At 67.7% G+C, this 57,671-nt stretch carries 52 protein-coding genes and 1 tRNA gene (1 of these 53 running past the window's edge); 25 read left to right on the top strand and 28 right to left on the bottom strand.

The window, feature by feature from the left end; genetic code table 11:
* Positions 1–199 carry the final stretch of an HNH endonuclease gene (locus ACAM49_RS09810; RefSeq protein WP_369635143.1) on the top strand. It extends 1,445 nt beyond the left edge of the window, so 199 of the gene's 1,644 nt are visible here — the last part of the coding sequence; its start codon lies off the left edge, out of view; the stop codon is at positions 197–199.
* A gap of 150 nt (positions 200–349) precedes the next feature.
* The gene (locus ACAM49_RS09805; RefSeq protein ID WP_369635142.1) at positions 350–1,120 is read left to right on the top strand and encodes an SDR family oxidoreductase; all 771 of its coding nucleotides are present in this window, start codon (positions 350–352) and stop codon (positions 1,118–1,120) included.
* 95 nt (positions 1,121–1,215) lie between these two features.
* Here the strand turns inward: ACAM49_RS09805 and ACAM49_RS09800 are convergent, their stop codons facing one another.
* Positions 1,216–1,965 (bottom strand): hypothetical protein, encoded by a 750-nt coding sequence (locus ACAM49_RS09800; RefSeq protein ID WP_369635141.1) that lies wholly within the window; start codon positions 1,963–1,965, stop codon positions 1,216–1,218.
* A 111-nt stretch (positions 1,966–2,076) separates the two neighbouring features.
* Here ACAM49_RS09800 and ACAM49_RS09795 point away from each other — a divergent pair, with 111 nt between their 5' ends.
* The 3 genes from ACAM49_RS09795 to ACAM49_RS09785 all read left to right on the top strand — a co-directional run bounded on the left by ACAM49_RS09795 (position 2,077) and on the right by ACAM49_RS09785 (position 5,432).
* Positions 2,077–3,315, top strand: a complete 1,239-nt coding sequence (locus ACAM49_RS09795; RefSeq protein ID WP_369635140.1) for an MFS transporter — start codon at positions 2,077–2,079, stop codon at positions 3,313–3,315.
* Positions 3,316–3,322: 7 nt separating this feature from the next.
* Complete coding sequence (locus tag ACAM49_RS09790) at positions 3,323–3,709, top strand: ArsR/SmtB family transcription factor (protein WP_369635139.1); 387 nt, start codon at positions 3,323–3,325, stop codon at positions 3,707–3,709.
* Positions 3,710–3,824: 115 nt separating this feature from the next.
* Positions 3,825–5,432, top strand: coding sequence for a flavin-containing monooxygenase (locus ACAM49_RS09785; RefSeq protein ID WP_369635138.1), 1,608 nt, complete (start codon positions 3,825–3,827; stop codon positions 5,430–5,432).
* Positions 5,433–5,505: 73 nt separating this feature from the next.
* On the opposite strand, the gene ACAM49_RS09780 is transcribed toward ACAM49_RS09785, so the two are convergent.
* Positions 5,506–6,543 carry an alpha/beta hydrolase gene (locus ACAM49_RS09780; RefSeq protein WP_369635137.1) on the bottom strand — a complete coding sequence of 346 codons (1,038 nt, stop codon included), beginning with the start codon at positions 6,541–6,543 and terminating at the stop codon, positions 5,506–5,508.
* 214 nt (positions 6,544–6,757) lie between these two features.
* On the opposite strand from ACAM49_RS09780, the gene ACAM49_RS09775 reads away from it, so the two are divergent.
* Positions 6,758–8,146, top strand: a complete 1,389-nt coding sequence (locus ACAM49_RS09775) for a serine hydrolase domain-containing protein (protein ID WP_369635136.1) — start codon at positions 6,758–6,760, stop codon at positions 8,144–8,146.
* Here ACAM49_RS09775 and ACAM49_RS09770 read toward each other — a convergent pair.
* Complete coding sequence (locus ACAM49_RS09770) at positions 8,130–11,288, bottom strand: BTAD domain-containing putative transcriptional regulator (protein WP_369635135.1); 3,159 nt, start codon at positions 11,286–11,288, stop codon at positions 8,130–8,132. The two genes, ACAM49_RS09775 and ACAM49_RS09770, sit on opposite strands and share 17 nt — an antisense overlap.
* A 111-nt stretch (positions 11,289–11,399) precedes the next feature.
* Here ACAM49_RS09770 and ACAM49_RS09765 point away from each other — a divergent pair, with 111 nt between their 5' ends.
* Complete coding sequence (locus tag ACAM49_RS09765; protein ID WP_369635134.1) at positions 11,400–11,810, top strand: PaaI family thioesterase; 411 nt, start codon at positions 11,400–11,402, stop codon at positions 11,808–11,810.
* 1 nt (position 11,811) lies between these two features.
* Here the strand turns inward: ACAM49_RS09765 and ACAM49_RS09760 are convergent, their stop codons facing one another.
* Both ACAM49_RS09760 and ACAM49_RS09755 read right to left on the bottom strand, forming a co-directional pair.
* Positions 11,812–13,569 carry a long-chain fatty acid--CoA ligase gene (locus ACAM49_RS09760; protein ID WP_369635133.1) on the bottom strand — a complete coding sequence of 586 codons (1,758 nt, stop codon included), beginning with the start codon at positions 13,567–13,569 and terminating at the stop codon, positions 11,812–11,814.
* Between the two features lie 98 nt (positions 13,570–13,667).
* Positions 13,668–14,324, bottom strand: a complete 657-nt coding sequence (locus ACAM49_RS09755; protein WP_369635132.1) for a TetR/AcrR family transcriptional regulator — start codon at positions 14,322–14,324, stop codon at positions 13,668–13,670.
* 98 nt (positions 14,325–14,422) lie between these two features.
* On the opposite strand from ACAM49_RS09755, the gene ACAM49_RS09750 reads away from it, so the two are divergent.
* From ACAM49_RS09750 to ACAM49_RS09730, 5 genes are all read left to right on the top strand, one after another.
* The gene (locus ACAM49_RS09750; protein ID WP_369635131.1) at positions 14,423–15,316 is read left to right on the top strand and encodes a metal-dependent hydrolase; all 894 of its coding nucleotides are present in this window, start codon (positions 14,423–14,425) and stop codon (positions 15,314–15,316) included.
* Positions 15,313–16,359, top strand: a complete 1,047-nt coding sequence (locus tag ACAM49_RS09745) for a 2Fe-2S iron-sulfur cluster-binding protein (protein WP_369635130.1) — start codon at positions 15,313–15,315, stop codon at positions 16,357–16,359. Before ACAM49_RS09750 ends, ACAM49_RS09745 begins: the two co-directional genes overlap by 4 nt.
* Before the next feature lie 14 nt (positions 16,360–16,373).
* Positions 16,374–17,852, top strand: coding sequence for a flavin-containing monooxygenase (locus tag ACAM49_RS09740; protein WP_369635129.1), 1,479 nt, complete (start codon positions 16,374–16,376; stop codon positions 17,850–17,852).
* Entirely contained in the window at positions 17,852–18,778 is a 927-nt protein-coding gene (locus ACAM49_RS09735; protein WP_369635128.1) for a short-chain dehydrogenase/reductase, read from the top strand. Before ACAM49_RS09740 ends, ACAM49_RS09735 begins: the two co-directional genes overlap by 1 nt.
* Positions 18,779–18,844: 66 nt before the next feature.
* Positions 18,845–19,396 carry a hypothetical protein gene (locus ACAM49_RS09730; RefSeq protein WP_369635127.1) on the top strand — a complete coding sequence of 184 codons (552 nt, stop codon included), beginning with the start codon at positions 18,845–18,847 and terminating at the stop codon, positions 19,394–19,396.
* Positions 19,397–19,431: 35 nt separating this feature from the next.
* On the opposite strand, the gene asnB is transcribed toward ACAM49_RS09730, so the two are convergent.
* From asnB to ACAM49_RS09700, 6 genes are all read right to left on the bottom strand, one after another.
* Positions 19,432–21,276: an asparagine synthase (glutamine-hydrolyzing) gene (gene asnB / locus ACAM49_RS09725; RefSeq protein WP_369635126.1), complete on the bottom strand. Its 1,845-nt coding sequence runs from the start codon at positions 21,274–21,276 to the stop codon at positions 19,432–19,434.
* A gap of 137 nt (positions 21,277–21,413) precedes the next feature.
* A complete protein-coding gene (locus ACAM49_RS09720) occupies positions 21,414–22,277 on the bottom strand; it encodes a tyrosine-protein phosphatase (RefSeq protein ID WP_369635125.1) in 864 nt (287 codons plus the stop codon).
* Between the two features lie 171 nt (positions 22,278–22,448).
* The gene (locus ACAM49_RS09715; RefSeq protein WP_369635124.1) at positions 22,449–23,078 is read right to left on the bottom strand and encodes a hypothetical protein; all 630 of its coding nucleotides are present in this window, start codon (positions 23,076–23,078) and stop codon (positions 22,449–22,451) included.
* Between the two features lie 169 nt (positions 23,079–23,247).
* Positions 23,248–23,652 carry a VOC family protein gene (locus ACAM49_RS09710; protein WP_369635123.1) on the bottom strand — a complete coding sequence of 135 codons (405 nt, stop codon included), beginning with the start codon at positions 23,650–23,652 and terminating at the stop codon, positions 23,248–23,250.
* Between the two features lie 861 nt (positions 23,653–24,513).
* Positions 24,514–24,587: transfer RNA gene (locus ACAM49_RS09705), tRNA-Ile, on the bottom strand.
* A gap of 113 nt (positions 24,588–24,700) precedes the next feature.
* Entirely contained in the window at positions 24,701–25,075 is a 375-nt protein-coding gene (locus ACAM49_RS09700) for a DUF4234 domain-containing protein (protein ID WP_369635122.1), read from the bottom strand.
* Between the two features lie 150 nt (positions 25,076–25,225).
* On the opposite strand from ACAM49_RS09700, the gene ACAM49_RS09695 reads away from it, so the two are divergent.
* From ACAM49_RS09695 to ACAM49_RS09685, 3 genes are all read left to right on the top strand, one after another.
* Entirely contained in the window at positions 25,226–25,654 is a 429-nt protein-coding gene (locus ACAM49_RS09695) for a nitroreductase family deazaflavin-dependent oxidoreductase (protein WP_369635121.1), read from the top strand.
* A gap of 176 nt (positions 25,655–25,830) precedes the next feature.
* On the top strand, positions 25,831–26,862 hold the full coding sequence (locus ACAM49_RS09690; protein ID WP_369635120.1) for a TerC/Alx family metal homeostasis membrane protein: 1,032 nt from the start codon (positions 25,831–25,833) through the stop codon (positions 26,860–26,862).
* A gap of 4 nt (positions 26,863–26,866) precedes the next feature.
* Positions 26,867–27,352: a hypothetical protein gene (locus ACAM49_RS09685; RefSeq protein ID WP_369635119.1), complete on the top strand. Its 486-nt coding sequence runs from the start codon at positions 26,867–26,869 to the stop codon at positions 27,350–27,352.
* Positions 27,353–27,770: 418 nt separating this feature from the next.
* Here the strand turns inward: ACAM49_RS09685 and ACAM49_RS09680 are convergent, their stop codons facing one another.
* From ACAM49_RS09680 to ACAM49_RS09640, 9 genes are all read right to left on the bottom strand, one after another.
* Positions 27,771–29,498, bottom strand: coding sequence for an SDR family oxidoreductase (locus ACAM49_RS09680; protein WP_369635145.1), 1,728 nt, complete (start codon positions 29,496–29,498; stop codon positions 27,771–27,773).
* Between the two features lie 64 nt (positions 29,499–29,562).
* Positions 29,563–30,672: a 2Fe-2S iron-sulfur cluster-binding protein gene (locus tag ACAM49_RS09675; protein WP_369635118.1), complete on the bottom strand. Its 1,110-nt coding sequence runs from the start codon at positions 30,670–30,672 to the stop codon at positions 29,563–29,565.
* Positions 30,669–31,574: a metal-dependent hydrolase gene (locus ACAM49_RS09670; protein WP_369635117.1), complete on the bottom strand. Its 906-nt coding sequence runs from the start codon at positions 31,572–31,574 to the stop codon at positions 30,669–30,671. The genes ACAM49_RS09675 and ACAM49_RS09670 overlap by 4 nt, the downstream gene beginning before the upstream one ends.
* 97 nt (positions 31,575–31,671) lie before the next feature.
* A complete protein-coding gene (locus ACAM49_RS09665) occupies positions 31,672–33,537 on the bottom strand; it encodes an amino acid transporter (RefSeq protein ID WP_369635144.1) in 1,866 nt (621 codons plus the stop codon).
* Positions 33,538–33,750: 213 nt separating this feature from the next.
* Positions 33,751–34,494 carry an N-acetylmuramoyl-L-alanine amidase gene (locus tag ACAM49_RS09660; RefSeq protein WP_369635116.1) on the bottom strand — a complete coding sequence of 248 codons (744 nt, stop codon included), beginning with the start codon at positions 34,492–34,494 and terminating at the stop codon, positions 33,751–33,753.
* Between the two features lie 37 nt (positions 34,495–34,531).
* Entirely contained in the window at positions 34,532–34,951 is a 420-nt protein-coding gene (locus tag ACAM49_RS09655) for a MarR family winged helix-turn-helix transcriptional regulator (protein WP_369635115.1), read from the bottom strand.
* Entirely contained in the window at positions 34,941–36,317 is a 1,377-nt protein-coding gene (locus ACAM49_RS09650; protein ID WP_369635114.1) for an MFS transporter, read from the bottom strand. The genes ACAM49_RS09655 and ACAM49_RS09650 overlap by 11 nt, the downstream gene beginning before the upstream one ends.
* Positions 36,318–36,380: 63 nt before the next feature.
* Positions 36,381–37,106 carry a hypothetical protein gene (locus tag ACAM49_RS09645; RefSeq protein WP_369635113.1) on the bottom strand — a complete coding sequence of 242 codons (726 nt, stop codon included), beginning with the start codon at positions 37,104–37,106 and terminating at the stop codon, positions 36,381–36,383.
* A gap of 79 nt (positions 37,107–37,185) precedes the next feature.
* Entirely contained in the window at positions 37,186–38,175 is a 990-nt protein-coding gene (locus ACAM49_RS09640) for a zinc-binding dehydrogenase (protein WP_369635112.1), read from the bottom strand.
* Positions 38,176–38,395: 220 nt separating this feature from the next.
* Between ACAM49_RS09640 and ACAM49_RS09635 the strand changes: the two genes are divergently transcribed.
* From ACAM49_RS09635 to ACAM49_RS09590, 10 genes are all read left to right on the top strand, one after another.
* Positions 38,396–38,611, top strand: coding sequence for a hypothetical protein (locus ACAM49_RS09635; protein WP_040803953.1), 216 nt, complete (start codon positions 38,396–38,398; stop codon positions 38,609–38,611).
* An 81-nt stretch (positions 38,612–38,692) separates the two neighbouring features.
* Positions 38,693–39,052, top strand: coding sequence for a hypothetical protein (locus ACAM49_RS09630; protein ID WP_369635111.1), 360 nt, complete (start codon positions 38,693–38,695; stop codon positions 39,050–39,052).
* Positions 39,049–39,729 carry a hypothetical protein gene (locus ACAM49_RS09625; protein WP_369635110.1) on the top strand — a complete coding sequence of 227 codons (681 nt, stop codon included), beginning with the start codon at positions 39,049–39,051 and terminating at the stop codon, positions 39,727–39,729. Before ACAM49_RS09630 ends, ACAM49_RS09625 begins: the two co-directional genes overlap by 4 nt.
* 267 nt (positions 39,730–39,996) lie before the next feature.
* Positions 39,997–41,739, top strand: coding sequence for a sensor histidine kinase (locus tag ACAM49_RS09620; protein ID WP_369635109.1), 1,743 nt, complete (start codon positions 39,997–39,999; stop codon positions 41,737–41,739).
* The gene (locus ACAM49_RS09615; RefSeq protein ID WP_369635108.1) at positions 41,736–42,149 is read left to right on the top strand and encodes a roadblock/LC7 domain-containing protein; all 414 of its coding nucleotides are present in this window, start codon (positions 41,736–41,738) and stop codon (positions 42,147–42,149) included. Before ACAM49_RS09620 ends, ACAM49_RS09615 begins: the two co-directional genes overlap by 4 nt.
* Positions 42,146–42,499 carry a DUF742 domain-containing protein gene (locus ACAM49_RS09610; protein ID WP_369635107.1) on the top strand — a complete coding sequence of 118 codons (354 nt, stop codon included), beginning with the start codon at positions 42,146–42,148 and terminating at the stop codon, positions 42,497–42,499. The genes ACAM49_RS09615 and ACAM49_RS09610 overlap by 4 nt, the downstream gene beginning before the upstream one ends.
* Before the next feature lie 16 nt (positions 42,500–42,515).
* Positions 42,516–43,082 carry an ATP/GTP-binding protein gene (locus tag ACAM49_RS09605; RefSeq protein ID WP_369635106.1) on the top strand — a complete coding sequence of 189 codons (567 nt, stop codon included), beginning with the start codon at positions 42,516–42,518 and terminating at the stop codon, positions 43,080–43,082.
* A complete protein-coding gene (locus tag ACAM49_RS09600; protein ID WP_369635105.1) occupies positions 43,079–44,332 on the top strand; it encodes a cytochrome P450 in 1,254 nt (417 codons plus the stop codon). Before ACAM49_RS09605 ends, ACAM49_RS09600 begins: the two co-directional genes overlap by 4 nt.
* 35 nt (positions 44,333–44,367) lie before the next feature.
* Positions 44,368–45,555, top strand: coding sequence for a cytochrome P450 (locus ACAM49_RS09595; protein WP_369635104.1), 1,188 nt, complete (start codon positions 44,368–44,370; stop codon positions 45,553–45,555).
* Between the two features lie 53 nt (positions 45,556–45,608).
* Complete coding sequence (locus tag ACAM49_RS09590) at positions 45,609–46,310, top strand: hypothetical protein (protein ID WP_369635103.1); 702 nt, start codon at positions 45,609–45,611, stop codon at positions 46,308–46,310.
* A gap of 264 nt (positions 46,311–46,574) precedes the next feature.
* On the opposite strand, the gene ACAM49_RS09585 is transcribed toward ACAM49_RS09590, so the two are convergent.
* The 8 genes from ACAM49_RS09585 to ACAM49_RS09550 all read right to left on the bottom strand — a co-directional run.
* Entirely contained in the window at positions 46,575–47,348 is a 774-nt protein-coding gene (locus ACAM49_RS09585) for an IclR family transcriptional regulator (protein WP_369635102.1), read from the bottom strand.
* Between the two features lie 46 nt (positions 47,349–47,394).
* Positions 47,395–48,918 (bottom strand): GMC family oxidoreductase, encoded by a 1,524-nt coding sequence (locus ACAM49_RS09580; protein ID WP_369635101.1) that lies wholly within the window; start codon positions 48,916–48,918, stop codon positions 47,395–47,397.
* The gene (locus ACAM49_RS09575; protein ID WP_369635100.1) at positions 48,915–50,456 is read right to left on the bottom strand and encodes an APC family permease; all 1,542 of its coding nucleotides are present in this window, start codon (positions 50,454–50,456) and stop codon (positions 48,915–48,917) included. Before ACAM49_RS09575 ends, ACAM49_RS09580 begins: the two co-directional genes overlap by 4 nt.
* Positions 50,457–50,494: 38 nt before the next feature.
* Positions 50,495–51,997: an aldehyde dehydrogenase family protein gene (locus ACAM49_RS09570; RefSeq protein ID WP_369635099.1), complete on the bottom strand. Its 1,503-nt coding sequence runs from the start codon at positions 51,995–51,997 to the stop codon at positions 50,495–50,497.
* Positions 51,991–53,121, bottom strand: coding sequence for an aromatic ring-hydroxylating dioxygenase subunit alpha (locus ACAM49_RS09565; protein WP_369635098.1), 1,131 nt, complete (start codon positions 53,119–53,121; stop codon positions 51,991–51,993). Before ACAM49_RS09565 ends, ACAM49_RS09570 begins: the two co-directional genes overlap by 7 nt.
* Positions 53,118–54,257, bottom strand: coding sequence for an N-methyl-L-tryptophan oxidase (gene solA, locus ACAM49_RS09560; RefSeq protein ID WP_369635097.1), 1,140 nt, complete (start codon positions 54,255–54,257; stop codon positions 53,118–53,120). The genes ACAM49_RS09565 and solA overlap by 4 nt, the downstream gene beginning before the upstream one ends.
* 5 nt (positions 54,258–54,262) lie before the next feature.
* Positions 54,263–56,683 carry an FAD-dependent oxidoreductase gene (locus tag ACAM49_RS09555; RefSeq protein ID WP_369635096.1) on the bottom strand — a complete coding sequence of 807 codons (2,421 nt, stop codon included), beginning with the start codon at positions 56,681–56,683 and terminating at the stop codon, positions 54,263–54,265.
* Between the two features lie 190 nt (positions 56,684–56,873).
* Positions 56,874–57,671 (bottom strand): CDGSH iron-sulfur domain-containing protein (locus ACAM49_RS09550; RefSeq protein WP_369635095.1); only part of this gene is annotated, 798 nt, incomplete at its 5' end.

The following is a 57,671-nucleotide window of genomic DNA, read 5'->3' as shown; positions in this document are numbered from 1 at the left end:
CCGCGACACCCGCACCATCCCGCCGGACGTCAAGGCCGTCGTCTGGCAGCGCGACGGCGGCAAGTGCGTCGAATGCGGCGACAGCCACTACCTCGAATTCGACCACATCATCCCGATCAGCCGCGGCGGCGCGACCAGCCCCGCCAACCTGCAGATCCTCTGCCGCGGCTGCAACCGCACCAAGGGCACCCACATCTGAGCGGTCCGCGCGAAAGGGGCGCATCCAACCGCAACGACGCGCGACGAAACCCGGAATGTGGCGAATCCGACGCCATGCGATGAATCATGTTGAGCGGCAGTCGGTGTGGTTCTAGCGTCCGAGGAAAGCCCGGCGAGTGAGGGGATCGACATGCAGGTAGCGGTGGTTGGCGGAACCGGAACGTTGGGCGTCCCGGTGGTCCGCGATCTGGTCTCCCGAGGCCATACGGTGCGCGTCCTGAGCCGATCCGCCCCCGCCGACCCGGTGCCCGGCACCGAGCACCACCCGGTCGATCTGGCCACCGGCGCGGGCCTCGACGCCGCCCTCGAGGGTGTCCACACGGTCGTCGACACCGTGAACCATCGCAACCTGCGCAGCGCCCGGGTCATGGTCGAGGGCGTCCGCACCCTGCTGGCCGCCGAGCAGCGCGCCAAAGTCGGCCACCACGTCGAGATCTCGATAGTCGGCTGCGATCAGGTGCCCTTCTCCTACTACCGCACCAAGGTCGCCCAGGAACGACTGGTCACCCAGGGACCCACCCCCTGGACCCTGCTGCGCGCCACCCAATTCCACGATCTCATCGACGAAATCCTCGGCGCGGCAGCCAAGTTACGCATCTCCCCGCGCGGCTCCCTGCTCTTCCAGCCGATCGACACCGCCGCCGTCGCCACCCGCTTGTCCGACGCGGTCGACGCCGGTCCCTCCGGCCGTATCCGCGATATCGGCGGCCCGGCCGTCCAATCCCTGTCCGCCCTGGCCGATCTGCGCCGCCGTGCCCTCGGCGGCCCCCTGCTCCCGCTCCCCGTTCCACCCGTCGGCCGAGCCATCCGCCGAGTGCGCAACGCCGCGCTCTGCCTCGACAACGCTGGCGAGACCGTGTCTTTCGACTACTCCGAATGGCTCCACCGCCGCTATTCCTAGCCGCCGTTCCAATCTGTATCCATCGTCGCCGAGCCGCCGACCCCCGGCCATCCGGAATCCCCCGGAGAATCCCCGGATTCCGGAGCCGCCGGTCCCTAACGCATTACGCGCACGACCGTTGGTTCGGCGCAGAACTGGGTGGTGGCGTCGGCGAGCGAGAGGCCGGTCCGGGACAGGCCGCCATTGTCGGTGACCGTGCATTGACTGCCGCCGATGTGTCCCGTGCCGTCATCGAGGAAATGAACCTCGGCCGTGACCAGGGGCGTCAGCTGGTCACCTGTGAACGTCCAGAACTGGACCTTCCAGAGTTCGTAGCTGTCCCGGGCGGTGACGACCACGTAGTTGGCGGCGGTGGTGTCGAGCCCGATGCCTGCCAGCTCCCCGGCGCGGGTGAAACGGGTCGCATCGCCGGTGGCGCGGTAGATGAGATAGCGGGTGTTGGAGGTGGCCAGCATGATCGGGATGATCAGCTCGTCGCGGCCGTCATTGTCGAGATCGCGGAAGCGGGGTTCGGTGGTGCCGACCGACTGCTCGGTCATGGTCTGTAGTTGTTCACCGGTCGGGTCGAGCACCGTCAGGACGACCGAGGATTGCTGGCCGGTACCGGTGTGGTGGACCTCCACGGTCAGCGCGGCCGGGTCCCGCGATTGCAGATAGCAGTCGGGAGGCGTTGCGGTGGAAGCGATGTCACCGCAGGGCGGTAGGTCGGAGACGGGCGAGGTGACGGGGGCGCGCTCGACGCTGGCCGGAATGCCGGACCTGGGGTTGGCTGCGGGGTGCTGCGCGCAACCGGCCGCCGCAGCCGCTGCGGCGGCCAGGATCACGGCCGCGAGTTTCCTCCCCATGCAAGCGAGGATAGCGACGAATCGCCCAGCAACTCGCACCGAATCCGGACGAAGCGCGATATATCGGACATCATGTGCACAACTGCGCACATATTGGCCTATAGTGGTGGCGTGCTCGCAGCGCTCCGCCATCCCGAATTCCGCAAGCTGTTCACCGCCCAGGTGGTCGCCCTGGTCGGCACCGGGCTGCTCACCGTCGCCCTCGGCCTGCTCGCCTACGACATCGCCGGCGGCCAGGCGGGCGCGGTCCTGGGCACCGCGCTGGCCATCAAGATGATCGCGTATGTGGCTGTGGCGCCGGTGATCTCGGCATTCACGCAGCGCCTGCCGCGCCGCCTGGTCCTGGTCTCGGCGGATGCGATCCGCGCCGGAATCGCGCTGCTGCTGCCGTTCGTCACCCACACCTGGCAGATCTACGTGCTGATCGCGCTGCTGCAATCGGCCTCGGCGACCTTCACGCCCGCGTTCCAGTCGCTCATCCCCTCGATCCTGGTCGACGAGGACGACTACACGCACGGCCTGTCGCTCTCGCGGCTCGCCTACGACCTGGAGTCGCTGCTGAGCCCGGTGCTGGCGGCCGCACTGCTGACGGTGATCAGCTACCACTCCCTGTTCGTCGGCACCGCGGCCGGTTTCGTGGCCTCGGCCCTGCTGGTGGTCACCACCCGGCTCCCCCGCCTCGCCCCGCCTGAGCGTTCGGCCCCGCTGCTCGAGCGCATCACCGAGGGCGCGCGCATCATGATGAACCGCCCGGTCCTGCGCGGCCTGCTGGCCATGAACATGGTGGTGGCCGCGGCCACCGCGCTGGTGATCGTGAATACCGTTGTGTACGTGCGGGATCGACTGGGCGGCTCGAACACCGGCGTGGCACTTGCGCTGGGCTGCTTCGGATTCGGCTCCATGGCGGTCGCGCTGTCGACCCCGCGCCTGCTGCGCTCGGTCCCCGATCGCCGATTCATGCTGACCGGCTGCGCGGTGCTGCCCCTCGGCCTGCTCGCGGCGGCCCTGCCGACGCTTCTCCCCCGCCCCGCCGGTGCCGTCATCCTGGCTCTGACCTGGGTTCTGCTCGGCGCGGGCACCTCCCTGATCAACACGCCCTCCGCCCGCCTGCTGCGCGCCCAGTCCGAACCCGCCACCCGCACAGCCGTTTTCACCGCGCAGTTCTCCCTCTCGCACGCCTGCTTCCTGATCACCTACCCCATCGCCGGCAAACTCGGCGCGCTGGCGGGCCTGCCGATCACGGCGATCAGCCTGGCCGCGCTGGCTACACTGGCGGCTACGACGGCGGCGCGCGCGTGGCCCGCGTCCGCTCCGGCGGGCATCGAGGCGGTGTCAGCGACAGGAAGGTGAGGCGAAGGTGACCAAGGCGAAATCGCTACCCGCGGTGCCGAATCTCACCCGCCCGGGCGCGCCGAGTCTCACCCACCCCGTCGATCCGGATCAGGCCCGGCTGGAGGCGGCCACCGCCACCTTCCGCATGCTCTCGGATCCGACCCGCCTGCACATTCTCTGGATTCTCGCCGAGGGCGAGGCCGATGTCACCGCGCTGACCGAGGCGTGCGGCGCCTCGCGCACCGCGGTCAGCCAGCACCTGGCCAAACTCCGCTTCACCGGCCTGGTCGAGACCCGCCGCGACGGCCGCCGCATCATCTACCGGATTCGCGACGGCCACCTGGCCCGGCTGGTCCGCGAGGGCCTCAATCACGCCGATCACATCGTGACCGGCGAGCCCGCGCACGAGTAACCATCTCCCGGACGCGCGCTCCTGGTCAGTGGGACCTGCTATCGCCCGCTGCCCGCATTCGCCTTGACGATATGCCTATTCGAAATATCGCAAGACGAATACTGAGAGGTCGCGCATGCATCCCGAGCAGGGCAGCCCATTCGATGTGATCATCATCGGTGCCGGATTCGCCGGACTCTACGGCGTCCATCGGGCGGCGAAGGCCGGACTGAACGTGCTCGGCCTCGAGGCCGGCGAGGGCGTCGGCGGCACCTGGTACTGGAACAAGTACCCGGGCGCGCGCTGCGATGTGGAGAGCGTCGACTACTCGTACTCCTTCGACGAGGAACTGCAGCAGAGCTGGACCTGGACCGAGCGCTTCGCCGCGCAGCCGGAGATCCTGGCCTACATCAACCATGTCGCCGAACGCTTCGACCTGAACCGCCACTACCGGTTCGGGCAGCGCGTCACCGCGGCCCGCTTCGACGAGGCGGCCGCGCTGTGGACCCTGCGCACCGAGCGCGGTGACGAATTCCGCTCGCAGTTCGTGGTTTTCGCGACCGGCTGCCTGTCGACCCCGATCAAGCCGAACCTGCCCGGCGTCGAAACCTTCGCGGGTGAGGAGCTTTTCACCGCGCAGTGGCCCGAGGAGGGCGTGTCCTTCGAGGGCAAGCGGGTCGGGGTCATCGGCACCGGGTCCTCCGGCATCCAGGTCTCCCCGATCATCGCGCGACAGGCGCAGGCGCTCACCGTCTTCCAGCGTTCGGCCAACTTCAGCGTGCCCGTGCCGAACCGGCCGTGGACCGAGCAGGAGCAGGGCGAGATCCGCGCGACCTACCGGCAGCGGCGCGAGAACTCCTATTACGCACCGGCGGCCACCCCGCACCGCTCGCTCGAGGTCAAGGCGCTCGACCTCACCGCCGAGCAGCGCGAGGCTGCCATGGAGGACCGCTGGAACGGTGGCGGCGTGCTGTTCAACAAGGTCTTCCCGGACCAGAACAGCGATCTGGCCGCCAATGAGCTGGTGCGCGAGTTCGCGGTGGCCAAGATCCGCGCGAAGGTGCGGGACCAGGCGGTGGCCGACGACCTCATCCCCTACGACCATCCGATCGGCACCAAGCGCATCTGCACCGATTCCGGGTACTACGAGATGTTCAACCGGCCCAATGTGGATCTGGTGAACCTGCGCCGCGAGGCCATCGTGGAGGTCACCCCGACCGGCATCCGCACCGCCGAGAAGTTCATCGAGCTCGACACCCTCGTCTACGCAACGGGTTTCGACGCCATGACCGGCACCCTGCTGCGCATCGACCTGCACGGCGCGAACGATGCCCGCCTCGGCGATGCCTGGGCCGATGGCCCGGTCACCTACCTGGGCTTCGGCATTCCCGGATTCCCGAACATGTTCAGCGTCAACAGTGTCGGCACCCCGTCGGTGATGGCGAACATGGTGCTGCACTCCGAGCAGCAGATCGACTGGGTGCTGGCGCTGGTGGAACACTGCCGCGCCAAGGGAATTCGCACCGTGCAGGCCCGCGAGGACGCCGCGGTCAAGTGGACCGACCACTTGCTGGAGGTCGCCGAGGGCACGCTGTTCGTGAAGGCCAACTCCTGGTACATGGGCGCCAACATCGAGGGCAAGAAGCGCGTATTCATGCCCTACATCGGCGGTTTCGGCAATTACCGCCGTTACTGCGACGAGGAGCGCGAGAACGGCTACCCGAACTTCGAGCTGAGCGTCTAGCCGCGGTACTCCCCGAAAACAACGAGGCCGGCTCGCTTCCCCTGGAGGCGTGCCGGTCTCGTCGTCGTACCGGTCAGGCGGGCAGGCCCAGACCGGCAGCCAGGACGGGCCACGACTGCTTCAGCGCGTCCTGCCAGTACCCCCACGAGTGGGTGCCGGTGGGCGTGAAGTCATAGGTGGCCGGGATACCCAGGCCGTCGAGCTTGGCCTTCAGGTTGTGGGTGCAGTAGTTGGTGGCGGCCTCGAGCCCGCCGCCGACGGTCATCTGGTTGATCCAGCCGCCGGTGCCCGGCAGGGTGTGCGGGCCGCCGAGGGTGTCCCACTGGCCCGGCAGCCCGGAACCGCTGGAGATGAACAGGTTCAGGCCGCGCAGCTGGTCGGCGTGCACGTAGGGATCGTTGGCGGCCCACATGGGGTCGCCCTCCGGACCGTACATGTTCTTGCTGTCGCCGCCGCCCGCGGCGACCACGGTATTGACGAAGTTCCAGCCGATCGGATCACTGATCTGCGCGCAGCCGCTGTAGGCGGCGACCGACTGGTAGAGCCCCGGCGCGGCGATGGGCAGCTGCAGCACCGAGGTGCCCGCCATGGACAGACCGGCGATGGCGTTGCGCCCGTTGGTGTTCAGCGCCTTGTCGATGAGCGGCGGCAGCTCCTCGGTGAGGAAGGTCTTCCACTTGTTCACGCCCAGTGTGGGATCGGGCTCGCGCCAGTCGGTGTAGTAGCTGAATCCGCCGCCGACCGGCTGCACCACGTCGACGTTCTTGTCGGACAGGAACTTCAGCACATCGGTCTGCTTCTGCCAGGTGGCCGAATCGGTGCCGCCGCCCGCGCCGTTGAGCAGGTACAACACCGGGGTGGGCTGCGAGGTGTCGGCGGCGCGCTGCACATCGACCTCGATGTTCTTGTCCATGGCGGCCGAGTAGACCTGCAGGACGTAGTTGCGCGCGTCTGTGGCCTTGACAGAGGCGATCCGGGAGCCGTCGGCGGAGGTTCCCGCGGGGTGCAGCGAGGGAGTCGGATCGGCGGCGGCGGTACTCGCCGCCAGCGGTAGCAGAACGGTTGCCGCCAGCGCGATAACCGCGCTGCCCCAGATCCTCTTCGAACGCACGCGGTGTCTCCTCAACGCAGTTTGTTTCCGATCGGTATTAGTCAGCTCGTCACGTTGCCCTCTCGCACTGTGCGTTTGCTGGCCCGAAGCTGAGCCTGTCCTGAGAGGGTCGCGCGAGCGCCGGTCAGGACCGGAAATCGACCCGCGTGAGCTGACTCACGGCTGTCAGCGCACTGTCGGCGGGCTGTCAGCGCGCGTGGGCACAGTCATTCCCATGAACGACATCGCAGTCACGAACGACATCGCACTCACCGAATTCGTCGCCGCCACCGCCGCCAAGTTCGATATGCCCGGCATCTCCGTCGGCATCTGGGTCGATGGCCGCGAGATCATCGCCAACCACGGCGTGACCAGCACCGAGAACCCGGTCCCGGTCACCGAGCACACCATCTTCTCGATCGGCTCCACCAGCAAGACCTTCACCGCGACCGCGCTCATGCGGCTGGTCGCCGAGGGCAAGGTCGACCTGGCCGCCCCGGTGCGCACCTATGTGCCGGAGCTGAGGCTGCTCGACGAGGAGCACGCCGCCGCCATCACCGTGCAGCAGGTGCTCAACCACACCGCGGGCCTGGAGTGGAACATCATCAACAACACCGGTGAGGGCGAGGACGGCCTGGCCGCCTTCGTGGCCTCCCTGGCCGAACTGCCGCTGATCGGCAAGCCCGGCGAGCGCGCCTCCTACAGCCAGGCCGGGTTCAACCTGCTCGGCCGGGTCATCGAGAACGTGACCGGGCAGCCGTTCGAACAGGTCATCGTCGAGACCGTGCTGGAGCCGGTCGGGCTGCACGAGAGCTTCTACTTCCAGGGCGACATCATGACCCGCCGCTTCTCGGCCGGGCACGAGCGTCAGGCGGACGGCACGCTCGAGGTGTGCCGCTCCTGGAAGGGCACCCGCGCCAACAATCCGGGCGGCGGGCTCGGCACCACGGTCTCGGATCTGTTGCGCTGGGGACGATTCCATCTCGGCGACGGCCGCACCGAATCCGGTGAGACGCTGCTGCCGGCCGCGCTGCTGCACCGGATGCAGCAGCCCACCGTCACCCTGCGCGCCAGCGCACTGGCCGACGCGTTCGGACTGTGCTGGATGCTGCGCGACGTGGACGGCGTCCGCACGGTCGGCCACGGCGGCTCGGTGTTCGGCCAGTTCACCGAATTCCAGTTGGTGCCGGAGCGGAATTTCGCCATCGCGATCGTCTCCAATGCCAGCCCCGACGGCGTCCCGGCCAACCAGGCCATCCTGCGCTGGGCCCTCGAGCACTACCTGGGTGTCGTCGACCGGGATCCGGAGCCGCTGCCCTTCGACGCCGATCGTGTCGCGGAACTGCTGGGCGGCTACGAGATCGACGCCATGACCGCCACCTTCCTGGTCGAGGACGGCAACCTGTTCCTCGAATGCAAGGTGAAGCCCGAAATCCGCGCCGCCGCACCCGAATCCGAGATTCCCCAGGACCACCCGCCGTTCCCGGTCGGCCTGCTGCCCGACGACGAGTACATCATCACCGCGGGCTCGTTCCAGGGTCAGCGCGGCTTCCTCAGCCGCAACGATCGGGGCGAGATCATTGGACTGGATCTCGCCGGGCGTCTGTTCACGCGCTCTGCTTGACCCACCCGGCGAGTTGTTCCAGGGCTTCGGTCCTGGACAGCTCGCTGCCACGGCGATAGGCCTGATGGAACTCCTTGTCGCCCAGTTGAGTTGTGAGTTCGGTTGCGAGAGCGGCCAGTTCGGGATTGCCGTGATCGAAGATCCCGCGCAGGACTTCACTGAGGCCGAGCGCGGTCGCGGCACCGGTCGGATCACCCTCCAAGAGCCGGAGTTTCGCCAGGAGTTCGGCGACGTGGGCGACGGCCTGGGCGATCGAGGCGTCGTCACCGAAGCCGAAGGAGCCCTCGATGACCTGTGGCAGCAGGGCGCGGGCGGCCTCGATATCGCCTGCGCTGAGCCGGTTGCGCAGACGGCACAGCGCGATGTGGCTGGCGGCCATGGCTTCCGGATACGGCAGGCGGCGGATGCGGCCTTCGAGGATGTCGAGGTCCCGGTCGGCCTGGTCGATATTGCCGGAGCGACGGTGCAATTCGGCGCTGGAGAAGAACAGGGCGGCCGAGAGGCGGGCGAAGCCCTCGGCCTCGGCGAGGCGTCGAGCCGCTCCGATATCCCACGCGGCTTCGGCGAGGTCACCGCCGCGCATGCGCTCCTCGACCAGGGCGGTGCGGGCGGCGAAGATGTCGTCCTCGGTATTGAGTTCGGAGGCCAGGGCGACGGCGCGACCGTAGGCGGCGAGCGCCTGCTCATGCTCGCCCCGCAGGGAATGCTCGCGGCCGATGGCGAGCAGGGCGAGGCCCAGACCCCAGCGATCACCGACGGCCTCGAAGCCGCGCTGGGCTTCCCGTCGTGCCTCGGCTCCGGCGGGCAATCGTCCCTGTCCCGTGAGCGCGACATCGCGAGCGAGATGCGCACTCGCCCGCACCCACGGATCCGGCCATTCCATCGCCTGTTCGAGCTGCCGCTCGGCCAGCTCCTCGTCCTCGGCCCGGCCCGCCATGAGCGCGATCCAGGTCGGCATGGCCTGGTGGAATTCCAGTCCGCCCGCCCGCACACAGTCCTCGATCAGCGCGGGCAACGTGGCACCGGCCGGTGGCGCACCGGCCATCAGCGCGATCACGCGAAAGGCCGCCCGCGCTTGCTCCGACAACTCGTCCCCGAACCGCAGCACCGCGGCCAGCGAGCTCTCGAACTGCGAGCTCATACCCCGAATTCCCCAGTACCAGAACATCGCTCGTACCAGCCGTGCCGCGATCGCCGCATCGCCGGTCGCACCGGCATCGCCCAGTGCAACCCGAAGGGCGGCCGTCAGGTTGGCGTGTTCGGCGTCGAAAAAGGCGATGGCGTCGAGTTGTTCGGCGGTGCGGAGATGCGGTTCGTGGTATTCGGCGAGGGCCAGGTAGTGGTCGGTAAAGCGCGCGGTCAGGTCGTCGGCGGAGCGGCTCAGCTGGTCGGCGGCGTAGGCGCGGATGGTTTCGAGCATGCGGTACCGCGGCGGGTCGTCCGGGGTGACGGTGACGAGGGATTTCTCGACGAGGGTGTCGAGAATGTAGAGGATGTCGTCGGCGGGCAGGTCGGCGTCGGCGCAGATGGCCTCGAGGGCTTCGACCGTCGCGCCGCCGGGAAATGCGGAAAACCTTCGGGCCAGAAGCTTTTCGGGCTCTTCGAGCAGATCCCAGCTCCACTCCACCAGGGCGAGCAACGTGCGCTGGCGGGGTAGCGCGGTGCGGCTGCCGGAGGTGAGCAGGCGGAACCGGTCGCCGAGCCGGCGGGCGACCTGGTCGACGCTCATGGAGCGCAGTTTGGCGGCGGCCAGTTCCAAAGCCAGTGGGAGGCCGTCGAGTTGGCGGCAGATCTCTACCACCGGGCCGACGGTGGCCTCGTCGACCACGAAGCCGGGGCGGATGGCCGCGGCGCGGTCGGCGAACAGCGCGACGGCCGAAGACCGCTGGGCCACAGCCGGATCGGTCGTTTCGACCGGTGATTCGAGGGGCCCGAGGTGGCAGAGCACCTCGCCGGTGATGGCCAGGGGTTCACGGCTGGTGGCCAGCACGCGCAGCTGCGGCAACCGGTCCAGCAGCCGCTCGGCGAGCTCGGCGGCCGCCCCGATGACGTGCTCGCAGTTGTCGAGCACCAGGACGGCCGGGCCGACGTCGAGCAGTTCGATCAGCCGGGCGGTCTTGTCGGGGCGCTCAGCGGTGTCGCTGTCGAGCGCGCCGGTCATCGCGTCGGCGAGCTGATCCGGTGTGCCCAGCTCGGCCAGCGGCACGAAGAAGACCGCGCCGGAGGCGTACCCGTCCATGGCTTCCAGGGACAGCCGCGTCTTGCCCGCGCCGCCGGGGCCGACAATGGTGACCAGTCGCGAATCGGCCAGCAGCGCGGTCAGTTCCTTCAGTTCGTCGTCGCGGCCGATGAAGCCGGTCAAGCGCACCGGCAGAGCGCGGGCGGCGGGTTCCCTACGCGGAGCGGGGATTTCGAGTTCGCCCCGCAGCAGCGCCAGATGCGTGTCGCGCAGGGCCGCCGACGGATCGATCCCGAGTTCCTCGTCGAGCCGCGCCCGCATCTCCTCGTAGACGCCGAGCGCATCCGATTGCCGCCCGGCCGCCGCCAGCGCGCGCATGCGCAATGCGGCCAGCCGCTCGCTCAGGGGATTGTCCGCGGCGGCGAGTTCGAGATCGGCGAGCACCTCGGCGTGGCGGCCCACTCGGAGCTCCGCCTCGCAGCGATCCTCCACCGCCGACGCCCGGAGATCGTCCAGCCGGGTCGCGGTCGCCCGCGCGAACGGCGCGTCCAGCACATCCCCGAGCGCCGGCCCCCGCCACAGCCCGAGCGCCTCGCTCAACAGCCGTGTGGCCGCCTCGGCGTGCCCGGCCGCCAACTCCGCGCGCCCCTCGCGCACCAATTCCTCGAACCGGTCGACATCGACGCTCACCCCGGGCAGCCGGTACCCGCCGGTCCCGAATTCCACCGCGCCCACCCCGCGCACCGCCTTGCGCAGCCGAGACACCAGCGCCTGCAACGCCCCCGCCGCATCCGCGGGCGGCTCCTCACCCCACAGCCCGTCGATGAGCGCCGGGACGGGCACATCCCGCCCGGATTCCAGCGCCAAGCGCGCCAACAGCATCCGCACCCGGAACCCAGGAATCTCCACCGGGGTCCCGTCCTCCGCATGGACCCGAACCGGCCCGAGCACACCAACCTGCACCGGCCGAGTCTGCCAGAACCGCTGTTTCCGGGTCGTACCGCGCGAGTTCGCAGTAATCCATTACCCGCGAGGTAATCGACTCCCGCCCACCCATCGGGCACAGTCGATCTCATGACCGATATCGCCATCGACCCCGTGGGCACCCAGATGTTCGCGACCATGCCGTTCACCGAGGGCCTCGGCGTCGAGGCCCTCGACTGCGGCCCGGATCTGGTGCGCAGCCGCCTGGCGTGGCGCGAGAACCTGTGCACGCTGGGCGGATCCATGCACGGCGGCGCGCTCATGTCGCTGGCCGATGCGACGGCGGCCGTGTGCGCCTTCCTGAATCTGCCGGAGGGCGCGCAGGGTACGACCACGGTGGAGTCCAAGACGAACTTCGTGCGCGCCCTGCGTTCCGGTCACGCCACCGCGACGGCCACCCCGCTGCACAAGGGCCGCAGCTTCATCGTGGTGGAGACCGAGATCCGGGATGACGCGGGCAAACTCGTCGCCAAGGTCACCCAGACCCAGGCCGTGCTCTAGCTCAGGCGTACAGCTCTTCGATGAGGTCCGCGTAGCGCGCGTGGATCGGCTTGCGGCGCGGCTTCATCGTGGGCGTGAGCAGTTCGCCGCCCGGAGCCCAGAACTCGGGCACGATACGGAATTTCCGGATCTGCTCCACCCGCGACAGCTTGGCATTCGCGGCGGTGACGGCCGCGCTGATCTGTATCTCCATCTCGGGATCGGCGGCCAGCACAACGGGATCGGCTGCCAGCCCGTGCTTTTCGGCGAATCCGGCGACGGCGTCCGGATCCAGCGCGATGAGGGCGACATTGTATTTGCGGTTGTCCCCCACCGCGATCGCCTGCGCCACCAGCGGACTGAACGCCTTGACCCAGTTCTCGATGGTGGCCGGCGACATGTTCTTGCCGCCCGCGTTGATGATGAGTTCCTTCTTGCGGTCGACGATCCGCAGGTAGCCGTCCAGGTCGAGGTCCCCGATATCGCCGGTGTGCAGCCAGCCGTCGGCGTCGATTACCTCGGCGGTCTGCTCGGGCCGGTCGAGATAGCCCTTCATGACGATCGGCCCGCGCACCAGCACCTCGCCGTCGTCGGCGATCCGAACCTCCAAGCCCTCCAGGGGTTTTCCGACGGTGCCGAGTTTGATCCGCCCCGGCGGGCAGATGGAGCCCATGCCCGACACCTCGCTCATGCCCCAGGCGTCGCTGACCTCGATGCCGAAACCGTTGAACCAGCGCAGCAATTCGGGTGAGACGGGGGCCGTGCCGGAGATGGCGATCTTCAGGTCGTCCAGGCCCAGCGCGGTGCGCACCTTGGACAGCACCAGCCGATCGGCGATGGCGTGCTGCGCCCGCAGCGCCGCGCCGATGTGGGCGCCGTCGAGCCGCAGATCCGAGTACCGGCGGCCGACGCCGACAGCCCATTTCGCGAGCGCGGCCTTGGCGCCGGTCGCCTCCCCCAGCTTCTCCTCGATACCCGTGCGCAGCTTCTGCCACACCTGCGGCACCGCGCCGAGCAGGGTCGGGCGGCAATCCGCCAGTCCGGGCGCGAATCCCGCGCGTTCCGCGACGGTGGTGATCGTATTGCCGACGCCCATGCACAGATACAGCGCCGACCAGCGGTCGGCGATGTGCGCGGAGGGCAGGAACGACAGCACCCGCTCGTCGGGGGTGGCGTCGGCGAGGCTGATGCTGGCCTCGACCATGGCGACCATATTGGCGTGCGTGATCTGCACGCCCTTCGGGGATCCGGTGGTGCCGGAGGTATAGATGAGGGTCAGCACGTCTTCGGGTTCGACTGCCCGCCAGGCGGATTCGAAGTCGAAGTCAGGATCGGCCAGCGCGGCGAGGCCTTCCAGGTCCATATCGCCGCCACCGTCGAGGCACACGATGGACCGCACCGCGGTGCCCTCGCGTCCCTTCTCGATGGCAGGCAGGAACTGCGATTCGCACACCACGACGGTGGCCCTGGAATCGCTCAGCAAATGGTTGATCTGCTCCGGCGAGGAGGTGTTGTACATAGAGAACGGCACGCCACCCAGATGCACCACCGCGGTATCCACGGGGTAGAACTCCGGGCGATTGGTCATCATGAGCGCGACCTTCGACTCGCGTCCGATGCCCAGCGCCGCGAAGCCCCCGGCCAGCGCGCGGGCCCGCGCGTTCCACTCCCCGAAGGTCAGGGTGACCCCATCCCCGGCGGTGCGCACCGCGATCGCTCCCGGATTTCGGGCCACGGTCGCCTGGAATGCCGCGCACATGGTTTCGGGTAGGGCTGTCATGACCTCGGTCGCTCCCTCGTTGGATCGAATCGCAAAGTCAGCATACTCACGGCAAACCTACGGTTACGTAGGGGTTGGTGCGGGTGTGGCCCGGAGCACTATCCAGCGATGAGGGGCACCAGGTACTTGTGCGCGAATTCGCCCAGTTCATCCGGTGTTTCGAGATCGGCCGCGCCGCCCTGCACCAGGATCAGCGAATGCACCACGCGGCAGCCGATTTCCGCGCGCGCCGCCAGATCGGCCGGAGCCTCGAACACCCCGGCCCGGGCCGCCCGGGCGAGGATCTCGACGGTGGCCGCCACCGACATGGCGAACACGCTCGCGCCATCGACGGTGAGCTTCACCAGGATTCGCTCGGGCTCGACCGCGAGCAGGCGTTCCACCAGCGGATGCGCGCGCCAGCGGGTGATGACGGTCACGAAGACGTCGGCGACCAGTCCGTCGAGATCGGTGTGCCGCTCGGGCATGCTCGCCAGTTCCGCGAGCAGGGTCGCGACCTCACGGCTGACGACAGCCTGCACGAGATCATCGCGCGAGCCCAGTCGCCGGTAAACGGTGACCCGGTCGACCCCGGCCTGCTTGGCCACATCCTCGATGGTCGTCTTCTTGACCCCGACCTTCTGGAACTGCGTCAGCGCCGCGTCGAGAATGCGCGTCTCGATGTCATCGGTGCGCGGACCGGTGTCGTCGGCGGGCGTCCCGGTGTCACCGACGGCATCCGTGCGGGTCAGCGGCTTTTTCGAGGCGGTGGTCACCGGACCAACGCTAGCAGCAGGCTCGCCCGATGCAACAATCTCGAACAATTTGTGGCTGCAACATTGCCATACATTTTGTTGCGCTGTACCGTTCGGTCATGGCTGACAGAGCTGGCGCAACGAAGCGCCACTACAGCGACGAGGCACACGCCATTTCCGCCCGCGATGTGCGATTCGATTTCGAATCCGTTCCGCTGCACTACATTCCGGGCGAGGTGCTGGCCACCCACATCGTCGACGTCATGCACCTGGTGCTCCCGGAGGGCGAACGGGCCATGGCGCAGGCGCTTTCCGAGGCGCTGCCCTATATCGAGGACGAGCGGCTGCGCGAGGAGGTCACCGGGTTCGTCGGGCAGGAGTCCATGCACGCGGCCAGCCACGAGGCGGCGCGGCGGCATCTGCAGGAGCTCGGGCTCGATGTCCACTCGTACGTGAAAGGCGTTGCCTGGCTGGTGGATCGAATCCTCGGCGACCACGGGCTGAGCGGGCGCGCCAAGGAGCAGTGGCTCAAGGAGCGGCTCGGGCTGTTCGCCGGAATGGAGCATTACACGGCAGTGCTCGGCGAATGGCTGCTCAACGCGGACATTCTGGAGGCCAAGGGCATGCATCCGGCGATGCTGGACCTGGTCCGCTGGCACGGGGCCGAGGAGGTCGAGCACCGCAGCGTGGTCTACGACGCGTACATGTACCTGGACGGCGGCTACCTGCGCAAGGCCCGCACGGGGCTGCTGGCCAGTGCGACACTGCTCCCGCTGTTCATTCTCTCGGCGGGCTACCTGTACCGAAAGGATCCATCCCCGAACAAGGGCCGCTTCTGGGGCTGGCAGTTCCTGAACGCCACCCGGCGCGGCGTGATCCCGAGCTGGACCGTGTTCTTCACCGAGATCCCGCGCTACCTGCGCCCGGGATTCCATCCCTCCCAGCTGGGCCCGATGGATGTGGCGCTGCGCTATCTGGCACATTCCCCGGCGGCCAGGGCGGCGGCCGAGTGAGCGCGGACGTGGCACACGCGGAACAGCCGCTCGGCCTGCGGGTACTGGGCGGGGTGATGGACGGATACAAGCGGGTGTTCGCGAGCGGCCGCGCCGCGCCGCTGCTCTCACCGCCGAACCCGGTGCGGCGGGCCGGGTTCGAGCTCTCGACGGTGATCGAGAAGCTGGAGCGGCCGGTGCCCGATGTCCTGGCGATCACGCTGCGGGCGGTCGGCGGGCGGGAGTTGCCGCGTTGGCGGCCGGGGGCGCATGTGGATGTGTTTCTGCCGTCGGGGCGGCAGCGGCAGTATTCGTTGTGCGGGGATCCGCGGGATCGGTTGCGGTATCGGATCGCGGTGCGGTGGATTCCGGATGGGGAGGGCGGGTCGCGGGAGGTGCACGAGGCGTTGTGGACCGGCGATCGGCTGCGGATTCGGGGGCCGCGCAATGCTTTTACGCTGGTGGATGCGCCGTCGTATCTGTTCTTGGCGGGCGGGATCGGGATTACGCCGATACTGCCGATGGTGCAGGCGGCCGGGGCGCGCGGGCACCTGGTGTACTCAGGCCGGTCGCGGGATTCGATGCCGTTTCTGGATGAGTTGCCGGACGCCGATATTCGGCCCGACGACGAATTCGGCGCACCGGATGTGGCGGCGATCATCGCGCGGGCCGAGCCGGGTGCTGCCGTGTACGTGTGCGGGCCACCGGCCATGCTGGCGGCGGCGCAACGCTGCCGGTTCGGGCTGGATCCGACGGGATCGCTGCATACGGAACGCTTTTCGGCATCGCCGGTGGTCGATGGGCGAGCGTTCGACATCACGCTGGCGCGCAGTGGGCGCGCGGTACGGGTCGGTGCGGAGGAAACCGGCCTGGCCGCCGTGCAACGCGTGCTCCCTGACGTGAATTACTCCTGCCGTCAGGGCTTCTGCGGCACCTGCAAGGTCGGTGTGCGCGCCGGCGCGGTGGACCACCGCGATCGGCTGCTCACCGCCGCCGAGCGGGCCGACCACATGCTGCTCTGCGTGTCCCGCGCCGCGGGTGACGCGCTCGTACTCGATCTCTGAACTCGGAAAAATTCATGTCGATTGAAGCGGAAACCACTGTGCCCGAACATGTCCGGATCGCCATTGTCGGCGCCGGATTCGGGGGCATCGGCCTGGCGGTGAAGCTGCGCGAGGCCGGATTCGACGATCTGGTGATCCTGGAACGCGCGGCCGATCTCGGCGGGACCTGGCGGGCCAATACCTATCCCGGGTGCGCCTGCGATGTGCCGTCGCAGCTGTACAGCTACTCGTTCGCGCCCAACCCGGACTGGTCACGTACCTATGGGCGGCAGCCGGAGATTCTGGAGTACCTGCGGCAGGTCGCCCGGGACCATGATGTGCTGCGGCACATTCGATTCGGCGCGGAAGTTCTGGACGCGCGGTGGGACGAGAACGACGCGGTGTGGCGGGTCCAGACCACCGTGGGCGGGCTCTCCGCCGACGTCCTGATCTCGGCGGCGGGCATCTTCGCCGAGGCCAAGTATCCGGAGCTGCCCGGGCTGGAGCGGTTCGAGGGCACGGCTTTCCATTCCCTGCACTGGGATCACGACCACCACCTGACCGGCGAGCGGGTGGCGGTGATCGGCACCGGCGCGTCGGCGGTGCAGTTCGTGCCGGAGATCCAGCCGATGGTCGATCGGCTGCTGCTGTTCCAGCGGTCGGCGCCGTGGATCGTGCCGCGAATGGATCGGAATACTCTCGAACTGGAGCGGGCGTTGCTGCGGCGGATCCCACTGGCGCAAAAGGCGATACGCAGTGCGTGGTACGCAGCCATCGAGGGATTCGGGCTGATCTCCCTGGTGGACAAGCGCTTCCGGCATCCCTACGAGGCACTCGGGCGGCTGCAATTGTTGCGTCAGGTGCGAAATCCCGCCCTGCGAAAAACTCTCACGCCCGACTACGTCATCGGCTGCAAGCGCGCCATCTTCTCCGACGCCTACCTGCCCGCCCTGGACCGGCCGAATGTCGAGGTCATCACCGAATCCATCGCCGAGGTCCGCCCGCACTCGATCGTCCTGCGCGACGGCACCGAACACCCCGTCGACACCATCATCTTCGGCACCGGATTCACCTCCATTCCCTCGGCCTATCACCGCTACATCGGACGCCACGGCCACTCCATCGCCGACCTGTATCACCGTGAGCCGCAGAGCTATCTGGGCGCGACCGTCGCCGGGTTCCCCAACTTCTTCTGCACGCTGGGCCCGTTCGGGGCGGCCGGGAACCAATCCGCCATCTATATGATCGAATCCCAGATCGCCTATATCGTGGATGCGCTGAAGACCATGCGCGACAACGCGATCGGCCGGATCGAGCTGCGCCCCGAGGTGCAGGACGACTTCCTCGACGAGATGGATCGCCGCAGCGCCGACAGCGTCTGGCTGACCGGCGGGTGCCAGAGCTACTACACCACCGCCGACGGCCGCAATGCCGGGCTGTACCCCAACTGGAGCTTCGAATATCGCTGGCGCACCCGGCGATTCGACGCCGAATCCTATGAGATGAGCCGCTGATGTCCACGCCGCGCTGCCTGCCGTGCCCGAGTCCGTTCCGGCCCGAGGGGCGGGTCGCCCTGATCACCGGGGCCGGACAGGGCATCGGGCGGGAGCTGGCCGGGATCCTGTACCGGCGGGGCGCCTCGGTGGCCGTCGTCGATGTCGATGCCAAGGCGGCCACCTCGGTCGCCGCGGCGCTGGGCGAGCGGGCGCTGCCGGTGATCGCCGATGTCGCCGACCGGGCCGCCATGGCGGAGGCCGTGCATCAGGTGGCCGGATACTTCGGGCATCTGGACATCGTGGTCGCGAACGCGGGTGTGGTGCCCGCGCCCGCGACGCTGCGGACCATCGCGCCCGAGGAGTTCGACCGGGTGCTCGATATCAATCTGACCGGGGTGTTCAATACGATCCATCCGGCCCTCGACCACATCGTCACCGCCCGTGGTCATGTCGTGGTGGTGTCGTCGTGCGCGGCGTTCGCGCCGGGGATGGGCGGTGCGCCGTACATGATCAGCAAGGCGGCGGTCGAACAGCTGGGTCGGGCGTTGCGGGTGGAGCTCGCGCCGCACGGGGCGAGCGCCGGGATCGCGTATTTCGGGATCGTGGATACCGAGATGACGCACTCGACCCTCGATCGCGATGACCTGGGCCGCCGGATCGAGGCGTTGCTGCCGTGGCCGCTCAGTACCCGCATCAGCGCCGAGCGGGCCGCGCGCAGTATCGCCGATGCCATCGAACACCGTACGTCGCAATCGATTTCGCCCAGTCCGTGGATTCCCTATTCGCTGCTGCGCGGCATGATCAACCGGGTGCTGGATTTCGGCCTTACGAAGGACCCGCGCGTGCACGCGCTGCTGCGCGAAGTCGAGCGCCGCAGCCTGGAAAAGCCCTCCTCAACAGCGTCTACGGCCATGGACACCGGGCCGGTTCAGGCGCATTATTGATCTCACATCCGGTGCCGTTCGTCGGGGGAACGTCAAAGGAAAACCCCGAACGGATGGGAAAAGGAAATGTTCACCAAGAAGATGATGGCGACGACCATGTTCGCCATCGCAGCCACCGGAATAACCATGGCCACTGCACACGGTGAGGCGGGGCTCGCCGATGTCACGGTCAACGGAGTGGATGGCTCGGTCGGATACACCACCACCTTGGCGGCCGACCACTCCAATGCCCTGATCAATCTGACCGCGGGCCACTTCGCGCTCGCACCGGACGCGGTTCAAGTCGTCGCGGACGACGGTGCGGTCATCGGCGCGATACCGCTGACGCTCACCGCGAATACCGGTGCGGTCATGCAGGTCACGCCGGTTCTGAACAGCGACACCTCGCTGACCCTCACTCCGGTGGGCGGTCCCACGGTGGCGGCGACCAGCTCGCAGAATCTGCCCTTCATGCACAACGCCGGATTCGACGTGGCGGCCGGGGTCTTCGTCGGCGCCGTGATCGGATGCGTCATCGGCATCATCATCGGCATCTGGTTCTTCCTGGTCGGTGCGATTGTCGGCTGCGCGGTCGGCGCGGTCATTGGGGCGTTCATCGGCGCGGCGCTCGCCTCCTAGCGAGCCGGATCCCGCCGCTCCGGGGCGCGGCGGGATCAATTCCAGTGCAGGTCGGGTGAATACAGGTCCAGCCAGGTGCCGATGTCGATGGCACGGTCCAGGCCGATGCGGATCTGCGGGGCCATGCGGGCGGGATCGCGTTCCACCGCCCGCAGCAGCCACTCACGGTCGAGGAGGTCGAACAGCGGCGAATCATTGTCTGCCAGGCGTTCTTTCACCAATTGCTGCAGGTTGGCGGCGTAGCCCGGATCCTGTGTGGACGGGTACGGGCTCTTGACGCGCTCCGTGACCGATTGCGGGAGCACGGGTTTCGCCGCGCCGCGCAGCAGGCTCTTCTCGCGGCCGTCATAGGTTTTGAGCGACCACGGGGTGTTGTACACGTATTCGACGAGCCGGTGATCGCAGAACGGCACGCGCACTTCCAGACCCACGGCCATGGACATGCGGTCCTTGCGGTCGAGGAGCTGGCGGACGAAGCGGGTCAGATGCAGGTGGCAGACCGTGCGCATGCGGGATTCGAGGTCGGAGTCGCCGGGGAAGGGATCGACCTCGGCGACCGCTGTCGCGTATTGGTCGGCCACGTACTCGGGCAGGCGGAGCCGCGGACGGAGGTCGGGATTGATGAGTTCCCAGCGTGATTCGAGGGTGAGGGCCGGGGTGGCGGCCAGCCAGGGGAAGGTTCCGGCGCGCAGGGCGGTGCCGTCGTGGAACCAGCGGTAGCCGCCGAAGACCTCGTCGGCGGATTCGCCCGAGAGGGCCACGGTCGAGCGTTCCCGGATCGCGCGGAACAGCAGGTACAGGGAGCTGTCCATATCGCCGAGGCCCAGGGGGATGTCGCGGGCGCCGATGACCGCGCGGCGGATGTCGGGATCGGAGAGTTCGGTGGGGTTCAGGACGACGTTCTGGTGCTCGGATCGCACCAGGCGCGCGACGTCCCGGACGAACGGGGAGTCCGGGGTCTCGTGTAGATCGTCGGGGACGAAGTTCTGCTCCTGGTTCACGAAATCCACCGAGAATGTGCGTAATTGCTCGCGCTGTCGTGTGAGTTGCTGGGCGGCCAGGCCGGTGATCGCGCTGGAATCCAGTCCGCCGGAGAGCAATACGCAGCGTGGGACGTCCGCGATCAGCTGGCGGTCGACGATGTCGGTCAGCAGGTCGCGTACGCCTTCCACCGTCTGCTCGGTGTCGGCCGTATGCTCTTCTGCCGTCAGCCGCCAGTAGGTGCGCTGTCGAATTCCCTTGCGGTCCACTGTCATCACGGTGCCGGGTAGTAGCTCGGACATGCCCTTCCACAATGCCCAGCCCGGGGCCTTGGTGAATGCGAACAGCTCACGCACGCCATCGGCGTCGACCACCGGGCGCACCAGCGGGTGGGCCAGGATCGCCTTGGGTTCCGAACCGAACAGCACCCCGTCGGGCGTCGGGTACACATACAGCGGCTTGATCCCCATCCGATCGCGGACCAGCACGAGCTTCTCGTCGCGCCGGTCCCACACCGCGAACGCGTACATCCCGTTCAGCCGATCCACCACCCCCTCGCCCCACTGGACGTACGCCCGCAGCACCACCTCGGTATCGCTGTCGGTGTGGAATGAGTGCCCCAATCCCCTTAGGTCACCGCGCAATTCGCGATAGTTGTACACCTCCCCCGAGTACACGATCGCCACCTCGCCCCCACCCGCCGCGGTCACCATGGGCTGCGCCCCACCGGGCAGATCGATCACCGCGAGCCGCCGATGCCCGAGCCCCACGTGCTCCCGCACGAACGTCCCCCGGTCGTCCGGCCCCCGGCGCGCCATGGTTTCGGTCATCGCGTCGATGACCTCCGACCGCCCCGTCAGGTCTTGATCGAACGAAACCCACCCTGCAATCCCGCACATGCCGGGACCCCCTGATCGTTAGCAACGAGAACTACCGGCGAATCCGTTGTAACACACCGGAACCTGCGCACACATGCGGCCGGGCAACCTGTCCCAATCGAGACAGGTTGCCCGGCAATCGCCTTCCCGTCAGCGGGTCATTGGATCAGCTTGTGGCGCAGCTGTTCGATGGTGTGGCCGTTGAGACCGAGGCCCTGCTTCAGGTACTTGTCGACCGAGCCGTAATCGGCGATCAGCTGGTCGATTCCGGCCTGCAGATAGGCGCGGTCGACGCCGAGCAGCGGTGCGTAGATGGCCGCGGCGGCCTCACCCTTGGCGGCCTTGATCTGAGCCAGGGTGGCGGCATTGGTGGCCGAGAGGTAGTCGTTGCTGAGCAGGTAGTCGCTCATGATGGTGGCGTCGTCGACGCGGGCGATGCTCTGCAGCAGATAGGCCGCCCAGCCGGTGCGGTCCTTGCCGGCGGTGCAGTGGAACACGGCCGGGCCCTGCTGGTCGGCGAGCTGGGTGAGCAGGTCGGCAAACTTGCCGCGCTCACCGGTGTCGGTCACGAAGGATTTGTTGATGTCCTGCATGAATTTCCGCGCCTCGTCGGGGGATTTGAACGCGGGCATACCGCTGGACAAATTCCCGGAGAAGATCGGGATATTGACGTACGCCGCGCCCGCCGGCATACGATCTGCCTTCTGCGCGATTTCATCGGCGCTGCGCAGATCGAACACCGAGCGCAGATGCAGCGAATTCAACGTCGCCAGGTCGGCGTCGTTGGGCGTCAACGCGTTCGAACGGTAGAAAACACCCTTGTTCAGGTGGTGGCTGCCCTGCGCCTGGTACCCCTGACCGGTTCCGGCGAGATCCCGGAAATTCACCACACTCGCCAGGTGAGGCGCGTCCGCGGACTGCCCCTGATCGGGCTTCGCCGCCGCCGACGGCACCGACAGCGCCGAATGATCGGCGACCACGGAACCGAGGAATGGGGACGCGAGCAGGCCCGCGGAAATCATGACAACAATCCCGCTGCGCCGCACTGAAACTGACACCTGCAAACTCCTGTTCAAGTAGATCGCAGGAGGTATATCGGTGCTGAATGAACCAAAGGCGATCAACGGGCGAACAGTGCGGCGACGCCCCGGCAACTACGGGGCGTCACCACACACGTTGCGGTGTCATATATGTCATGCGGCCGTCGCGTGCCCGATGACGACGTTGCCGTAGGAGTTCTTCGCGTAGACGTGCACGGTCCCGCCGTTCCCCTGACCGACCGGCAGCAGCTGGTTGTGCACCGCACCGTGACCGGCCTCGTGCTCCAGCACCGCCGCGCTACCCGCATGGATCCCGACCACCAGATCACCGGTGGCGGTCTCCAGCTTCAGCACCCCATCCACGGCCTCACCGATGTGAATGTCCCCCTTGCTGGTCTTGGCACTCACCGACCCCAGCGGGCTCTCGACAACAATGTCCCCGAACGCCATCTCCACCTCGGCCTCGCCCAACGCACCCACGCCACGCAACTGCCCCACCCCATCGGTGGCCTTCACCTGCGACCCGGCAGGCACCTCGATGCTCACCTCGACCGACGACTTCCCACCGAACGGCCGCCAGTTCTTCGGCGTCCACACGCTCAGCACCCCATCGACGAACGCAACCTGAACCTGCCCGGCAGCCTTCACATCACCCTTCTTCCCCGCATCTGTCGGCTGGACCGCGACAACGGCATCGCTTCGCTCGGAAGCGATCACGGTGACATTCCCAACCAGCGAATCAACGTTGACGGCGATCGGCCCGGAGGTCTGGAAGGTGTTCATGACATTCTCCTCATTTTCTCGAATCATTTTGTGTCCGAACGCTTCTCGTTCCCACCCTGTCGCGGTCCCGCGCTGTTCATGTGGACTACTTTCACCTCCATCCCTGACAGCGTCCTGACATCCCCCTGACACCTCGACTGACACGACTCCCTTGCACCTCGGTCACGTATCACTCCGGGTAGACAGCGATTTCGATGAGGTTGCCATCCAGATCCCGGCAGTAGTGGGAGACCATCTCGCCGAGTGCACCGATCTTCACGACCGGCCCCTTGGTGATCTCGACACCGCAGCCCAACAGATGATCCCGAACCTCATCAGGCGTGGCGGTGGTGACGAAACACAGGTCCTCGGAACCAGCCGCCTCGACAAGCCCGGTCTCCCAATCAGGGTCATCGACCAACGCCCCCACCGGCCGCAGATTGATCTTCTGATCCCCAAACCTCAGCGCAGTCCGCCCCGCCGCCCCAAACGTCTCCACCGTCATCCCAAGCACATTCGCGTACCAATCAGCAGTAGCGGACACGTCCCGGCAGTTCAAAACGATATGGTCCACCCGCTCAACCCTGAATCCCATGGGCCTCACGGTAATCCCGCCCATGGGGCCCCATGTGCAAGCGACGCGGCGGAACGCCCAAGTGTGCGTCGGGATTTGGCCGATAATCCATTGCATGGGCGCGGATCTGATGGGGTTGGGGATCGCTGTCGTAGGTGTGGTGGGCACGGTGAGTGCGGCTGCCTTGACTCAGCTGGCCGCGCTTCGCGGCAAGCGCATAGACGCTGAGATTCAACGCCTACAACGCAAAGACGAGCGTCAGGAAGCCGTCAGCTTGGCAACGCAGGAGCAGAAGCAGGCACTGTACGCCGAACTCAACACGGCAGCGCGTCACTACCGGACCATCGTCCGCGATCATCTCGCCGACCTGCGACGTGACAGCACGACCCCCATACCCGAGCAGCTCGAACCAGCACGCTCGACGTACCGGGATTTGTTCTCGAAAGCCCAAATGGTCCTGCCAGAACCCGCGCTGGCCGTAGCCGTAGTTCTGAATGACTGCCTCGGCCAGGGCTACAGCGCCCTACGCGCCCTCCACGGTCCAGACAGCCCAACCACCATCGACGAACTCTTAATGGTTCGACGGACCGGTGTCAGCCGGCGTCTGGCTGCAACGCCGAGCCCTACGCACAGATCTCGGCGTGGTGCCCCACGACCCCGAACTCGACCATCGGCTCCAACAACTCGACCAAGAGCGCATCGCCCAATTCGGCACCTCAGTACCGGTAGCAGATTGATCGAGCACGAACATGCCCACCAGGCCAACCGCCCGCCGCCCCGACCTCTCCCCGAACTCCAGGGGCAGTGCGGTATTAAGGTGCCCGACTGTCATCGCGGGCTTTCTTCAGGTCCCGGAGATGATCTCAGGTCGGGCGCTGGGAGTGGGGCGGGCGGGGCTCGAACCCGCGACCAATGGATTATGAGTCCACGGCTCTAACCGACTGAGCTACCGCCCCGGGCCGCGGCTTGCGCGGGCGTCGCGATGTTACCGCGACCCGCCGGGGAATGCCTACTTGGGCGCGGGAACGCGGGGTGTCCTGCCCCGGTGAGGGGGCAGGACACGGGGAGGTCAGGCGAAGCGGGTGGCGATCTTGTTGAGTTCGAGCTGGTAGTAGAGGATGCCGAGGCCGAAGACGAAGTTGAGGAGGAAGCCGAGGACGGGGTTGCAGGTGGGTTCGAGGCCTGCGGCTTCTTGGGACTGGCGGATTCGGGTGCCGGTGCGCCAGAAGCTGATGATGGCGGCGATGCCGGTCCAGGAGAGGAGGAGCATGACCAGGAGGGGGCCTACGACGGGGGCTTCGGGGTCGCGGCGGAGTTCGGCCATTTCCTTGTGGATTTTGTAGTACCAGACGAGGAAGTAGATGCCGAGGGTGAGGAGGGGCCAGACCAGCCACACCAGGACCGGGTTGCGGGGTTTGATCGGGGTGGTCAGGGCGGTGGTCATGCTGATGAATCCTTTTGTTGTGGTGCGAGTTTTGGAGTCTCGGGCGAGGTTGCCAGGGAAACGTATCCACAGGATCGTGATCGAATCGTGAAGCGTTAATGTGGGCGGGAAGCAGGACAATCCGGCGGGACACGACGGCAGGAGCGGGCGATGGCGGGACTGTTCGTGAATGTGCTCAAGGGGCATCAGTGGCTCTACGAGAAGAGCAACGGGGTGGTCGGGCATCGGCTGCTGTTCGGTAACCCGACGCTGTTGCTGCGGACGATCGGGCGGAAGACCGGCCAGGAGCGCACGAATGCGTTGACCTATGCGCGGGACGGGCAGGATTATCTGGTGACCGCGTCCAATGGCGGGTCGCCGCGGCCGCCGGGGTGGCTGGCGAATGTTAAGGCCAAGGGGGACTGCGAGATTCAGGTGGGGACCAAGCGGATTCCGGTCACCGCCACGGCCACCTATCCCGACGATCCGGAGTACGCGCGGCGGTTCCAGCTCGTGGACAAGGTGAATCAGGGGCGGTACACGCAGTATCAGAAGATGACGACCCGGCCGATTGCCGTGGTTGTGCTCACTCCGCGCTGAGGAACGCGTGTCGGGTGGACCCGGTGGGTAAGGGTCGGCTACTCTGTCGGGCTAGAGGGGAGTACTTCCCAAAATCACTCCGGTCAGTACGGGTCGCGCCGTCGCGTCCCCCGGATGGTTGCCCATGGACAGGGTGAAGGAGACCTCGGCTGGTTTCCCATGCCCGAGGAGGTCCCATGAGTCCCACCCTGTCCGTTCTCGCCAGTTCCACCACCATCGACACCGTCGGTACGCCCTGGTTGTGGGGCGGAACCATCGTCGCGGTGCTGGCGCTGCTGATTCTCGACTTCGCGCTCACCCGCCGCCCGCACGAGGTGTCCATGCGGGAGGCGATCGGCTGGACCGTCTTCTATATCGCGCTGCCGGTCGCGTTCGGCGTGTTCCTGTGGTTCAACAATGGCGGCTCCCCGGCCATGGAGTTCTTCACCGGCTATCTGCTGGAGAAGTCGCTGTCGGTGGACAACCTGTTCATCTTCATGCTGCTGTTGTCGGCCTTCGCGGTCCCAGCCGCGCTCGCCCAGCGGGTGCTGCTGTACGGCATCGCCGGCGCGCTGGTGCTGCGCGGCATCTTCATCGCGCTCGGCGCGGCGGCCCTGGCCACGCTGGACTGGGCGTTCCTGCTGTTCGGCCTGATCCTGCTGGTCACCGCGGTGAAGCTGCTGGCCGACGCACTGAGCGGCCACGAGCAGGACGTCGACATCTCCAGCATGAAGTCGGTCCGTCTGCTGCGCCGCTTCTGGCCGGTCACCGACGACTACCGCGGCACCAAAATGGTGGTCACCGAACCGGATCCGACCCAGCCCTCGAAGCTGCGCCGCGCCCTGACCCCGCTGGCCCTGGTGGTCGGCGCGGTCATGGCCACCGACGTGGTCTTCGCCGTCGACTCGGTCCCCGCCGTCTACGGCGTCACCGGCGACCCGTTCCTGGTCTTCGCCACCAACGCCTTCGCCCTACTCGGCCTGCGCGCACTGTATTTCGTCCTGCACGCCGCCCTGTCCCGCCTGGTCCACCTGGCCTACGGCCTGGCCGCCATCCTCGCCTTCATCGGCGTGAAGCTGGTCCTGCACTGGGCCCACGGCATCTGGAGCGGCGTCCCCCAGATCCCGACCGTCGCTTCACTTCTCGTGATCGTGGTGGTCCTGGCCACGGTGACCATCACCAGCCTGCGCGCGACCCGCAACGAGGAAGCCGATCTCGACGTAGCGTGAAGCCATGCTGCTGAACCGTTCCCGGCGTCCACGGCCCGAACAGATCAATCGGGCCGTGGACGCGCTCATCCTTCCGGAGGCCGTGTTCAAGACCTGTCCGTGGGAGCCGCGCGAACTGGTGGAAACCGGTCTGCGGCAATGGCTGCGGTGCTGTGGAGCCGCTATGCGGGACGAGAAGGTGATCGGGATGCCGTCGCACGCGGTGGACGAGGCCTGGCACGGACTCATCCTGTGCACCAAGCGGTATGCCGCGTTCTGTGAGAGCGCGTATGGCCGGTTCCTGCACCACTTCCCCGACGGGGAGGGCACCGGTTCCGGCGATCCGATGGCCGACCAACTGGGACGCACGGTGGTCGCCTGGTCGTTCGTGGCGCGACCGGGCGAGGAATGCGTGCTGTGGGATCTGGACACCGTTGTGGGAGTGGACCATCCGTGGGGCATCCCCTCGGAGCGGGTCCACTCCATCGAAGCGGCGCTGCGGGCGGGCTAGCTACCGCCGCCCCCGCAGCCACCCCCGCCGCAGCTGCTGCCACCGCCGCAGCCGCTGTGTCCGCCGCCGCAGCCGTGGTGACCGTGGCTGCCACCGGAATCCGAGCCGCCGTCGGCCCATCCGCCACCGATGATGCCGCCGCCCCAGTCACCGCCGGCCTCGCCGTAGCCCCAACTCCTGCCGCGGCTCCGGCGAGGACGATCGGGCTCTTTCCGAATTGCCAGCACCAGCAGAAAAACCAGTGCGAGCACAACGGCGACACAAATCATTCCAGCAGCCATGTCGGCCTCCTCCCCCGTCTCGCGGCCCCTCCGACCGCGGGATATAGCCGAAAGCTACGCGGGAGGACTTCGGTACGACAAACCCATTTTCTGGGGGACTCATCATCGGTGTGAGCCCCCGCCGCAATGGGTACCCGCTACGTCAGCTTGACTCGCGCCGCGAAGAAGCGGGCCACCGCCGGGGCGAAGCGGTTGAAACGGTATTGCAGCCACGCTTCCGGGGTTACCGGGACGACATCGCGGCCGCGCTCGACGGCCTTGACGATCTGGGCGGCGACCTTCTCCGGGCCGTAGCGGCGGGCCGCGTAGAGCTTGTCGAAGTGCTGCTGCTTGGCCGCTTCCTCATCCGCCGAAACACCCGAGAAGCGGGTGGTGGCAACGATATGGGTGTGGACGATGCCGGGGCAGATGGTGTGCACGCCGATCCCGCTGCTGGCCAGTTCGGCGCGCAGGCAGTCGGAGAACATGAAGACCGCCGACTTGGAAGTCGAGTAGGCGGCGAAACCACGCTGCGGCGTGTAGGCGGCCATCGAGGACAGGTTGACGATATTGCCGCCCAGGCCGCGCTCGGCCATTGCTTTTCCGAAAGCGCGGCAGCCATTGATTACGCCGTGCAGGTTGATATTGAGCACCCGGTCGAATTCCTCGGCGGGAGTGTCGAAGAAATCACCCGCCGCGCCGACGCCCGCATTGTTGATGAGAATATCGGGCACGCCGTGCAGGCCGATCACCTCGGCTGCGTGCGCGTTGACGGCCTCGGCGGAGGATACGTCGAGCTGGTACGCGTGCGCCGTACCGCCTTCGCGCGCAATGAGTTCCGCGGTCTCCTTGGCCGAATCCAGGTTGATGTCGGAGAGCACCACCTCGGCCCCGCCGCGCGCGAACGCCAGCGCGGTCTCGCGCCCGATCCCACTGCCGCCACCGGTGATCACCAGCAGCTGATTCTCGAAAGGCCGCTGCTCCGAACCGACTTCGGCGCGCCGCAGCCCGCGCGAGGTCTCCCCCGTACGCAGCGAGTCGATCAGCTCCACAGTGGAAGTGGCCAGCAGCTCCGGATGAGAGAACGGCAGCCAGTGCCCGCCGCCGACCTCACGCCGGTACAGGGTGGGCGCGTACTCCTGGGTGTCGGCGTAGCCCGCCGGCCGCACCGCCACATCGCGCCGCGCGATGATCAGCTGCACCGGCACCTCGGTGCGCCGCTCGCGCGGATCGGCCATGCGCTGCAGGATGTTCGCGCGATAGATCCGCATGCCGTCGAAGAAGTCGCGCCGGAATTCCGGCCCGAGCTTGATGTTCTCCGGCGAGGTCTCGTTCATCAGCCCGACGAACCGCGACCACATCTTCTCGGTCCCCAGCGGCTTCAACACCACCCGCGGCACGCCCGGCGTCATGAACAGCCCGGTGTACAGCGAGGACAGCAGCTGCGTGAACGGCCCCCACACCTTGCCGCGCGACAGATTCGACCGCGCCCACGCGCCCAGGTGATCCAGGTTGGGCCCGGACACCGAGGTGAACGACGCGACCCGGCCGACCGCCTGCGGCTCGCAGACCGCCTCCCACATCTCCACCGAACCCCAGTCGTGGGCCAGGATGTGCACGGGCGCATCGGGACTCACCGCATCGGCGACCGCGAAGAAGTCGGCCGCGAAGTGCTCGAGCCGGTAGTCCTCGGTGCGATCGGTCCGGGTGGACCGCCCGTGCCCGCGGGTGTCGTAGGTGACCACGTGGAAGCGGTCGGCCAGCAGCGGCACGACGCGATCCCAGAGGTGATTGTCATCCGGCCAACCGTGCACCAGCACAATGGTTTCCGCTGAAGGCTCACCGTACTCGTACACGGCGATATCGAACTCACCGCTGCGCACCATGCGCTCCGCGGCGGGAATGACGGTGGGGTGATCGGTCACGATCGTCTCCTCGTTGAGATCGGTGCTAGATATCCAGCACCAAACGGTCCCCGCCGCAACGGGATACACAGATAAGCATGTCGCCCGCCGCCCGTTCGGCGTCGGTGAGCACGGTGTCGCGATGCTCGACATCGCCCGCGCGAACCCGCACCACACAGGTCCGGCAGAAGCCCTGACGGCACGAGTACGCGCTGTCCGGACGAACTTTCAGCACTTGCTCGAGCACCGACTTGTCGGCGGGCACATCGATGACCTCGCCGGTGCGGGCCAGCTCCACCTGGAAGGCAGTGCCGTTCACCACGGGCGGCGGCGAGAAGCGCTCGGAATACAGTTCCACGCCGGGCATTTCGCGCACCCGGTCGGCGATCAGCTGGGTCATCACGACCGGCCCGCAGCAGTAGACCGAGGTGTCGGACCCGACCCCCGCCAGCAGCTCCGCGCCGGTGGGAATCCCGTGCTCGTCATCGGTGCGCACGGTCACCCGCGACCCGAACGACTCCACCTCCGACAGGAACGGAACGGTGTCGCGAGACCGCCCCGCGTACACCATGCTCCACTCGACACCCAGCCGATCCGCCATCCGGATCATCGGCAGAATCGGCGTGATCCCGATGCCGCCCGCCACGAAATGCACTCGCGCGGCAGAGGATCCGTACCCGGGCAGCACGAACGGGAACGCATTGCGCGGCCCGCGCACGGTCAGCGCGGTCCCGACGCGCAGCTCATCGTGCACCTCCAGCGACCCGCCGTTGCCCTCCGGAATCCGCCGCACCGCAACGCGATACGCGTGCCGATCCGCCGGGTCCCCGCACAGCGAGTACTGCCGCACCCGCCCCGACGGCAGCTCCAGATCCAGATGCGCACCGGGCCGCCACTCGGGCAGCGCCCGCCCGTCCGGCGCGGTCATGAGCAGGCTGATCACGTCGGTGTCGTGCGCCTCCACCCGGCGCTCGACCACCACCAGCGGAATCCGCCAGTCGTTCACCGGCGCCACCGGTTCGCGTCGATTGACGAATGTGGTCCAGCGCAAACGGCTTTCGGCGATGAAGTCCAGCACCCGGGTGGCCCGGTCGGCCCGCCCCTTGCCGAACAGATCCTGCGGCGGCGCGGTCGGGACCGGTCGCACCGCGCTCACGAGGCCATGGCCCGCGCGGCCGGGGATTGCGCCAGGTAGGCCACCGCCTGCGCGGTCGAGCCGACGTGCTCCGGGCTGTAGCCGGGCGTGAACACCGACAGCGCACTGATCAGCAGCGACGGCACGCCCGGCACCGACCCGCGCCACATGGCCGCGAAGATCCGCATGATCAGCATCGGGTAGCGGTGATTCGGCAGCGACGGGTCGGCGTGCACCAGGAACTTGGTGCCGCGCAACAGCAAGGCGATGAAGATCGGGAAGACCATGATCATGAGCGCCCCGCGGCGCACGTACCCGATCTCGAAGTACTCGGCCACATCGTGCGCGACCATCCGGTGCTCGACCTCTTCGGCCCCGTGCCAGCGGAACAGATCCAGCATCTGCGGGTCGGCGTCGAACCGCTCCAGGTCGGCATTGATGACCCAGTCGCCCAGCCAGGCGAAGAAGTGCTCGAGCGCGGCGATGACACCGAGCCGCTCGACCAGTTGCTGCTGTTGCGCCGCCGGGGTCGCCATCTCGCGCGGGCCCAGCGTCTTGCGGAACAGGAATTCCGCCTGCCGCACATACGGTTCGACATCGATCCCGTGCGCGGCCAGCACCTCTTCCAGCGCCCCGCCGTGGCTCTCGGCGTGCATGGACTCCTGCCCGATGAAGCCGATCATGGCTTCCCGCAGCTTCTCGTCCTTGACCAGTTCGAGGGCCTCGCCGAAGGTCACCAGGAACATGCGCTCGCCCTCGGGCAGCAGCATGCTCAGGGCGTTCAAGACGTGGGAGGCGATCGGTTCCTTCTTCATCCAGACCGGCTCGGTCTTGGACCAATCGAACCGCACATTCCGGGCGTGCAGGGCTACCTCTCCGGGTTCCGTCACCGGTCGGCGGCCCAGCTTCGGAAGTAGCTTCATCGGTACTCCTGGTTTCATATCGCGTTTGCTGCGTGAGCGTAGCAATATTCTACCTGTGTGTGAAACCAGGAGTTACACCTAGATTTTTCGCGCGAAATCAGCTATCGACGTGCACGTGCGGCCGCTGCGACCGGCGCGGAATGGCCCGGCGCAGGATCTCGCGGGTCACCGGCGCGACCTCACCCTCGCCGAAGAACATGAACCGCATCAGGTTGACCAGCGGATTGCCCTCGGTCCATTCGAAGTACACGTGCGGGCACTCGCCGGTCCGGTCCCGGATGGCGATCAGGATGGACGCGATGCAGTTCGGCACGGCCGCGGCCTCGACGGTGAGGATGTGGTAGTCGTCCACGTCCACCTCGGTCACGTTCAGCGTGGTCGAGAACTCCGAAGGGTCCTTCACGATGACCTCGAGGAAGAGAATGGGCTCCTCGTCCGGAATGTGGCTCTCGCGCCGCTGATCGGCCTCCTTCTCCGCGTACTCCTCCGGCGATCGCCCGTCGCTGATGTCATGGGTGACGATGCGGATCTCACCGCGCTCGGCCAGCTGGTCGATCATGGCGCAGGCCTTCTCGTCGAAGACCACCTCGACCGCCCGCAGCTCGAAGGCCCGGCGAACGCGCGAGGCGAACGACACCACCATGATCGCCACCACGAACAGGATGGCCAGGTGCAGACCGGCCGGCTTCTCGATGATGTTGTCGATGGTGGTGTACACGAAGATCACCGACACCAGCCCGAACCCGAACACGCGCGGATACTGCTGCTTCCGCCACGCCGAAATGGTCACGGCCACCGCCGCGGAGGTGATCAGCACCAACACACCGGTCGCGTACGCCGCGCCCTGCGCATCGACACTGGCATCGAAGTACCAGGTGATCGCGAACGACACCAGCGCGAAAACCAGCACCAGCGGCCGAATCTGACGCGCCCACTCGGGAGCCATGCCGAAGCGCGGTAGATAGCGCGGCACTAGATTCAGCAGCCCCGCCATGGCCGACGCACCCGCGAACCACAGAATCGCGATGGTGCTGACGTCGTAGACACTGCCGAAGGCATTGCCCAGATACTCGTGCGCCAGATACGCCAGCGCGCGCCCGTTGGCCTTGCCGCCCTCCTCGAATTCCTGTTCCGGAATCAGGATGGTGGTGATGAAGCTGGTGACGATGAGGAATCCGCTCATGATGAGCGCCGCGGTGGTCAGCAGCTTGCGGGTGCCGATGATGCGGGTGCGCGGATAGTCCGGGGAGTCGGCCGGATTGCCCTTGATCTGCGGCATGACCGCGACACCGGTCTCGAATCCGGACAGGCCCAGCGCGAGTTTGGGGAACACCAGCAGCGCCACCCCGACCATGGCGAAGACATTGCCGTGCTTGGCCGTCAGCAGATGCCCCCAGTCGGTCACCAGATGCGGCGCCTCGAGCACCTTCACGATGCCGACCACGGCGACGACCACGTTCAGCGCTAGGTACGCACCGACCAGTCCGACCGCGATCCCGATGGCCTCACTGAATCCCTTGAGGAACACCGCCGCCAGCAACGCCAGCAGGATCAGCGTGATGGTCATGTTCTGGTCGTGCAGGAACCCGGGCACGTTCGGGTTCTCCACGATGTGGGCGGCGCCGTCGGCCGCCGACAGCGTCATGGTGATGGTGAAGTCGGTGGCCGCGAAGCCCAGCAGCACCAGAATGAAGATCTTGCCCCACCAGTTGGGCAGGAAGTTCGCGAACATGGCGATCGAGCCGCCGCCGTTGAAGCTCTCCTTGGCCACCCGCCGATACACCGGCAGCGCGCCCAGCAGCGTCAGCGCGACCAGCACCAGCGTCGCCAGCGGCGACAGCACGCCCGCGGCCAGCGCGGCGATGCCCGGCTGATAGCCCAGCGTCGAAAAATAGTCGACGCCGGTGAGGCACATGACCTTCCACCAGCTGTGCTGATGCTCCTTGGGCGCCTTCTTGGCCATCGGCCCCTGAATCTGCGAGTGATTCTCACCCGCGTCCTCGAGTAGCCAATTCGCGAATCGCGAGCGCGGCTGTGCCTCGGTCGTGGTCAAGGAGTCCTCCCCGGAACGCTGCAGGTCCGGTTTCCCGAATAGTCCGTAAATGACGTGACGAATGTACTCACGGCAAACCGGGCGCGGTCGCACCCCGCGCCGTGAGTCGTCCGGTCCGATGTGCTAGCCGAGATACCCGGCGATGGCGTTGGCGATGGCCTGCGCGAATCGGGCGCGGCCGTCCGGGGATTCGATGAGGGCGGCATCGCCCGGATCGCGCATATTGCCGCATTCGACAAGGGCGGTCGGCCGCTCGGAGAAGTTGAGCCCCGCCAGATCCGGCCGCGGGTTCAAACCGTCGGAGCCGACGTAGGTGGAAGTGGCGAAACCCGCACCGGCCATGCCGTCGCGCAGCGCGGTGGCCAGCTGCACCGACGGCCCGGCCTGCACGTCATTGAGCGCGGGCGAGGAATAGGCGACATGGAACCCGTGCGCCCCCGCGGGCGCGCCGTCGGCGTGGATGGAGACCACGGCCGCCGCGCCGACCCGATTGCCGAGCGTGCCGCGATCGTTCACACACGGCCCGACGCCGTCATCGCTGTCGCGGCTCATGATCACGCGGTAGCCGCGCGCGGTAAGCAGATCGCGGACCCGCTGCCCCACATCCCAATTGAATTCGTGCTCGGTGTATCCGTCATTGCCGCTGGTGCCGGTGGTGTTGCAGGGCTTCATGCCGCCGCGCCCGTCGGGCACCTGCGCGTTGATCTCGTCGGGATGCGCCCCGCCGCCGCCATTGTGGCCGGGATCGATGACCACGGTCTGCCCCGGCGACGCCGAAACCGGTGTGGCGGTGAGGCTCTGCCCACATGCCGCGATCAGCACAGCCGCGCCGAGGGCCGCCAAGGACTTCCACTGTCGGTGTCGCACGCGCCCAACGATAACGGTTCAATCACGGTGGGGTAAGTCAGTGTTCGAGTTTGCGCAGGATCTCGTGCAGAGTGCGCAGGTCATCGGCCTCGAGGGCGGCCAACTCGGCGGGCACCGGATCCGGCGTGGCGAGCGCCTCGGCCACCATTTCCTGCCCCGCGCGGGTCAGCGAGATCAACTTGGACCGCCGGTTGGTCGGATCGATCTCACGAATCACCAGTCCGCGTTCCTCGAGATCGTTCACCACGACCGTGGTGGCGGGCGCGTCCATGGCGGCCGCCGCCGCCAGCTGCTTGGCGGTCAACGGACCCGGCAGCAGCCGGCGCAGGATGCGAGTCCGGCTGAAGGGCATGCCGGTTCGCTCCACCACCGCGCGCTTCCAACCGTCGCGGGTGTCCATGACCAGGTGGGTGAGCTGCTTCCAGACCTCATCGGTCGTCGGCGTGTCATCCGGCATGAGCGGGGACCTTCTGTTCCAGCAAGGGGGCGACGCGATCTCGCGAACGGTACGCCCAGTCGGTATTGGCGGCGACGCCCAGCGCGGTGACGGCGACGGCGAAACCGGTGATGGTCCACCACAATCCCGCGCCCGTGAGCGCACCACACAGTGCCACACCGAGACTCACGCCGACCTGCCGGCTGGTGGAGGCCACCGCCGCCGCGGCCCCCGCGCGATCCAGCGGCATCCCGCTCACGGCGGTGGTGGTGATGGGCGCGTTCACCATGCCGAAGCCGATGCCGAAGACGGCGAAGGTGATGATCAGCTGCCAGATCGGGGTGTCGGCGTGCAGCAGGGTGAGCCCGGCCGCGGCCAGCGCCATCAGCGTCCCGGAGATGAGCAGCGACGGCTTGGTCCCGTGGCGGCCCACCAGCCGTCCCGACAGCGGCGAGAAGATCAGCATGCCCAGCGCCATCGGCAGGTAGAGCAGACCGGTGTGCACGGCCGAGAAGTGCCGTGTGCCTTGCAGATACAGCGACATGTCGAACAGGAACGCGCCCAGCGCGGCGAACGAGCAGACCGCGATGACGGTGGCCGAGGAGAACGGGAAGCTGCGGAAGAAGCGCAGATCGATGAACGGCGACGGGTGCCGCGCTTCGTGCCAGAGGAATCCGGCGAAGGCCGCCGCCGTGGCCGCGAAGACGATCGGCTTGCCCTCGATCAGGCCGAACACCAGGGTGAACAGCACCGCGATGGCCAGCACCTGCCCGATCGGATCCATGCTGCGCGGATTGGCCGACTTCGATTCCGGCACAAAGATGGTGGTGAGCGCGAACGCGACGGCCACGATCGGCAGATTGATCCAGAACACCGACTGCCAGCCCAGGCTGTCGATGAGCACGCCGCCGACCATGGGCCCCAGCGCGGTCGAGATGCCGACCACCGCGCCCCACACGCCGACCGCCCGCGCCCGTTCGACCCGGCCGGTGAACACGGTCGTAATGATCGACATGGCAACGGGATTCAGCATGGAACCGCCGATGGCCTGCAGAAACCGGGCGCCGATGAGGATCTCGATGGTGGGCGCGAGGCTGCACAGCAGCGAGCCGGCCGCGAAGGTGAGCAGGCCGATGCGGAAGACCCGCTTGCGGCCGAAGCGGTCGGCGGCCGCGCCGGAGAGCATGAGCAGGCTGGCGAGGGTGAGCGTGTAGACGTCGACGATCCACTGCAGCCTCGACAGCGGCGCGTCGAGATCGGTGCGAATGGTCGGGATCGCGACATTCACGATGGTCGCGTCCATGGACGAGATCAGGAGGCTCAGGCAGCAGGTCACCAGGATGATCGTCTTCCGGCGCGCGCTCAGCCCTTCGACAGTTGTAAGCACACAACTATTGTGTGCTTACAACCATTCCGATTGCAAGTGTCCGCGCCGGTGGCGCGGGTCACCTCAATGCCGGGGCGGCGTCATCTTCTCGATCACTCCCCACAGCACGCCCAGCACGTCCTCGGTCTGCTGCTCGGGAGTGCCGTAGGTGTGGGCGGACACGGTGAAGCCCGGACCGAAGGAGGCCGAGGCGACCTCGGGATCGCCCACATCGGCCCAGCCCCATTTGGTGCCGAGCACGTGCGGCAGTTTGGCGGTCCCCCAGTCCTGGCGGGTGCCGTCGGCGGCCTTGTCCGCCGGTTCCTCCATCCAGGCCAGGATCGGGCTGTCCGGTTCGTCGCGGACCTTGGCGGCGAGGAAGTCCGCGACATCGGCGGTGCTGGTGGTCGAGAACTCCCAGCCGCCGGCGCCGTGGGTGGCGGTGAGGCCGTATTCGGCGGCGACGGCGTCGATGGCCTTCGGGTACTTGGCCTCGAGCCGGTCCGCCGCCGCGTCGTCGGACTTGCGGATCATGCGCTCGCACAGCTCGCGGTCGGCGTCCGAGCCGTCGCCGTGGCGCAGCGCGTAGTCGGCGATGAAGAGCTTCGAAATCGACAGGGCCGCACGCTCTTCGGTCTCGTTCTCGGTGCCCCAGCCCACGCCGGGCACGACCGAGCGCACCGAGATGGAGGTGCGGGAGGGCACCTGCAGCGGCTCGATATCGGTGGGCCGCGGCTGGCTCGCGCTCGCGGGCCCGCTCAGGAACGCCCCCGCGACAAGCGCCCCGATCACGCCGCTCCGCAAGCCCATCGCCACCTCCGTATCGCGTTCCGCCCAGTCCACTGTGCGGCCGGAGACTGGGCGGTTGTTCACGACACGCCGAACTCGGTCAGACCGTGAGGATGGTGCGGCCCACGGCGGCGCGGGATCCGATGGCGGTGTGCGCGGCCGCGGCCTGATCCAGCGGGAAGGTCTGGCCGACGACCACATCGAGCCGTCCGGCCGCGGCCTCGGCCTGCGCGCGGTCGTGCAGGGCGCGCCAGTCGGTGTCCGGGGTCGCGATCTCGAGCAATGGCACGACGGTGATGCCCTGGGCGGCAACGGCTTCCGCGTCGACGGCGGCGAACCCACCGGCCGAGTTGCCGTAGGCGATGAGCAGTCCGCCGGGCGTCACCGCCGACAGCGCTGCGCGCCCGATCTCCCCGCCAGCGCCGTCGAGGACCACCTGCACACCACCGGTCCGTTCCCGGACCTTATCTGCCCAATCGGCCCGCGAGTAGTCGACGACCTCGTCCGCGCCGAGCCGTTGCGCCAGTGCGAGTTTCGCCTCCCCGCGCGCGGCGGCGACGACCCGGGCCCCGGCCGCCCGGGCCAATTGGATGAACAGCGTGCCCAATCCGCCCGCGGCGGCGGTGATCAGCACCCACTGGCCGGGTTCGATCGCCGCCCGATCGGTGACGGCCAGCGCGGTGCGCCCGTCGTGGGCGAGGGCCGCGGCCTGCACGAAGCTCAGCTCGTCCGGGACGACGGCCAGGGTGTCGACCCGGGCCAGCGCCTTCTCGGCGTACCCGCCGATCGGCAGCCCGCCGCCGATTCCACTCGCGGCCGTCGGGGTCGCCACCCGCTTGCCGATCCAGCTCGAATCCACCTCCGCCCCGACCGATTCGACGGTCCCGGCCACCGCGCCGCCGGGCACGAACGGCGGCTCGACCGGGAAGAAGTTCGCGGCCCACCCGCTGCGCAGGGTGGTGTCCAGGAACATGACGTCCGCGGCCGCGACCGCCACCACGACCTCGCCGGGACCCGCGACCGGATCCGGCGCCTCGGTCACCGCCAGCACCTCGGGCCCGCCGAATTCCTTCGCCTCGACCACTCGCATGTCATTGCCTCCCTACCGCTTTCGACGAACCGTTGCTGACACCAGCCTCGAACCTCGACATATGTTGAGGTCAAGCGCGGCGGTGCGGATTCCTCTCCGAGCGAACGTGGGATGAGTCATTTTCGAGGCAAGCAGCCTTGACTTCGACTCATCAGACCGCCTAGTTTGGATGCCGTGGCGAGACCCGCCACCCATCCCGGGGACAACGAAAGGTGCCTCCATGCCGACCCCGCTCCTGGACGAGCTCCGCGAAGCCACCCGCGCCCGCGAGGCCGCCAAACAGGCCGCGCAGGCCGCCGACGCCCGCTGGCGCGACAAGATCAAGAACGCCACCGCCGCCGGCGAGCGCGTCTTCCTCATCGCCAAGGCCGCGGGCGACATCACCACCTCGCGGGTGTACCAGATCCGAGACGGCGTCCGCACCGGCAGCCGCTAGCCCGTCCGGGCCGCCGCACCCCAACTCTGAACTTGCGCGCCGTGCCCCGAACCTGGTTCGGCCCGTGCGAGAATCATTGGCGTGCATGATCAGCTGAAGCAATGGGTCGAGGAGCTGACCGGTGGGGACAGCACTCGGGCCATGGCGGTGGTGACCGGAATTCCGCAGGCCACCCTGGCGCGGCATCTGGCCCTGGCCACCCCGCCCGTGGAGACGCTGATCGAGATCGCCCGCGCCTACAGCGCGAATCCGGTGGAGGTGCAGGTGGTCGCGGGGATCATCACCGAGGCCGAGGCGCAGCGCGCCGGATCCGGTAGCGCGATCCGGCAGGCGTCGACCCGGCAGTTGCTCACCGAGTTGCTGCGCCGGGAGAAAGAGGCCGAGGACACGCCGCGCGGAAAACCCACTCGCGGGGAGGCCGGCGCGAGGCTGTTCCGGTGAGCAATATCCTCCCGATCCTGGCCGCGGTGCTCTGTCTCGCCGCGGCGGCGGCCCGGCTGCCGCGGTGGAAGACCCCCGAATCGCGGCCGTTCACCATCGGCATGCTGCTGCTCGCGGTATGGGCGGTGCTGCGCACCCCGGCCATCAATGGCTCGGCCAATGAGATGACGCTGCCGAGCGGGCATTTCGAGGGATTCTCGGGATTGGTGGCGGATCTATCGCTGGTCGGGGCCGGGGCCCTGATCGGGGTGACGGTGGCCGAAGCGTGGGGGCGGGTGCTGCTCAAGCGCGCGTTCTATATCGGGCTGGCCGCGGTGGAAGCCGCGATGCTGCTCACCTACTCCCCCGTGCGGCCCTCGCACGTGACCCTGCAGACGCACAACTGGTTGCTGGCGCTGTCGGGCCTCGCGGTGAACGCGGCGGTGCTGACGGCCTCGGTACTGAGCTATCGCAGCGTGCCGGTACGGTTCCGATTACCGTTGGCGCTGTTCATGTTCGGCGGCCTCAGCGGCGTCACGCTGGCGGTGATCCGGGTGGTGACACTGCTGCGACCGGCGGGGCCGCAGGTGAATTCGTGGTCGCCGATCGTGAGCATCCCGATCTTCGGATTCGCGCTGGGATCGCTCATCGCCAGCCGGCGCATGCGCGCGCAGGAACACGAGGACATCGACGCTTGAACCGCCCGCCCGGCCACCGGGACCGGCGTTTGCCAGCGGCTTCGCGCTCGGGTAGCGCGGCCCGGCCGGTGGGCTTATGCTCGTGCCCGCAGATCCGAATCCGCTTGCCGGTCCGCGCATTTGGCGTGGCCTCGCACGCGGGCACGGTCGGGGGCATCGGGGCGCTCGCCCCGGTGGAGTAGTGCGGAAGTGCGGAGCGTGTCGGAATCAGTGAATCCGCCGAGCGGGGAGCCACAGGCCGTTCGGAGTCAGCGTCCGTTTTTCCCGATGCCGGCGGGCCTATGGGCATTGCTCGCGGGCTCGTCGGTCTCGACCGCGGCCGTCGTGGCGGTCGCGGTCTTCTTCGCCCCGAGTGACTTCCGGGTACCCCTGGCCATCGGCGCGAGCGTCGCGGCGCTGGCGTTGACCGCCGCGGTCACCGCGGCCGCCTACTACCGGGGCCGGATCGGCCAGGCCCGCCAGGAGGCGCTGGCCTACAAGGCCCAGGCCGATGCCCATGTGGCCGCGACGATCTCCACCGCGCAATCGCGAATCGCGGAGTCGGAGGCCAGAATTCACAGCCTGCAGGAGCAGGCCTCCGAGCGCGCCCGCGCGGCCAAGGAGAACGAGAACCGCCGCGCCGCCGCCATGGCCGCGTTCGCCGGGGCGGCGGGCCGCATGCAGGCGATGAGCACCAGCATGCTGGCGGAACTGCGCGAGATGGAACATCGGCACGCCGACCCGAAGGTGCTCGCCGACCTGCTCGAACTCGACCACCGCACCGCGCAGGCGGGCCGCCTGGCCGACAGCATCGCGGTCCTCAGCGGTGCGCGCTCGGGCCGCCGCTGGGCCAAACCCATTGCCATGGAATCGATCCTGCGCGGGGCCATGGGCCGGGTCGCGGGCTATCAGCGGGTGCGGCTGCGCGCCGTCACCGAGATCGCCATCGCCGGGCACGCCGCCGAGGGCGTCATGCACGCGCTGGCCGAGCTGCTCGACAATGCCTGCAACTTCTCCCCGCCGACCACCGAGGTGCACGTCTACGCCGCCGAGGTGCCCGCGGGCGTGGTGATCACCATCGAGGACAGCGGCCTGGTCATGAGCGAATCCGCCCTGCGCCGAGCCGAATCCGCGGTCTCCCGCGACCAGGGCGCCGCCGACCTCTCCTCCCTCTCCGGCACCCGCCTCGGCCTGGCCGTCGTCGGCCACCTGGCCCGCAAACACGACCTCACCGTCAGCTACCGCCCGTCGGCGATCGGCGGCACCGCCGTGGTCGTGGTGGTTCCGCGCGAACTCACCACCCGCCTGGAACGCAATACCGGCACGCTTAGCCGCATCACGCCGTTGAATACCGGCTCCACACCCACCGTGCTGCCTGGCTCCGCCGAGCGCGGCCTTCCCCCGCGGTCCGCCGAACCGGTGGCCGAGATCGCGGCCACATCGGCGAATTCGAGCGCGGCGGCGAATCCCTTCGGCGAGGCGCTACCTCGCTCCGCTCCCTCGCCGACAGTGAGCGAGCCGCCCGCCGCCTCTGCCAGTCTCGACGAAATCGCCCGGCACGCAGCGGCTTCCGGCAGTCTGCCCAAGCGCCGTCGCGGCAGCACCCTCGCGGCGGTGCACCCGGACGGCCTCGCCGCGCCGACCGCTCCTCCCCCGCCACGCCCGCCGACCTCACCGAACTCGCTGGCCGCCTTCCAGCGCGCGGTCAACGGGCGCGACGACAGCACCGCCCCCGAGGCCGCGTCCCTGACCAATCTCGGATCGACACCGGCCACGCCCGCTGCGCCGACGCCCGCCGACAGCCCCTTTCCCTCTGCCACCCAGGCGATTTCACACCCCGCCGACAACACGACCCTGCTCCCGTCCTCGCTGCTGGACGCGGTTCGGCGCGGCGAGTTCCGCGAGAAGGCCCGGGCCGCGAACTATTCGACCGGCGAGCACCGCGTCGTGCCGCCGGACGGCAAGCCTCGCCGTGACTACGACACCGGCTCTTTCCCCGCCCCTACTGCCCCTTCGGAGACCGATCGATGACAGCGTCCGCGACACATTTGGGTTGGCTGTTGGAGCAATTGCTGGTGCGCACGCCGCGTGCGCGGCACGCGCTGCTGCTGTCGGGCGACGGGCTCAAGATCTGCCATACGCCCGGACTCAGCACCGACAGCGCCGATCAGCTGGCGGCCATTGCCGCTGGGATGCAGAGCCTTTCGCACGGCGCCTCGGTGGAGTTCGGTGACGGTCGCGGCGGTGTCCGCCAGTCCATGACCGAGTTCTACGGGGGCATCCTGTTCATCGTGGAGGCGGGCGTGGGCGCGCACATCGCGGTCGTGGCCGCGGAGGACGCCGACGCCGGTCTGGTCGGCCACAATATGCGCGAGCTGGTCGAGCAGCTCGGCGAGCATCTGGCGGCCGCGCCCCGGGTCCGGGGAGCGAGCGTGCCGTGACCAGGCCAGACGAGGATCCGGATCGGCTGTACACGCTGACCGGCGGCCGCAGTCGACCGGATTCGGACGCCTTCGATCTGGTGACCCTGGTCGTCAGCGAATGTGATCCGGTGCGCGGCATGCAATCCGAGCACGCCGCCATCCTCGATATGTGCCGTGCCCCGACCGCGGTGGTGGAGATCGCCGCCGAACTGCGCCTGCCGGTCGGCATCACCACCATTCTGCTGTCGGACCTGCTGCACGCGGGCAAGATCACGGTGCGTCATCCGGATCACGCTTCGCGGCAGTGGAATTGGGTGCCCGACACCTCCACGCTCGAAAAGGTGCTCGTTGGACTCCGCAAGCTTTGACACCCGCCCGTCGCGAATGGACGCGCCCCTGCACCCCGATGCCCGCCACGGCCTCAAGATCGTGATCGTGGGCGGCTTCGGCGTCGGCAAGACCACCATGGTCCGCTCGGTCTCCGAGATCCGCCCGCTCGACACCGAGGCCACCATGACCCAGGTCGGCCAGGGCGTCGACGATCCCACCCCGGTGCCCGGAAAGTCCACCACCACGGTGGCTTTCGACTTCGGCCGGATCACCATCGACACCGAGCACGTGCTGTACCTGTTCGGCGCCCCGGGCCAGGAACGCTTCTGGTTCCTGTGGGACCGCCTGTTCACCGGCGCGCTCGGGGCGATCGTGCTGGTCGATCAGCGCCGCATCGCCGACTCCTGGTACGCCATCGACCGCCTGGAACACCAGCGCACGCCGTTCATCGTGGCGTGCAACAACTTCGGGCCCGGCTCGGCTCTGTCCGATGTCCGCGACGCGCTGGACCTGGACCCGCACATCCCGCTCATCGAATGCGATGCCCGCGACCGCGAGTCCTGCAAGAACGTCCTGATCACCCTGGTCGAGTACCTCTACCACCCGGAGACAGTGCAATGACCACGCCCGGAGCCACCTGCCCCGTGCCGCACGGAGTCGTCCCGCTCAGCGGCCCCCGCTTCCACACCGACCCGCACGCCCTCTACCGTGAGATGCGCCGCGACCACGGCGCGGTCGCCGCGGTCGAACTGCTCGGCGGCATCCCGGCCTGGCTGGTGCTCGGCTACCGCGAGATGCACCAGGTCACCAACTCCCCCGAGCTGTTCCCCCGCGATGTCAGCCTGTGGAACCAGTGGCCCAATATCCCCGCCGACTGGCCGCTGCTGCCCATGGTCGGCCCGCCCATGCCGTCGATCTACTTCACCGCGGGCGCGGAACACCGCCGCCATCTGGCCATGGTGGAACCGGCCCTGGAATCGGTGGACCCGTTCGAATTGCGCCGCGTCTGTGAGAGTTTGGCCGACCGGCTGATCGACGCCTTCTGCGGCCGCGGCGAGGCCGACCTGGTGGCGGACTTCGCCGAACCGCTGCCGGTGCTGGTGCTGGCCTGGCTGCTGGGTTTCCCGGATTCCGAGGGCCCCGGTCTGGCCCGCACCATCAAGGCGCTGGCCGACGGCGGCGCGGACGCCATTGCCGCGCACGGCCGGTTCATGCAGTACATGCAGCACCTGCTGGCCATGAAAAGGGCCGCGCCGGGCGATGATCTGACCACCCGCATGCTCTCGTACCCCGCTCAGTTCACCGACGAGGAGTACGTCAACGACCTGATGGCCGTCACCGCCGCCGGTCACCTGCCGACCGCCGACTGGCTGATCAACTCGGTCCGCCTGATGCTCACCGACGACCGTTTCGCCGCGGCCCTCGGCGGCGGCCGCCGCAGCGTCGATCAGGCCATGAACGAGGTGCTGTGGGAGGACGCCCCCACCTCGATCCTGGCGGGACGCTGGGCCGCGCGCGATACCCGCTTGGCGGACAAGACGATTCGCGCGGGCGACATGCTGCTGCTGGGCCTGGCCGCCGCCAATACCGACCCGCACGTGCGCCAGGCCGTCGGCGATGCCGCCACTCACACCGGCAACAGCGCCCATTTCGCGTTCAGCCACGGCGAATACCGCTGCCCGTTCCCGGCGCAGCAGATCGCCGAGACCATCGCCCGGACCGGTATCGAGGTGCTGCTGGACCGGCTGCCCGACATCGACCTGGCGGTGCCCGCACAGCACCTGGTGCGGCGACCCTCACCGTTCCTCCGCGGAATGACTTCTCTCCCTGTTGTTTTCACACCTGTTCGCGCTCTCGGAGGTTTCCAGTGAGTTCCGCATGCCCGCATGCCATCAGTATCGATCCGATGGTCGGAGACCTCGCGGGCGAGACCGCCCGCCTGCGCGCGGCCGGGGCGATCACCCGGATCGAGCTGCTGGGCGTCCCCGCCTGGACCGTCACCGATCACACCGTCGCGCGCCAATTGCTCACCGACACACGGCTTATCAAGAACATCAACGCCTGGAAGCTGTGGACCGACGGCGTGGTCACCCGCCAGTGGCCGCTGATCGGCATGATCGACGCAGGCCGCTCCATGTTCACCGTCGACGGTCCCGAGCACCGCCGCCTGCGCATCAAGACCACCCAGGCGCTCACCCCGCGCCGCCTGGAAGAGTTGCGCCCCAATATCGAACGGCTCACCAAGGAACTGCTCGACGATCTGGACGAGGCCGGTGCCGACGGCGCGCCCGTGGACCTCAAGGCGGTCTTCGCCTACCCGCTGCCCATGCGGGTGATCTCCGAACTCATGGGCGTCCCGCGCAGCGATCACGCCATGCTGCTGGACTGGTACAAGAAGTTCTTCTCCATGGTCACCCCGCAGGACGAGCGCCTGCAGATCATCGAAGCCATGGACGTCTACTTCACCGAGATGGTCCGCCGCAAGACCGCCGAGCCCGGCGACGATCTCACCAGCGCGCTCATCCTGGCCGACGAGGGCGGCGAGCCGCTCACCGAGGAGGAGGTGGTCGGCAACCTCAAGGCGCTGGTCGCCGCGGGGCACGAGACCACGGTCAGCCTGATCCTGAATGCCGTGCGCGCCTTGCTGACCCGCCCCGAGCAGCTGGCCCGGGTGCGGTCGGAGGAGGTCGAGTGGAAGCAGGTCATCGAGGAGACCCTGCGCTGGGACGGACCGGTCACGCACCTGCTCATGCGCTTCGCCACCGAGGACATCACCGTCGGCGACACGGTGATCGAGAAGGGTGAGGGCGTGGTCATGTCCTACCGCGCCATCGGCCGCGACACCGCGGTGTTCGGCGCGGACGCCGACGAGTTCGACATCACCCGCCCGACCGCGAATCGCAATATCTCCTTCGGCTACGGCCCGCACATCTGCCCCGGCGCGGCGCTGGCCCGGCTCGAGGCGGCCATCGGCCTGCCCGCCCTGTTCGACCGTTTCCCGGGCCTGAGTCTGGCGACCCCGGTCGAGGAGATCGTGAACCTTCCGGTCATGACGCAGAACGACATCGCCGGTATGCCGGTGCATCTGGTCTGATCGCGGCGAGCCGCTCATGCGGTCGACCGGCAACTCCTGGCAAACTCTGGCGGGTGACGACCAAGGGAGTGCTGTTGTCGGCGACCGCGTGCGCGGTCCTGCTGCTCACGGGGTGCGGGGGAAGCCATGATTCGTCGGAGTCGAAGGGCGCGCCGAGCACGCCGCGCGATGAGCTGGTGCTGACCGAATCCGAGTTCCCCGCGGGCACCAGGAAAATGGATGTGCCGCAGGAGAAGCTGCAGTCGAGCCTGTCGGATATGGACGCCATCATGGCGGGCGCGACCGTCACCCCGGACCAGTGCCGGGCCCCGCAGGTCGATCTGGCGGCCGCCGCCAAGCACGTGCTGGCCAGCTCGTCCTTCGCCCTCGCCACCTCCGAGGACATGACCAGCTATGTCGACTATGTCGCCAACGAGGTCATGGATCTCACGGCCCTGGCCGACAACCACGCGAAATGCCCCGAGGTGACGGTCACCTCGACGGCCAACGGCGACAAGATCGTCACCACCACCAAGCTGGAGAAGCTGACCGTCCCGTCGGCGATCTCCGGCACCGACGCCATCGCCTACCGCTCCACGGCCACCAGTCAGCTCGGCGACGACAAGCCGATCACGCAGACCACCTATGAGGGGTACGCGACGCTGCGCGGCATGACCGTCGGGGTGCGGGCGTCCGCGTTCGCCGATTCGCCGGACCAGTCGGCGTTCGACACCTTCTTCACGGCTGCCGTGCAGAAGGTCCAGAACGCCAAGTAAATCCGGAGCAACCCACCCCGGGAAATTCGCACTGAACCGAAACTGCTACGTTTGAGACCGGTCGCGGTTCAGGTGCACGGGGAAAGGGTTGGCGCAGCAATGTCAGGGCAACACAGGCGGTCCGAGTCGAATCCTGTCCTGCGGCGCGCGCTGATACTGGTGGCCGTTCCGGTGAGTCTGGCGCTGGCCATGATGATCGGCGTGGCGCTGGGGACCCTGCTGGGCGTGTACGCGCCGGGCTCGCTGCCCCTGCCGAACTGAGTCTCAGCCGTGGTAGCCGAGGCGGCGTGAGATCGCCCCGGCCGAAGCCACCGCTTCCTGCGCGACTTCCGAGAACCGTTCCGCCGCAAGGCGATAGGTGGGCCCGGAGACGCTCAGCGCGGCGATGATCCGGCCGTCGCTGTCCCGGATCGGTGCGGCGACGGCATTGAGCCCGATCTCCAGTTCCTCCTCGCACGAGGCCCAGCCCTGCTCCCGGATCGTCCGCAGCTGCGCCCGCAGCACGGCGAGATCGGTAATGGTGTTGGGCGCGAACGATTCCAGCCGCTTGCGCAGCCGGGACCGCAGATCGGCATCCGGCAGCTCGGCCAGCAGCACCTTCCCGCTGGAGGTGGCATGCACCGGGCAACTCTGCCCGACCCACGTCCGCAGCGCGATTCCGGCCGACCCGACGGCCTCGGCCACATTGATGATGCGGTCATTGTCGAGAATGGCGATATTCGTGGTCTCGCCCACGCGCGCGGCCAGTTCATCGCAGATGTCCTGGCTCTGGCGCGGCAGATCCATATGGGCGCTGGTCGATCCGGCCAGCCGCACGACGGTGAACCCGAGCCGGTACTTCCCGCGTTCGGACAGCTGCTCGACATACCCGCGCGCCTCGAGCACCGCCATCAGCCGCGACACCGTGGACTTGTGCACGCCGAGTTCGGCCGCGATCTCGGTGATCCCGGCCGAACCCAGCTTGGCCACGATTTCCAGTGCGGTCAGCGCCCGATCCACCGACTGGACGGGGATGCCGGACTCCGGTTGTTTCGCCATAACACATCCAGTCTATGCGGCACAGGGCTTTCCGCAGGCCGGGTGATCAGGGCACGGCGGCCCGGACCAGGTCGGCGCACTTCTCGCCCATGGCCATGATGGTGATATTCGGATTCACCGCGGGCAGCTTGGGCATGGCCGAGGCGTCCACCACGCGCAGCCCGCGCACACCCTTGACCCGGAGCTCGGGGTCCAGCACCGCCATCGGATCGTCGAGCGCGCCCATGCGGGCGGTCGCGGCCGGATGGTAGACGGTGTTGTGGGTGCGGTGCATGTAGTCGATGAGCTCGTCGTCACTCACCGCATCCGGCCCCGGAGCCAATTCCCTTGCCACCCAGTCGGATAGCGGCGACTGCTCCGCGATGCGGCGGGCCAGCCGGATCCCGTGCAGCATGACCCGCTCGTCGTGCCCGTCCGAATCGCTGAAATACCGCGGATCCACCCGCGGCTTGTCCCGGAAGTCCCGGGACCGCAACCGCACGGTGCCGCGCGAATGCCCTTGTGTCACATTGGGTGTGAGACAGAAGCCGTTCTCGGTGGTCGGATATCCCCAGCGCACGGTGTTCATATCGAACGGCACGCTGCCGTAGTGCATCATCAGATCCGGCTGGGCCAGACCGGGTTCGGTGGTGGTGAACAGGCCGATCTCCCACCATTGCGTGGAGCTGGTGACCATCGGCCGCGTGGACTCCCAGAACACCAGTCCCTCGACATGGTCGTCGAGATTGGATCCGACGCCCGGCGAATCCACCCGCACCGCAATCCCCATGTCCCGCAGGTGATCCACGGGCCCAATGCCCGAGAGCATGAGCAGCTTGGGCGTATCGATCGCGCCCGTGCTGATGATCACCTCCCGCCGGGCCGTCACCGTATCGAATCCGGTCAGATCCGGCCGCCGATATCGAGCTCCGGTGGCGCGATTCGTCTCATCGAAGACGATCTCACTCACCCAGCACCCGGTGCGAACCTCCAGATTCGCCCGCTCCCCCATGATCGGATGCAGATACGCGTGCGACGACGACATCCGCACGTTGTCCGCATCCGCATTGATCTGGAACCACCCCGCGCCATTGGCCACGGTCGCACCGCGATTGAACTGCACCGTCGGCAGCCCCACCGCGGCGGCCGCCGTCAGCACCGCGTCCCCGCACGGATCCTTGGGCGGGATGTCCCGGATCTCCACGGTCCGTTCGAGTTTCGGCAGATACGGCAGCAGCCCGTCGGGTCCCCAGCCGGTCGCGCCCATGGCCTCCCATTCCGCCAGCCCCTCAGCCGGCGGATGGAACGCGATGCACGAGTTGTGCGAGGAGCACCCGCCCAGCACCTTGGCCCGCGCGTGGCGCAGGAAGCTGTTGCCGCTGGCCTGCGGTTCGACGGGATAGTCCCAGTCGTAACCGGATTCGAGCAGCAGCATCCAGTCCTCGAGCCGGAGGATGGCTTGGTCGCCCACATCGGACGGCCCGGCCTCGAGGAGACAGACGGTGACCGACGGGTCCTCGCTGAGCCGGGCGGCCACCACGCATCCGGCCGAGCCGCCGCCGACGATGACGTAGTCGAAGGTGTCGCTCATGTCGCGGGCACCTCCGCGGCGTGGGAAGCGAGGATGCCGATGACGCGAGTTCCCCGGGCCCAGTACCAGATCAGGCCGACCAGGGCGATGGCGCCGATGTAGATGAACGCGCCCCAGGTGTTGTACCAGGGCCCGCCGTAGACGGCCGTGCGCGGCCAGGCCAGGTTGACCGCCATCCCGAGCCCCCACACCACGGCGAGGATGTTCACCGGCAGCCCCCAGCGCCCCATCGAGAAGTAGCCCTCCGCCGCGAGCTCCTCGGGCCGCCAGCCGCCCTTGATCCGCTGCCACAGCATGGGCCCGGTGACCAGCAGGTACGCCAGGTAGATCATGATCACCGCGATGGAGGTCAGCACCGTGAACACCTGCGGCTGACCGATATTGACGACCAGGATGAGCATCGACAGCACCCCGATCACCACGGCCGGAATGACCGGCGCGCTGTGCTTCACGCTCAGCTTGGCCAGCTTCTCCCCGAACGGCAGGGCGTTGTCCCGCGCCATGGCGAAGGTGAGCCGGATGGCCGCGGTGTGCACGGCCAGCGCGCACACGGTCACCGCGATCACGATGCAGGCCAGGAACACCTTGCCCAGCCAGCCCCACATGACCTGCTCGACGATGTACTGCAGCCCGCCGTCGGCGGTGCCGAGCTTCTCGTCGCTCAGGTTCGGTGCGGACATGACCGCGAATACCAGGATCGCGCCGCCGATCACGAAGGACGCCAACAGGGCTCGCAGAATCGCCTTGGGCGCGGTGCGGCGCGGTTCGACGGTTTCCTCGCCGAGCGAGCTGGCGGTGTCGAAGCCGTACATGACGTACCCGGAGGCCAGCGACGCGACCAGGAAGGCGCTCAGGTAGCCGCCGCTCTGCCCGGCACCGTAACCATTGCTGGAGAAGAAGACGCTCGGCCCGCGAGTCACGTGCACGCCGAGAATGATCGCGATGAGCACGGCCGCAATGAGTTCGATGAAAACACCGGCACTGTTGATCATGGCCATGAGCCGCACGCCGAAGGCATTCACGACGGTGGTGAAGACGATGAGCACGGTGCCGAGAATGACGGCGTTGGTGGCGTAATCCTTACTGCCGGTGCCGTCCCCGATTATCTGGAAGCCGCTCCAGAGTTTCGGCAGATTCAGCTGATAAGCCAGCACCACGGCCGACAGCGTGACGATCGACGCGGTGAGCATGAGCCACCCCGCCGACCAGCCCACCGCCCGGCTGCCGAGCTTCTTGGCCCAGTTGTAGACCGAACCCGCGACGGGATATTTCGCGGACAATTCCATGAAGCACAGGGCGACGGCCAGCTGCCCCACGAAGACCAGCGGCCAGGACCACAGGTAGCCGGGCCCGGCGGTGCCGTAGCCGAAATAGAACATCTGGAAGGTGCCGGTGAGGATGGAGATATAGCTGACGCCGGCGGCGAAACTCGAGAATTTCCCGATGCTCCGGCTCAGGGATTCCTTGTAGCCGAATTCCGCCATGCCGTGATCATGGGTCGGGGCGCTGGTTGGTGCGGGGGGACGGGTGGTCGTCATGACGGCCCAACTTTCGAAAATGAACGCTAAAACCTTATTCAGTTGTGGGTTTCGAACCAGCCGCCCACCGCGGGTGCGGTGTTGTGCCAGATGTGTTTGGTCTCTTGGTATTCCGCCAGCCCGCTGGGGCCGAGCTCGCGGCCGATGCCGGAGCGGCCGAAGCCGCCCCATTCCGCGGCGGGGGTGTAGTAGCCGAAGTCGTTGAGCCAGACGGTGCCGTGCCGCAGGGCGCGGGCGAAGCGTTCGGCGCGAGCGGCGTCGGCGGTGCGGACACCGGCGGCCAGGCCGTAGGCGGTGTCATTGCCGAGGGCGAGGGCCTGCTCGTCGGTGGTGAAGCGCTCGACGGTCAGGATGGGGCCGAAGGTCTCTTCCTGGACGATGCGCATGCTGCGATGGCAGTGGTCGAAAATCGTTGGCAAGTAGTAGCTTCCAGCGGCCAGGCCGGGATCGTCGGGCCGCTTGCCGCCGGTGACCAGCTGCGCGCCGCCCGCGATACCGAGCGCCACATAGGCTTCCACCTTCGCGCGATGCGCCTCCGAGACGAGCGGGCCGGTTTCGCTGGCCGGGTCGAGGCCGGGCCCGACGCGTATCTTGCGGGCGCGTGCCGCCAGCGCCGTCACGAAGTCATCGGCGATCGACTCATGGACGATCAATCTCGTTCCCGCCGAACAGACTTGGCCCGAGTGCAGGAACGCACCGGTCAGCACCGCATCCACCGCACTGTCGAACTCCGCATCGGGAAACACAATGTGCGGATTCTTCCCGCCGAGTTCGAGCGCCACCCGGGTGATGTGCCTGGCCGCATTGCTCGCGATCGTCTCGCCGGTCGCCGCCCCGCCGGTGAACGAGATCAGATCCACGTCCGGGGTGTCGGTGAGCGCGGAACCCACTGTGGCCCCGCTGCTCTGGATCAGATTGACCACGCCCGCGGGCACGCCTGCCCGGTCGATGAGCCGGACCAGCGCGATGGTGCTCAGCGGCGTGACCTCGCTGGGTTTGGCCACCATGGTGCATCCGGCGGCCAGGGCGGGCGCGATCTTCCACGACATCTGCAGCAGCGGATAGTTCCAGGGCGCGATGAGCGCGCACACGCCGACGGGCTGGCGCACGACCCGGCTGATCACGGCCGGATTCCGGGTGTCGACGAGCCGGTCCGCGCCGGTCGCGGCCAGCTGCGCGTAATACCGGAACACCGCCGCCACGTCATCGACGTCGATATAGCTCTCGCGCAGGGTCTTTCCGGTGTCGAGCGTCTCGATCCGGGCGAGATGGTCACGCTCGGCATCGAGCAGCTCGGCAATGCGCATCAGATACCCGACGCGCTCGGCCACCGGCGTCTCGGGCCAGCCTCCCGTATCGAACGCGGCCCGCGCCGCCGCGACGGCCGCCACCGCATCGGCCCGATCGGCCTCGTCCACGGTCGCGATCACCGTGCCGTCGGCTGGATTCACGATGTCCCGCGCGCCACCGCCAAGCGCGTTGACCCACTTACCGTCGATGTAAAGACAGGGCGGACAACAGAGTTCGTCCTCACTCAACATTGCGGATCCTCGATCCGCCCCTTGGCCCAGGCATGGAATTCGGCAATATGGTGCTCGGCCGGAACCAGCACCCCGCCCTTCCGATACGCCCGCGAGGACATGGCCGGCTGGGTGCGTTCGCAGGCCGCGAAATCCTGTTCGTTCACCCGATGGAACAGTTCCACGGAATGATCGAGCACGCCGCCGGATTGGATGACGTCGGGCGCGTAGAGCCAGTCGCATTCGACGATGGTGCGGTCGTGCGCCATCGGGTACATGCGGTGGAAGATGACGTGGTCCGGGACCAGGTTGACGAACACCGTGGGCTTGATGGTGACGGCGAAGTACTTGCGGTCCTGCTCGGGAGCCAGCCCGGGCAAAGCCTCGAACCCGGCCCGGCCGTCCACGGTGAAGCCGTCCACACGCTCCCCGAACTCAGCCCCGTGCCCGACGTAGTACTGCGCCGCATAGCCTTTCGCGAACTCCGGCAGCACTTCGACCAGTTCCGGGTGAATGGTCGCGCAGTGGTAGCACTCCATGAAGTTCTCGACGATCAGCTTCCAGTTGGCCGCCACGTCGTAGACCACGCGCTTGCCGACCGCGAGCCGTTCCATGCCGTAGTGATCGATGGCCGCGGGATCACCCAGCCGCCCGGTGACCGCGCCCATGACATCGGTCTCGAACGAGGGCGGCTCGTCGGCCAGGCACACCCAGGCGTATCCGAGCCATTCCCGTAGCGCGACCGGGACCAGGCCGTAGGCCTCGCGATCGATGGGCGCACCCGAATCATCGCGCAGGGTGGCCATATTCGGCGCCGCCACCAGCTTGCCGTCGAGCGCGTAGGTCCACGCGTGATAGGGGCACCGCAGCGTCCGCCGCACCTGGCCTTCGTTCTCGGTGCAGATCAGCGCACCGCGGTGTCGGCACACGTTGAGGAAGGCACGCAGCTCGCCGTCGTGACCGCGCACCACGAGCACGCTCTCCCGGCCCACCTGGACGCGACGGAAGGCACCCGGATCGGCCAGATCTCCGGCGCGTGCCGCACAGAACCACATCTTCTCGAAGATGTGCTCCTGCTCCTTGATGAAAACAGCGGGATCGCAGTAGTACTCGCCGCCGAGCGTGGGAATCAATGCCGAACTCACAGGGACACCAGCCTTTGCGGGGCGAACAGGTCGATGGGGTGGCGGGTGGCGCCGGTGGTGGCCAACTCGGCCAGGATCTCGCCGACCACCGGCACAAACTTGAAGCCGTGCCCGGAGAATCCGCAGGCCACGGTGACGGCGGTGTGCGCCGGGTGCTGGGCGATCACGAAATGCTGGTCCGCGGTATTGGAGTACATGCAGGTGGCGGTGTGAATGGCCCGCCCGACCAGCGCGGGCAGCAATTCGCGTACCCGCGTGCGCATTTCGGTGATCTCCTCCGGATGCACCTGTCGATCGATGGTCTCGGGCGTGCAGCGGATGCCCTTGCGGAAGAACGCGGTCTTCACCCCGCCGTCCTGGCCGTCGATGGCGGGGAAGCCGTATATCTGTGCGCCGGAGTCGTTTTCGGCGATATAGATCGGATCACCCTCGAACTTGCGGGACCCGACGACCGGATCGAACCAGTACATGACCTGGCGTTCGATCTCGATCTCGACACCCAGATCGGCGAGCAGGCCGGGAGCCCAGGCACCGGGGCAGATCACCAGGCGGCCCGCCGAGTAGGTACCCGTCCCGGTCGTGACGGTGACCCCCGAACCCGTGTCCCGCCACGATTCGACCACCTCGCCATACCGCAGCGTCGCCCCGTGCGCGGCAGCCAGATCCAGGTGCGCGGCTACCGTGCGTTCGGGCCGGGCGAATCCCGCCATGTCCTCGTAGAGCCCGACGAAATGCGGCTCCGGCGTGAAATTCGGGAACCTGGCCCGGATTTCGCTCGCGTCGAGCAGGTCGTGCGGCAGCGACCATTCGCGGCTGGCGCGAATGCTGCCCGCGACGGTAAGACTGTCCGGCGGACCCACATACAGCCCGCCGGTCAGCCGGTACACCTCGTCCCCGGAATCCTTGGCCAGCTGCTCCCACAGCTCGTACGAGCGCAACAGCAGCGGCACATACGCCGGATCCTCGAAATACGACTGCCGGATGATGCGCGACCCGCCGTGACTGGAGCCGCGGTCGTGAGCGGGCGTGAATCGTTCCAGGCCCAGCACCCGTTGCCCGCCGCGGGCCAGGTGGTAGGCGGCGGCACTGCCCATGCCGCCCAGGCCGATGACTATGACGTCGTAGGTTTCGGTCATGACGGTTACCTCCGAATCCGTGCCATCTCGGGATCGACCACCGGCTCGGTGTGCACTCGTCCGGTGAATCGATCTGTCAGATAGGCGATTTCGACCTCGTCGCCGGGCCCGACCGGGGCCCGGAGCCAGGCGTAGCAGAGGGTGCGCCCGATGGTGGCGGAATAGCCCGCGCTGGTGACGTACCCCGCGATTTCGCCATTGACGAAGACCGGTTCCTTGCCGAGCACCACGGCGGTCGGGTCGTCCAACATCACCGTGCGCAGCACCCGCGCTGGCGGCTCGGCGGATTCGAGGGCCTTCTTGCCGAGGAAGTCCGGCTTGCTCATCCGGACGGCGAATCCGAGCCCGGCGGCCTCCGGGGTGTGCTCGGTGGTCATATCGGTGCCCCAGGAGCGGTAGCCCTTTTCGATCCGCAGGCTGTTGAAGGCGATGCGCCCGGCCGCGATGACCCGGTGTTCGCGACCGGCCTGCCACAGCAGATCCCACAGTGCCGCACCGTATTCGGCACTCGTGTAGATCTCCCAGCCGAGTTCGCCGACGTAGGAGACCCGCATCATGGTGACCGGGATGCTGCCGAGATAGGTGCGCTTGGCTTTGAAATATCCGAAGGCCTTGTGCGACAGATCATCCGGGCACAGCGGCTGAACCATCTCCCGCGCGGCAGGCCCCCACACGCCGACACAGCAAGTCCCACCGGTGATGTCGCGCAGCGTGACACTGCCGTCGCCGGGCAGATGACGGGTGAACCAGTCGAAGTCGAGCGGGCCGTTCGCGCCGACCTGGAAGAGTTTCTCCTCCAGCCGTGCAACCGTCAGATCGCTGCGCACCCCGCCATTGGCGTCCAGCAACAACGTGTAGGTGACCGAGCCAGGCTTCTTACCAACGTCGTTCGTGGTCAGCTCCTGCAGAAGCGCCACCGCCCCCGACCCCGACACCTCGTACCGGGTCAACGGCGTCATGTCGAACATCGCGACATGCGTTCGCGTCCAAGCGGCCTCGGCGATCGAAATGGGCGAATAGAACGCCCCCGACCAGCTGTCCCGCTCCGGAAACGCCACACCCTGCGCGGCCACCTCGTCCATCAAGGCCGCATTGGCCTCGTACCACGCCGGCCGCTCCCACAGCGCGCCCTCGTAGAAGAACGCCCCCAACTCCCGCTGCCGCGCATGGAACGGGCTCGTCCTGATATCCCGCGGTTCGCTCCGGTACTGATGCGGATGAATGATGTCGTACACCTCGACGAACGCCTGCACACTGGTCCGCCGAATGAACTCCGGACTGCGCGCCGCCTCCTCGAACCGGTACAGATCCGCCTCGTGCAGGTCGATATCGGTGCTGCCGTCGACAATCCACCGCGCCACCGCCCGCGCCACGCCCGCCGAATGGGTCACCCACACCGCCTCGGCCACCCAGAATCCGGCCAGGTCGCGATGCTCGCCGAGGATGGGGAAGCCGTCGGGCGTGAAGGAGAAGATGCCGTCGAAGGCTTCCTCAACGGCGGTGCCACCAAGCGCAGGCAGCAGATCCAAGCTTGCGGCCCAGGCCGGTTCGAACTCGCCAGGCGTGAACGGCAGCATGGACGGCATCGCTTCACCGGCCGTATCCCGCAACAGGTTGTCCATATCGACGGGTCGCGGCGTGTGCCCGTAGTACCCGATGCCGATGCGCTCACCGAAGGTCCGGTAGTACAGATCCGCATCCTGATGCCGAAGAATCGGCAGCCGCTCGTCACCGCCGAGCGCAGGCACCACCCCGGTCTTGACGAACTGATGCGCCATCGGCACCAGCGGCACCGTAAGCCCCACGCCCCGACCCAATTCCGCACCCCAGAACCCGGCCGCACTCACCACGATATCGGCGGGCAACTCCTGACCGTCCCGATTCCGCACCCCCGTGACCCGCCCGTGCGCCGAAAGCACCTCGACCACTTCGCAATACCCGATGAACCGCGCCCCACGATCCGCCGCCGCCCCGGCCTGCCGCTCGGCGGCCCGCACGGCCGCGGCCAAACCATCGGTGGGAGTGTGCAATCCGCCGAGTATCCGATCCGCATCAAGCATGGGATACCGCTCCGCGCATGCCCCAGGATCCAGAATCTCCGCCTCGATCCCCCAGGCCTGCGCCCACCCGCGCCGCCGATGCAGTTCGGTCCACCGTTCCGGCGTGGTAGCCACCTCCAGCCCGCCGACGGCATCGAACGCATCCAGCGCCCCGAACTTCTCGACGGTGTAGCGGGCCAGCTCCGCCATGGTCTTGGACGAGTTGGTCTGGAACACCAAACCCGGTGCGTGCGAAGTGGATCCGCCGGTCCGGAACAACGGCCCCCGATCCAGGACGGTGACCTCGGTCCACCCGAGCCGGGTGATTTCGTCGGCCAAGGCGGTACCCACGATTCCCGCACCGATGATGACGACTCGCGGCTGCATGACCGAGCCTCCAGAGTGTTGCGTATTGCGCACCATGTGCCGTAATACGCAACTATGCTCCGCCCGGCAGCGACACCTGTCAACCGGAATGGAATTATTCGTATTCCGTTTGTTTCCCGGGCATTTCACACAGGTAAGGCCCGGCAGCACACAATGCGCTACCGGGCCTGGAAAGCCCCGACGACACCGCTCAGGGCCGCATGCCGGATTCCGTCCAGCGCCGGAAAACCTCGACCTTCTCGGCGGACCACGCACCGTCACACGGCATGGTCCCGGCATTCAACCGGTCGAGAATCTCGGCGGCGTGCTTGGTGACGTCGTCGAGGGACCACAGGTCGAACACGAAACTCATCGACCGCTGATCCTTCTCGCGGAACAGAGGTTTGATATGCGCGGCGAACCCCACCGACTCGTCGTGTCCCGGCAGCACCGGCTCGGCGGAGTCGTCGGCCTGCTTCGCCTCATAAACCGGCGGCCCGAGCGGACCCCAATCCCAGTCCGGCGCAGCACCGTCGGCGACGGATGCCCATTCCACGAAAGCGGCTAGGGCGGAACGGAATTCACGATCGATGGGCAGCCCGCTCTCCGTGGCCGCCCGCAAGCACAACAGCACCCACCGCTCGCGCTGCTCCTCGGTGAGGATCGGCCGCGCTAGTGACGGCTCGTCGTCCCGAGGCGGCGCCCCGAACGCCACCGCCATCCAATCGGCCTCGCGCCGAGCACGATCCGCGTCGACATCACCGAACACCGCGGCCAGCATCGGATCGTCGGGAATCAACTTCTCGTAGAGCAACGCGGTCATCCGATTCAACGCCGGATACCCACCCGCCCACTCGAACAGCGTCGGCTCCTGCCCCGGCGCGAGCACCGGATGCTGGAACCCGACATACCAATGCATTCCGCTGCAGAACGGCTTGTTCCGGGACTGCCCGCAAAGACACCGCGCATAGTGCTCGTCCGACGCCCCCTGCGCCCGCTCGACCGAACC

Origin of the sequence: Nocardia sp. JMUB6875 (genome assembly GCF_041154655.1) — a bacterium.
Lineage (GTDB): Bacteria > Actinomycetota > Actinomycetes > Mycobacteriales > Mycobacteriaceae > Nocardia.
The sequence above is the reverse complement of the archived record's forward strand: the minus strand, read 5'-3'. Positions and strand labels throughout refer to the sequence as shown.

Excerpts from the sequence above, each read along its gene's own strand:
- ACAM49_RS09750 (WP_369635131.1), top strand. The coding sequence starts at position 14,423 with ATGGCTGACAGAGCTGGCGCAACGAAGCGCCACTACAGCGACGAGGCA.
- ACAM49_RS09695 (WP_369635121.1), top strand. The coding sequence starts at position 25,226 with ATGGCGGGACTGTTCGTGAATGTGCTCAAGGGGCATCAGTGGCTCTAC.
- ACAM49_RS09575 (WP_369635100.1), bottom strand. The coding sequence starts at position 50,456 with ATGACGACCACCCGTCCCCCCGCACCAACCAGCGCCCCGACCCATGAT.
- ACAM49_RS09670 (WP_369635117.1), bottom strand. The coding sequence starts at position 31,574 with ATGAAGCTACTTCCGAAGCTGGGCCGCCGACCGGTGACGGAACCCGGA.
- ACAM49_RS09580 (WP_369635101.1), bottom strand. The coding sequence starts at position 48,918 with ATGAGCGACACCTTCGACTACGTCATCGTCGGCGGCGGCTCGGCCGGA.
- ACAM49_RS09605 (WP_369635106.1), top strand. The coding sequence starts at position 42,516 with ATGGACGCGCCCCTGCACCCCGATGCCCGCCACGGCCTCAAGATCGTG.
- ACAM49_RS09735 (WP_369635128.1), top strand. The coding sequence starts at position 17,852 with ATGTCCACGCCGCGCTGCCTGCCGTGCCCGAGTCCGTTCCGGCCCGAG.
- ACAM49_RS09640 (WP_369635112.1), bottom strand. The coding sequence starts at position 38,175 with ATGCGAGTGGTCGAGGCGAAGGAATTCGGCGGGCCCGAGGTGCTGGCG.
- ACAM49_RS09720 (WP_369635125.1), bottom strand. The coding sequence starts at position 22,277 with ATGATTTCCGCGGGCCTGCTCGCGTCCCCATTCCTCGGTTCCGTGGTC.
- ACAM49_RS09615 (WP_369635108.1), top strand. The coding sequence starts at position 41,736 with ATGACAGCGTCCGCGACACATTTGGGTTGGCTGTTGGAGCAATTGCTG.
- ACAM49_RS09775 (WP_369635136.1), top strand. The coding sequence starts at position 6,758 with ATGAACGACATCGCAGTCACGAACGACATCGCACTCACCGAATTCGTC.
- ACAM49_RS09680 (WP_369635145.1), bottom strand. The coding sequence starts at position 29,498 with ATGGTGCGCAGCGGTGAGTTCGATATCGCCGTGTACGAGTACGGTGAG.
- ACAM49_RS09730 (WP_369635127.1), top strand. The coding sequence starts at position 18,845 with ATGTTCACCAAGAAGATGATGGCGACGACCATGTTCGCCATCGCAGCC.
- ACAM49_RS09760 (WP_369635133.1), bottom strand. The coding sequence starts at position 13,569 with ATGACAGCCCTACCCGAAACCATGTGCGCGGCATTCCAGGCGACCGTG.
- ACAM49_RS09685 (WP_369635119.1), top strand. The coding sequence starts at position 26,867 with ATGCTGCTGAACCGTTCCCGGCGTCCACGGCCCGAACAGATCAATCGG.
- solA (WP_369635097.1), bottom strand. The coding sequence starts at position 54,257 with ATGACCGAAACCTACGACGTCATAGTCATCGGCCTGGGCGGCATGGGC.
- ACAM49_RS09600 (WP_369635105.1), top strand. The coding sequence starts at position 43,079 with ATGACCACGCCCGGAGCCACCTGCCCCGTGCCGCACGGAGTCGTCCCG.
- asnB (WP_369635126.1), bottom strand. The coding sequence starts at position 21,276 with ATGTGCGGGATTGCAGGGTGGGTTTCGTTCGATCAAGACCTGACGGGG.
- ACAM49_RS09740 (WP_369635129.1), top strand. The coding sequence starts at position 16,374 with ATGTCGATTGAAGCGGAAACCACTGTGCCCGAACATGTCCGGATCGCC.
- ACAM49_RS09700 (WP_369635122.1), bottom strand. The coding sequence starts at position 25,075 with ATGACCACCGCCCTGACCACCCCGATCAAACCCCGCAACCCGGTCCTG.
- ACAM49_RS09785 (WP_369635138.1), top strand. The coding sequence starts at position 3,825 with ATGCATCCCGAGCAGGGCAGCCCATTCGATGTGATCATCATCGGTGCC.
- ACAM49_RS09800 (WP_369635141.1), bottom strand. The coding sequence starts at position 1,965 with ATGGGGAGGAAACTCGCGGCCGTGATCCTGGCCGCCGCAGCGGCTGCG.
- ACAM49_RS09765 (WP_369635134.1), top strand. The coding sequence starts at position 11,400 with ATGACCGATATCGCCATCGACCCCGTGGGCACCCAGATGTTCGCGACC.
- ACAM49_RS09805 (WP_369635142.1), top strand. The coding sequence starts at position 350 with ATGCAGGTAGCGGTGGTTGGCGGAACCGGAACGTTGGGCGTCCCGGTG.
- ACAM49_RS09585 (WP_369635102.1), bottom strand. The coding sequence starts at position 47,348 with ATGGCGAAACAACCGGAGTCCGGCATCCCCGTCCAGTCGGTGGATCGG.
- ACAM49_RS09655 (WP_369635115.1), bottom strand. The coding sequence starts at position 34,951 with ATGCCGGATGACACGCCGACGACCGATGAGGTCTGGAAGCAGCTCACC.
- ACAM49_RS09645 (WP_369635113.1), bottom strand. The coding sequence starts at position 37,106 with ATGGGCTTGCGGAGCGGCGTGATCGGGGCGCTTGTCGCGGGGGCGTTC.
- ACAM49_RS09555 (WP_369635096.1), bottom strand. The coding sequence starts at position 56,683 with ATGCAGCCGCGAGTCGTCATCATCGGTGCGGGAATCGTGGGTACCGCC.
- ACAM49_RS09620 (WP_369635109.1), top strand. The coding sequence starts at position 39,997 with ATGCCGGCGGGCCTATGGGCATTGCTCGCGGGCTCGTCGGTCTCGACC.
- ACAM49_RS09710 (WP_369635123.1), bottom strand. The coding sequence starts at position 23,652 with ATGGGATTCAGGGTTGAGCGGGTGGACCATATCGTTTTGAACTGCCGG.
- ACAM49_RS09635 (WP_040803953.1), top strand. The coding sequence starts at position 38,396 with ATGCCGACCCCGCTCCTGGACGAGCTCCGCGAAGCCACCCGCGCCCGC.
- ACAM49_RS09570 (WP_369635099.1), bottom strand. The coding sequence starts at position 51,997 with ATGTTGAGTGAGGACGAACTCTGTTGTCCGCCCTGTCTTTACATCGAC.
- ACAM49_RS09595 (WP_369635104.1), top strand. The coding sequence starts at position 44,368 with ATGGTCGGAGACCTCGCGGGCGAGACCGCCCGCCTGCGCGCGGCCGGG.
- ACAM49_RS09715 (WP_369635124.1), bottom strand. The coding sequence starts at position 23,078 with ATGAACACCTTCCAGACCTCCGGGCCGATCGCCGTCAACGTTGATTCG.
- ACAM49_RS09690 (WP_369635120.1), top strand. The coding sequence starts at position 25,831 with ATGAGTCCCACCCTGTCCGTTCTCGCCAGTTCCACCACCATCGACACC.
- ACAM49_RS09665 (WP_369635144.1), bottom strand. The coding sequence starts at position 33,537 with ATGGCCAAGAAGGCGCCCAAGGAGCATCAGCACAGCTGGTGGAAGGTC.